Source organism: Rhizobium sp. P1_E1 (genome assembly GCF_056406015.1).
The window spans coordinates 1-57,671 of record NZ_JBFUAY010000015.1 but is presented as its reverse complement, the minus strand read 5'-3'; the positions used below and the strand labels follow the sequence as shown (position 1 = coordinate 57,671).

At 60.7% G+C, this 57,671-nt stretch carries 47 protein-coding genes and 1 pseudogene (1 of these 48 running past the window's edge); 20 read left to right on the top strand and 28 right to left on the bottom strand.

The annotated features are described in order from the left end of the window. From AC1D1Z_RS08720 to AC1D1Z_RS08705, 4 genes are all read left to right on the top strand, one after another. Positions 1-1,368, top strand: the 3' portion of a protein-coding gene (locus tag AC1D1Z_RS08720; protein ID WP_130718341.1) for a murein hydrolase activator EnvC family protein. 33 nt of this gene lie to the left of the window's left edge; only the last 1,368 of its 1,401 coding nucleotides appear in the window; the start codon falls outside the window, past its left edge; the stop codon is at positions 1,366-1,368. Further along, the gene (locus tag AC1D1Z_RS08715; RefSeq protein ID WP_017995549.1) at positions 1,358-2,680 is read left to right on the top strand and encodes a S41 family peptidase; all 1,323 of its coding nucleotides are present in this window, start codon (positions 1,358-1,360) and stop codon (positions 2,678-2,680) included. The genes AC1D1Z_RS08720 and AC1D1Z_RS08715 overlap by 11 nt, the downstream gene beginning before the upstream one ends. Before the next feature lie 77 nt (positions 2,681-2,757). Further along, a complete protein-coding gene (locus AC1D1Z_RS08710; RefSeq protein WP_047622489.1) occupies positions 2,758-3,954 on the top strand; it encodes a divergent polysaccharide deacetylase family protein in 1,197 nt (398 codons plus the stop codon). A gap of 37 nt (positions 3,955-3,991) precedes the next feature. Further along, the gene (locus AC1D1Z_RS08705; RefSeq protein ID WP_018244117.1) at positions 3,992-4,525 is read left to right on the top strand and encodes an RNA pyrophosphohydrolase; all 534 of its coding nucleotides are present in this window, start codon (positions 3,992-3,994) and stop codon (positions 4,523-4,525) included. 86 nt (positions 4,526-4,611) lie between these two features. Here AC1D1Z_RS08705 and bfr read toward each other — a convergent pair whose 3' ends face one another. The 5 genes from bfr to AC1D1Z_RS08680 form a co-directional block, all read right to left on the bottom strand. After that, complete coding sequence (gene bfr, locus AC1D1Z_RS08700; protein ID WP_017966050.1) at positions 4,612-5,097, bottom strand: bacterioferritin; 486 nt, start codon at positions 5,095-5,097, stop codon at positions 4,612-4,614. Continuing rightward, on the bottom strand, positions 5,063-5,461 hold the full coding sequence (locus AC1D1Z_RS08695; RefSeq protein ID WP_477850176.1) for a (2Fe-2S)-binding protein: 399 nt from the start codon (positions 5,459-5,461) through the stop codon (positions 5,063-5,065). Before AC1D1Z_RS08695 ends, bfr begins: the two co-directional genes overlap by 35 nt. A 122-nt stretch (positions 5,462-5,583) precedes the next feature. Continuing rightward, on the bottom strand, positions 5,584-9,048 hold the full coding sequence (locus tag AC1D1Z_RS08690; RefSeq protein ID WP_131605729.1) for an error-prone DNA polymerase: 3,465 nt from the start codon (positions 9,046-9,048) through the stop codon (positions 5,584-5,586). Further along, the gene (locus AC1D1Z_RS08685) at positions 9,045-10,490 is read right to left on the bottom strand and encodes a Y-family DNA polymerase (RefSeq protein ID WP_281040894.1); all 1,446 of its coding nucleotides are present in this window, start codon (positions 10,488-10,490) and stop codon (positions 9,045-9,047) included. The genes AC1D1Z_RS08690 and AC1D1Z_RS08685 overlap by 4 nt, the downstream gene beginning before the upstream one ends. 10 nt (positions 10,491-10,500) lie before the next feature. Beyond that, complete coding sequence (locus AC1D1Z_RS08680; protein WP_477850174.1) at positions 10,501-11,445, bottom strand: ImuA family protein; 945 nt, start codon at positions 11,443-11,445, stop codon at positions 10,501-10,503. 161 nt (positions 11,446-11,606) lie between these two features. Here AC1D1Z_RS08680 and AC1D1Z_RS08675 point away from each other — a divergent pair, with 161 nt between their 5' ends. Next, positions 11,607-12,044, top strand: a complete 438-nt coding sequence (locus tag AC1D1Z_RS08675; RefSeq protein ID WP_003589582.1) for a metallopeptidase family protein — start codon at positions 11,607-11,609, stop codon at positions 12,042-12,044. 102 nt (positions 12,045-12,146) lie between these two features. Here AC1D1Z_RS08675 and AC1D1Z_RS08670 read toward each other — a convergent pair whose 3' ends face one another. Further along, complete coding sequence (locus AC1D1Z_RS08670) at positions 12,147-12,353, bottom strand: DUF1737 domain-containing protein (RefSeq protein WP_018244122.1); 207 nt, start codon at positions 12,351-12,353, stop codon at positions 12,147-12,149. Continuing rightward, on the bottom strand, positions 12,353-13,273 hold the full coding sequence (locus tag AC1D1Z_RS08665; RefSeq protein WP_131605731.1) for an HpcH/HpaI aldolase/citrate lyase family protein: 921 nt from the start codon (positions 13,271-13,273) through the stop codon (positions 12,353-12,355). Before AC1D1Z_RS08665 ends, AC1D1Z_RS08670 begins: the two co-directional genes overlap by 1 nt. 138 nt (positions 13,274-13,411) lie before the next feature. On the opposite strand from AC1D1Z_RS08665, the gene AC1D1Z_RS08660 reads away from it, so the two are divergent. From AC1D1Z_RS08660 to leuD, 3 genes and pseudogenes are all read left to right on the top strand, one after another. Next, entirely contained in the window at positions 13,412-13,645 is a 234-nt protein-coding gene (locus tag AC1D1Z_RS08660; RefSeq protein ID WP_018244124.1) for a hypothetical protein, read from the top strand. Positions 13,646-13,757: 112 nt separating this feature from the next. Continuing rightward, positions 13,758-14,182: pseudogene (locus AC1D1Z_RS08655) on the top strand (VOC family protein). Positions 14,183-14,316: 134 nt separating this feature from the next. Beyond that, the gene (gene leuD / locus AC1D1Z_RS08650) at positions 14,317-14,925 is read left to right on the top strand and encodes a 3-isopropylmalate dehydratase small subunit (protein ID WP_003543984.1); all 609 of its coding nucleotides are present in this window, start codon (positions 14,317-14,319) and stop codon (positions 14,923-14,925) included. A 61-nt stretch (positions 14,926-14,986) separates the two neighbouring features. Here leuD and AC1D1Z_RS08645 read toward each other — a convergent pair whose 3' ends face one another. Further along, positions 14,987-15,919 carry a pyridoxal-phosphate dependent enzyme gene (locus AC1D1Z_RS08645; RefSeq protein WP_477850170.1) on the bottom strand — a complete coding sequence of 311 codons (933 nt, stop codon included), beginning with the start codon at positions 15,917-15,919 and terminating at the stop codon, positions 14,987-14,989. A 170-nt stretch (positions 15,920-16,089) separates the two neighbouring features. Between AC1D1Z_RS08645 and leuB the strand changes: the two genes are divergently transcribed. Further along, positions 16,090-17,202 carry a 3-isopropylmalate dehydrogenase gene (gene leuB / locus AC1D1Z_RS08640; protein ID WP_018244127.1) on the top strand — a complete coding sequence of 371 codons (1,113 nt, stop codon included), beginning with the start codon at positions 16,090-16,092 and terminating at the stop codon, positions 17,200-17,202. Between the two features lie 263 nt (positions 17,203-17,465). Next, a complete protein-coding gene (gene lpxE, locus AC1D1Z_RS08635; RefSeq protein WP_131605732.1) occupies positions 17,466-18,200 on the top strand; it encodes a lipid A 1-phosphatase LpxE in 735 nt (244 codons plus the stop codon). A 166-nt stretch (positions 18,201-18,366) separates the two neighbouring features. On the opposite strand, the gene AC1D1Z_RS08630 is transcribed toward lpxE, so the two are convergent. From AC1D1Z_RS08630 to AC1D1Z_RS08610, 5 genes are all read right to left on the bottom strand, one after another. Continuing rightward, positions 18,367-20,253, bottom strand: a complete 1,887-nt coding sequence (locus AC1D1Z_RS08630) for an MFS transporter (protein WP_477850167.1) — start codon at positions 20,251-20,253, stop codon at positions 18,367-18,369. Positions 20,254-20,491: 238 nt separating this feature from the next. Continuing rightward, positions 20,492-21,799 carry an ABC transporter permease gene (locus tag AC1D1Z_RS08625; protein WP_131605735.1) on the bottom strand — a complete coding sequence of 436 codons (1,308 nt, stop codon included), beginning with the start codon at positions 21,797-21,799 and terminating at the stop codon, positions 20,492-20,494. Beyond that, on the bottom strand, positions 21,796-22,488 hold the full coding sequence (locus AC1D1Z_RS08620; protein ID WP_131605736.1) for an ABC transporter ATP-binding protein: 693 nt from the start codon (positions 22,486-22,488) through the stop codon (positions 21,796-21,798). The genes AC1D1Z_RS08625 and AC1D1Z_RS08620 overlap by 4 nt, the downstream gene beginning before the upstream one ends. Positions 22,489-22,494: 6 nt before the next feature. Continuing rightward, the gene (locus AC1D1Z_RS08615; protein WP_477850164.1) at positions 22,495-22,962 is read right to left on the bottom strand and encodes a hypothetical protein; all 468 of its coding nucleotides are present in this window, start codon (positions 22,960-22,962) and stop codon (positions 22,495-22,497) included. Positions 22,963-23,173: 211 nt separating this feature from the next. Further along, positions 23,174-24,928, bottom strand: coding sequence for an alkaline phosphatase (locus tag AC1D1Z_RS08610; protein WP_131605738.1), 1,755 nt, complete (start codon positions 24,926-24,928; stop codon positions 23,174-23,176). A gap of 87 nt (positions 24,929-25,015) precedes the next feature. Here AC1D1Z_RS08610 and AC1D1Z_RS08605 point away from each other — a divergent pair, with 87 nt between their 5' ends. From AC1D1Z_RS08605 to AC1D1Z_RS08595, 3 genes are all read left to right on the top strand, one after another. After that, positions 25,016-25,228 carry a hypothetical protein gene (locus AC1D1Z_RS08605; RefSeq protein WP_047622475.1) on the top strand — a complete coding sequence of 71 codons (213 nt, stop codon included), beginning with the start codon at positions 25,016-25,018 and terminating at the stop codon, positions 25,226-25,228. Positions 25,229-25,339: 111 nt separating this feature from the next. After that, the gene (locus tag AC1D1Z_RS08600; protein WP_012759513.1) at positions 25,340-26,374 is read left to right on the top strand and encodes an aspartate-semialdehyde dehydrogenase; all 1,035 of its coding nucleotides are present in this window, start codon (positions 25,340-25,342) and stop codon (positions 26,372-26,374) included. Positions 26,375-26,648: 274 nt separating this feature from the next. Next, complete coding sequence (locus AC1D1Z_RS08595; protein ID WP_026188561.1) at positions 26,649-27,470, top strand: lytic murein transglycosylase; 822 nt, start codon at positions 26,649-26,651, stop codon at positions 27,468-27,470. A gap of 68 nt (positions 27,471-27,538) precedes the next feature. Here the strand turns inward: AC1D1Z_RS08595 and AC1D1Z_RS08590 are convergent, their stop codons facing one another. From AC1D1Z_RS08590 to pdxY, 3 genes are all read right to left on the bottom strand, one after another. Then, on the bottom strand, positions 27,539-29,158 hold the full coding sequence (locus AC1D1Z_RS08590; protein WP_131605739.1) for a GGDEF domain-containing protein: 1,620 nt from the start codon (positions 29,156-29,158) through the stop codon (positions 27,539-27,541). Between the two features lie 96 nt (positions 29,159-29,254). Next, positions 29,255-29,896, bottom strand: coding sequence for a carbonic anhydrase (locus AC1D1Z_RS08585; RefSeq protein ID WP_018244137.1), 642 nt, complete (start codon positions 29,894-29,896; stop codon positions 29,255-29,257). Positions 29,897-29,967: 71 nt separating this feature from the next. After that, a complete protein-coding gene (pdxY, locus tag AC1D1Z_RS08580; RefSeq protein WP_026188562.1) occupies positions 29,968-30,843 on the bottom strand; it encodes a pyridoxal kinase PdxY in 876 nt (291 codons plus the stop codon). 276 nt (positions 30,844-31,119) lie between these two features. Here pdxY and AC1D1Z_RS08575 point away from each other — a divergent pair, with 276 nt between their 5' ends. Together AC1D1Z_RS08575 and AC1D1Z_RS08570 are read left to right on the top strand one after the other, a co-directional pair. Next, a complete protein-coding gene (locus tag AC1D1Z_RS08575) occupies positions 31,120-35,895 on the top strand; it encodes an NAD-glutamate dehydrogenase (protein WP_131605740.1) in 4,776 nt (1,591 codons plus the stop codon). Positions 35,896-35,922: 27 nt separating this feature from the next. Beyond that, complete coding sequence (locus AC1D1Z_RS08570) at positions 35,923-37,311, top strand: MFS transporter (protein ID WP_018448388.1); 1,389 nt, start codon at positions 35,923-35,925, stop codon at positions 37,309-37,311. A gap of 140 nt (positions 37,312-37,451) precedes the next feature. Here the strand turns inward: AC1D1Z_RS08570 and purH are convergent, their stop codons facing one another. From purH to htpX, 4 genes are all read right to left on the bottom strand, one after another. Further along, on the bottom strand, positions 37,452-39,068 hold the full coding sequence (gene purH / locus AC1D1Z_RS08565) for a bifunctional phosphoribosylaminoimidazolecarboxamide formyltransferase/IMP cyclohydrolase (protein ID WP_018244141.1): 1,617 nt from the start codon (positions 39,066-39,068) through the stop codon (positions 37,452-37,454). 206 nt (positions 39,069-39,274) lie between these two features. Beyond that, a complete protein-coding gene (locus AC1D1Z_RS08560) occupies positions 39,275-40,948 on the bottom strand; it encodes a heparinase II/III family protein (RefSeq protein WP_018244142.1) in 1,674 nt (557 codons plus the stop codon). Between the two features lie 216 nt (positions 40,949-41,164). Beyond that, positions 41,165-42,553 carry an RsmB/NOP family class I SAM-dependent RNA methyltransferase gene (locus AC1D1Z_RS08555; RefSeq protein WP_131605741.1) on the bottom strand — a complete coding sequence of 463 codons (1,389 nt, stop codon included), beginning with the start codon at positions 42,551-42,553 and terminating at the stop codon, positions 41,165-41,167. Beyond that, positions 42,544-43,506 carry a zinc metalloprotease HtpX gene (htpX, locus tag AC1D1Z_RS08550; protein WP_477850157.1) on the bottom strand — a complete coding sequence of 321 codons (963 nt, stop codon included), beginning with the start codon at positions 43,504-43,506 and terminating at the stop codon, positions 42,544-42,546. The genes AC1D1Z_RS08555 and htpX overlap by 10 nt, the downstream gene beginning before the upstream one ends. A 110-nt stretch (positions 43,507-43,616) precedes the next feature. Here htpX and AC1D1Z_RS08545 point away from each other — a divergent pair, with 110 nt between their 5' ends. Then, entirely contained in the window at positions 43,617-43,841 is a 225-nt protein-coding gene (locus tag AC1D1Z_RS08545; protein ID WP_018448393.1) for a DUF1674 domain-containing protein, read from the top strand. A 96-nt stretch (positions 43,842-43,937) separates the two neighbouring features. Here AC1D1Z_RS08545 and acs read toward each other — a convergent pair whose 3' ends face one another. Further along, positions 43,938-45,893: an acetate--CoA ligase gene (gene acs / locus AC1D1Z_RS08540; protein ID WP_047622470.1), complete on the bottom strand. Its 1,956-nt coding sequence runs from the start codon at positions 45,891-45,893 to the stop codon at positions 43,938-43,940. 232 nt (positions 45,894-46,125) lie between these two features. Between acs and AC1D1Z_RS08535 the strand changes: the two genes are divergently transcribed. After that, positions 46,126-46,830: a DUF1013 domain-containing protein gene (locus AC1D1Z_RS08535; RefSeq protein ID WP_007632151.1), complete on the top strand. Its 705-nt coding sequence runs from the start codon at positions 46,126-46,128 to the stop codon at positions 46,828-46,830. 79 nt (positions 46,831-46,909) lie between these two features. Here the strand turns inward: AC1D1Z_RS08535 and AC1D1Z_RS08530 are convergent, their stop codons facing one another. The 3 genes from AC1D1Z_RS08530 to AC1D1Z_RS08520 form a co-directional block, all read right to left on the bottom strand. Then, positions 46,910-47,845: a flagellin N-terminal helical domain-containing protein gene (locus tag AC1D1Z_RS08530; RefSeq protein ID WP_018244147.1), complete on the bottom strand. Its 936-nt coding sequence runs from the start codon at positions 47,843-47,845 to the stop codon at positions 46,910-46,912. 155 nt (positions 47,846-48,000) lie between these two features. Beyond that, complete coding sequence (locus AC1D1Z_RS08525; protein ID WP_131605742.1) at positions 48,001-49,911, bottom strand: propionyl-CoA synthetase; 1,911 nt, start codon at positions 49,909-49,911, stop codon at positions 48,001-48,003. A gap of 82 nt (positions 49,912-49,993) precedes the next feature. Then, on the bottom strand, positions 49,994-50,653 hold the full coding sequence (locus AC1D1Z_RS08520; protein WP_477850152.1) for a YggS family pyridoxal phosphate-dependent enzyme: 660 nt from the start codon (positions 50,651-50,653) through the stop codon (positions 49,994-49,996). A 200-nt stretch (positions 50,654-50,853) separates the two neighbouring features. Between AC1D1Z_RS08520 and leuS the strand changes: the two genes are divergently transcribed. The 3 genes from leuS to holA are packed head-to-tail and all read left to right on the top strand — an operon-like array spanning position 50,854 to position 55,046. After that, complete coding sequence (gene leuS, locus AC1D1Z_RS08515; RefSeq protein WP_130653329.1) at positions 50,854-53,484, top strand: leucine--tRNA ligase; 2,631 nt, start codon at positions 50,854-50,856, stop codon at positions 53,482-53,484. Next, complete coding sequence (gene lptE, locus AC1D1Z_RS08510; RefSeq protein ID WP_018244151.1) at positions 53,474-53,995, top strand: LPS assembly lipoprotein LptE; 522 nt, start codon at positions 53,474-53,476, stop codon at positions 53,993-53,995. Before leuS ends, lptE begins: the two co-directional genes overlap by 11 nt. Positions 53,996-54,005: 10 nt before the next feature. Beyond that, entirely contained in the window at positions 54,006-55,046 is a 1,041-nt protein-coding gene (gene holA, locus AC1D1Z_RS08505) for a DNA polymerase III subunit delta (protein ID WP_130653330.1), read from the top strand. A gap of 104 nt (positions 55,047-55,150) precedes the next feature. On the opposite strand, the gene AC1D1Z_RS08500 is transcribed toward holA, so the two are convergent. The 4 genes from AC1D1Z_RS08500 to AC1D1Z_RS08485 form a co-directional block, all read right to left on the bottom strand. Further along, a complete protein-coding gene (locus tag AC1D1Z_RS08500; protein WP_018244153.1) occupies positions 55,151-56,032 on the bottom strand; it encodes a ParB/RepB/Spo0J family partition protein in 882 nt (293 codons plus the stop codon). Positions 56,033-56,064: 32 nt separating this feature from the next. Next, on the bottom strand, positions 56,065-56,859 hold the full coding sequence (locus tag AC1D1Z_RS08495; protein ID WP_130653331.1) for a ParA family protein: 795 nt from the start codon (positions 56,857-56,859) through the stop codon (positions 56,065-56,067). Between the two features lie 19 nt (positions 56,860-56,878). Continuing rightward, entirely contained in the window at positions 56,879-57,496 is a 618-nt protein-coding gene (rsmG, locus tag AC1D1Z_RS08490) for a 16S rRNA (guanine(527)-N(7))-methyltransferase RsmG (protein ID WP_131605744.1), read from the bottom strand. Between the two features lie 25 nt (positions 57,497-57,521). Next, positions 57,522-57,671 (bottom strand): hypothetical protein (locus tag AC1D1Z_RS08485; protein ID WP_477850194.1); only part of this gene is annotated, 150 nt, incomplete at its 5' end.

The window sequence follows — 57,671 nt, the reverse complement described above, 5'->3', positions numbered from 1 at the left end:
GTAGCGGTGATTGTCGTGTCGGCAAATCCGTTCATCGTCCGGGCGCAGGATGCCGTGCCCGAGGTGGTACAATCTGCACCGCAGCCGGCAGCCGAGCCGGCGCCACCCGATCCGGCCGCCGAACTTGCCGCCAAGCGTGATCAGACCCGTGCCGAACTCGAAACCCTGTCGAAGACGATCAGCCTCTCCACCGACAAGGTGAGCGCGCTTCAGCAGAGCATCGCCGATCTCGAAAAGAGCACCGAAAGCATCCGCCAGGCGCTGATCGATTCCGCCGCCCGCCGCAAGGCGCTCGAAAAGCAGATCCTCGAAAGCGAGAAGAAGCTTGCCGATCTCGGCGTCAAGGAGGATGGCATCCGCCGTTCCCTGCACGAGCGCCGCGGCCTGCTGGCCGAGGTGTTGGCAGCGCTCCAGCGCATGGGCCGCAACCCGCCGCCCGCTTTGCTCGTCACCCCCGATGACGCGCTCGCCTCCGTGCGCAGCGCCATTCTGCTCGGCGCCGTCGTGCCTGGCATCCGCAAGGAGACCGACAAGCTTGCCGCAGACCTCGCAAGCCTCGCCGCATTGCAGACTGCAAGCGCCGCCGAGAAGGCCTCCCTGACCGGGACGATGACTGATGGCATCGAGGAAGAGCGGCGCATGGACCTGCTGCTTGCCGAAAACGACAAGCTCAGCCGCAGCAATGCCGCCGAACTCGCGGCCGAAAGGAAACGTTCCGAGGAGCTGGCAGGCAAGGCGACCAGCCTTGAAGGCCTCGTCGCCTCGATGGAATCCGAGATCGCTTCGGTGCGGGATGCTGCCGCTGCCGCCCGCCGGGCGGAGGAGAACCGCAAGCTTATGACGGACGAGCAACGCGCTCAGGCCAAGGCTCTCGCCGACAGCGGTGTGCCCGATAAAAACCGCATTGCGCCCGCATATCCCTTCGGAGAATTGAAGGCGAAATTGGAGGTGCCCGTAGCGGGCGATATCCTGCGCCAGTTCGGCGATGCCGACGGCACCGGACACGAGGCCATGGGAATGACGGTCGCCACCAATCCGGAGACGGTGGTGACGGCGCCTGCGGATGGCCTGGTGGTTTTCGCCGGCGCATTTCGCAGTTACGGCCAGATGATCATCCTCGACGCGGGCGATGGGTACCACCTGGTTCTCTCGGGAATGGATACGATCAATACCCGTCAGGGAAAATTCGTTTTCTCCGGCGAGCCACTTGCCGTGATGGGCGCGAAAAGAGTGGCAAGCGCAACTGCATTGGCGCTGGAAACGAACCGGCCAACGCTTTACATTGAATTTCGAAAGGACGGTAAACCGGTCGATTCCCGGCCGTGGTGGACCGCCAAAGACACTGGAAAGGCACGCAATGATTCGTAGGGCTTCTCTTGTTCTGGTCGGCGCATTGATGGGTGCGACCGCAATGAGCGTCATTTACTCGGCGGGTGTGCCGGCAGAAGCGGCCGGATCCTCGACCTACAAGGAACTGTCTGTTTTCGGAGATGTCTTCGAGCGTGTGCGTGCGCAATATGTGACGCCGCCTGCGGAAGACAAGCTGATCGAGAACGCCATCAACGGCATGCTTTCCTCGCTCGATCCGCATTCGAGCTACATGAATGCGAAGGACGCCGAGGACATGCGCACCCAGACCAAGGGTGAGTTCGGCGGCCTCGGCATCGAAGTCACGATGGAAGATGAACTCGTCAAGGTCATCACCCCGATCGACGATACGCCCGCCGCCAAAGCCGGCGTTCTCGCCGGCGACTACATCTCCGAGATCGACGGCCAGTCCGTGCGCGGCCTGAAGCTGGAAGACGCCGTCGAGAAGATGCGTGGCGCCGTCAACACGCCGATCAAGCTGACGCTGATCCGCAAGGGTGCCGACAAGCCGATCGAGCTGACGATCGTCCGCGACGTCGTCGCCGTTCAGGCAGTCAAGTCGCGTGTCGAGGACGATGTCGGTTATCTCCGCATCATCTCCTTCACCGAGAAGACCTATCCTGACATGGAAAAGGCGATCAAGAAGATCAAGGACACCGTTCCGGCCGACAAGCTGAAGGGTTATGTTCTCGACCTGCGCCTCAATCCGGGCGGTCTGCTCGACCAGGCGATCAACGTCTCCGATGCCCTGCTGCAGCGCGGCGAAGTCGTTTCGACTCGCGGCCGCAATCCGGATGAAACCCGCCGCTTCAATGCCGGCCCGGGCGACCTGACGGATGGCAAGCCGGTGATCGTGCTGATCAACGGCGGCTCGGCTTCCGCATCGGAAATCGTCGCCGGCGCGCTTCAGGATCTGCGCCGTGCCACCGTTCTCGGCACGCGCTCCTTCGGCAAGGGTTCCGTCCAGACGATCATCCCGCTCGGCGAAAACGGCGCGCTGCGCCTGACCACGGCGCTCTATTACACGCCGTCGGGCCGCTCGATCCAGGGTACCGGCATCACTCCCGACATCAAGGTCGAGGAGCCGCTGCCGCAGGAACTGCAGGGCAAAATGGTGACCGAAGGCGAATCCAGCCTGCGCGGCCACATCAAGGGTCAGAGCGAGACCGACGAAGGTTCGGGCTCGGTCGCCTATGTCCCGCCGGACCCGAAGGACGACGTTCAGCTGAACTACGCGCTCGACCTTCTGCGCGGCAAGAAGACCGATCCGGCCTTCCCGCCGAACCCAGACAAGGCCGTCGTCGCCAAGTAGTCGATCACATCAAGGCCGGGCACCTCGCCCGGCCTTGACCCTTTCTGCTGTTTCCCGGTTTTGGAGCGGGCGAAAAATTGGGAACGGACCTGCATACGCCCCTGGGCCGCAACCGCAAAGCCGGCCGCAAGCGTCCGGGTTTTCTGCGCCTGGGCCGCATCGCCGCCAGTCTTTGTCTTTTCGCCATAGGCGGCTTTTCCCTCTATACGGCATTTCGCGGCGATGGGCTCGAACGCACCAAACCGCCGGCCGCCGAACAAGCCGCAACGCCCCCTGCCAATACGCCTCAGCCGCCGACGGCCACAGCGGGCCAAGCGGCCGACGGCATGCCACGCGCCGACCCGCGCTCGGGCGCCAATGTCGAGCAGATGGTCACCGGCGACGGCTCGGTCGTCACCAAATACAGCCCCCGCCCGCGCGACGGCGGCGGGCCGGTGCTGGTCGACGCCATGCAGATCGGCCAGGATCCGCGCATGGCAGCCCAGCCCAATGATGCGCTGCTCGAAGAAACGCCTTTTGGCAGGCTGCCGATCGTCGGCCCCGATGGCCGGCGGCCAATGGATCAATATGCGCGTCCCTCGTCCGGCGCGCGCGGTGTCCGCATCGCCATCGTCGTCAGCGGCCTCGGGCTCAGCCAGACCGGAACGCAGCGCGCCATCGCCGAACTGCCGGAAGAGATCACCTTCGCTTTCGCCGCAAGCGGCAACAGCCTGCAGCGCTGGATGCAGGAGGCCCGCCGCGGCGGTCACGAGATCCTTCTGCAAGTACCGCTCGAACCTTTTGATTACCCGGCGAACGATCCGGGCCCCGAAACCCTGCTGACCACGAAGTCGGCCGCCCGCAACATCGAGAACCTGCACAAGGCGATGGGCGAGATCACCAACTATACCGGCGTCATGAATTATCTCGGCGGCCGTTTCTTGTCTGATCCCGCCGCCATGGAGCCTGTCATGCGCGACATCGGCAAGCGCGGGTTGCTGTTTCTCGACGATGGCACATCAGCGCAGTCGAAGACGGCGGCGATCGCCAAGGGAACCGAACTGCCCTATGCCTTCGCCGACCTGCAGCTCGACGGCCAGCTTGATATCAATGCCGTCCTGAAGAAGCTCGACGAACTCGAGCGCATTGCCCGCAAGAACGGCCAGGCGATCGGCGTCGCCGCCGCTTTCGATGAGAGCGTTGACGCCATCGCCAAATGGAGCGAGGAGGCTGCGATGCGCGGCATCGAGATTGTCGGCGTTGCCGCCCTTTCCAACGACCCCAGGAATCCTTGAGAGAATCCCTGAGAAGAATCCCAGAACGGAGAAGAAGATGAGCCAGGCGACCGTGAAAGCCGAGGATCTGCCCTACCGCCCCTGCGTCGGCGTGATGATCCTGAACCGCGATGGCCTCGTCTGGGCCGGGCGGCGCATCTCCGACGGCAATTCCGAATATGACGGYTCGCCGCAGCTCTGGCAGATGCCGCAGGGGGGCATCGACAAGGGCGAGGATCCATTGGACGCCGCCTACCGCGAGCTTTACGAGGAGACCGGCATCAAGACGGTGACCCTGCTTGCCGAAGCGAGAGACTGGATCAACTATGATCTGCCGCCGGCACTGATCGGCATAGGGCTGAGAGGAAAATTCCGCGGCCAGACTCAGCGCTGGTTCGCTTTCCGCTTCGACGGCGACGACAGCGAAATCGCCATCAACCCGCCGCCTGGCGGCCATGAACCGGAATTCGATGCCTGGGAATGGAAGCCGATGCAGCAACTGCCGGAGCTGATCGTGCCCTTCAAGCGCGCCGTCTATGACCAGGTGGTGGCCGAGTTCCAGCACTTGGAGACACTTCAATCGGAAGATTGATCACGGCAGGATGACTGCCTCCGTTTGTCTCGGCGGCAGGAATAGGATCACCGGCCGCCATCGGCGGCCGGCATCTCGTTCGAATCTTATTCGGCTTCGTTGGCGGAATCGGCGTTGAGCTGGCCGTATTTGCTCTCGCCGATTTTCTCGAGCAGGTCGATCTGTGTTTCGAGGAAGTCGATATGACCTTCCTCGTCCGCCAGCAGCTCCTCGAAAAGTTTCATGGAAACGTAGTCGCCGGCGTCATGACAGATATCGCGCGACTTCTTGTAGGCCGTGCGGGCGTCGTACTCGCCGGCAAGATCGGCTTCTAGAACTTCCTTGACGTTCTGGCCGATGCGCAGAGGTGCGAGGGTCTGCAGATTGGGATGGCCTTCGAGGAAGATGATGCGTGCAACTAGCCGGTCGGCATGGTGCATCTCTTCGATGGATTCGGCGCGCTCCTTCTTGGCGAGCTTGGTGTAGCCCCAGTCCTCAAGAAGACGATAGTGAACCCAATATTGGTTGACCGCACCGAGTTCGAGGAACAACGCCTCGTTAAGCCGCTCGATGACCTTTTTGTCGCCTTTCAATGTCCGCTCTCCTGTTTTCCTCATGGAATTGTTTCAAGCGGGACATGAAATCAAATATTTCGGTCTCCGTCGAGTGGCGACGGGCGTGATATTCCTCGGTCGTCTGGATAATGATGTCGACGACGTTGGGGAAACAACCGCAGCAGCGGCCGCGTTTTTCCATGGCGTGGTAGACCTTCGCAGGCACGATAAGCTGCCAACAATCTTCATCGAGAAGATTGGTGATAACCTCCCGGATTTCCTTATCGGTTATATAATTGCAGCTGCAGACAAGCACGTCTTCATTCCAAACATGACACTGACTATCGTGTTTTCTGCTAAAGAAGATGGTGGCTGTCAAGAAAAAATTCGAGTCCCRCAGCATTGAACAACGGTGTGCGAATGAGGCCTCATGCATATCGTCCGGGATTATGCAGCGGTTTCAGGATGATGACGCCATAAGGCAAATGAAGACAACCTGCATGGTCCTGATCGCTGCGACGTACTTCAATGGAAGTTGCGTCCGCGCGGCATCACCTCAGCGGTTTCCCCCGCGCCGGCATGGCGGCCTGTGGCAACCATCCGTTTTTCCAGCTCCGCCCGCTCCTGCGCATTCGCAGGCTTTTTCTGCCGCTGATCGACACCCGGCCTCAGCACCTCGTCTGCCCGCTCGCAGACGCCGAAACGCCGGGCCTCACGTTGCAGGATACCGAGCGCCGGCGTCATATCCTCGATATGCTCGACGACGGTATGGATCACTCCGCTCTGGCTTTGCAGCCTGCCGCGGATTTTCACCAGCCGGGCGCCCATCACAACTGAGCGGTATTTGTCGAATATCTTGTTCCAGACGATCGCATTGGCCACCCCGGTCTCGTCCTCCAGCGTCATGAAGATCACACCTTTTGCCGAACCAGGTCGCTGGCGCACCAGCACGAGGCCCGCAATCGTCACCCTCTGCCCGTTCGCGACCTTCAACAGATCGACATTGCGCGTCACACCCGCCTTGCGCAATTCCTCACGCAGGAAGGAGACGGGATGCGCCTTCAGCGACAGTGAGAGATAACGGTAGTCCTCGATGACCTGCTCTCCCGGCAGCATTTCCGGCAGCTTCGCTACAGGCTCGATCTGGAGGTCGACATGACGGACCTGCTCGAAGAGCGGCAGCTCCTCGGCCGCGCTCCTCACATCCAGCGCCCGCACCGCCCAAAGCGCGTCGCGTCGTGACAGTTTGAGGGACTGGAACGCATCGGCATCCGCCAGTCGCTCGATGACGGATTTCTGCAGACCGGACCGCAGCCAGAGATCGCGTACCGAACCGTAGCCTTCGCCTCGATTGCTGACGAGCCGCTCCATATCGCCTGTCGAAAGGCCCTTGATCTGCCGGAAACCCAACCGCACCGCATGCCGGGTCTTGATGATATCGCGCATCTTGTCATGCCGGAAATCGATGGCATTCCAATCGAAGACAGCCTCTTCCAGACCGCAATCCCAGTTCGATTCATTGATGTCGACCGGCAGGATCTTTACCCCGTGCTCGCGTGCGTCCCGCACCAGCTGCGCCGGCGCATAAAATCCCATCGGCTGGGAATTCAGCATCGCTGCGCAGAAGATGTCGGGATAATAGGCCTTGAGCCATGAGGAAGCATAAACGAGCAGCGCGAAGGAGGCGGCATGGCTTTCCGGGAAACCGTATTCCCCGAAACCTTTGATTTGGTTGAAGCATTGCTTCGCGAACTCCGGATCATAGTCCTTTGAGACCATTCCTTCGATGAACCGCTTTTCGAAGTTACCGATCGTACCCGTTCTCTTGAATGTCGCCATCGCTCTGCGAAGCTTGTCGGCTTCCGCCGGTTTGAAGCCGGCGGCGGTAATGGCGATCTGCATGGCCTGTTCCTGGAACAAGGGCACGCCGAGGGTTCTTTCCAGAACCGTTTCCAGCTCCTTGCTCGGATATTTGATCGGAATGTTTTTGGCCCGCTGCTCCCGGCGCTTCAGATAGGGATGCACCATATCGCCCTGGATCGGTCCTGGCCGCACGATCGCCACCTCGATGACGAGATCGTAGAACACCTTCGGCTTCAGACGCGGCAGCATGCTCATCTGCGCCCGGCTTTCGATCTGGAAGACACCGAGCGTATCGGCCCGGCCCATCATCTCGTAAACCGGCTCGCCTTCGTTCCCATGTTCCTTGTTGCCGAGGTCTGCGAGCGTCTTCTTCACGTCGTAATGCAATTCAAGCAGCGAAAAGGCCTTCCGCAGGCAGGTCAGCATGCCGAGCGCCAGCACATCCACCTTGAGGATCTTGACGTTATCGAGATCGTCCTTGTCCCACTCGATCATGTAGCGATCCGGCATCGCCGTCTTCATGATCGGCACCACCTCGTCGAGCCTATCGCGCGTGATGACGAAGCCACCGACATGCTGGGTGAGGTGGCGCGGGAAGCCGAGAAGTTCGGACGCATACTGAAGAACGTTTCGGGTCACCGGATCCTTGACGTCGAGACCCGCCGCCTTCGCGTCCCGCTCCGAGAGATTATCCTCCGACCAGCCCCAGACGAGGCTGCTGATCGCCGACTGGACATCCTCCGAAAGCCCAAAGGCCTTGGAGACCTCACGGCCAGCCGAGCGCGTACGGTAGGTCGTCACCCCCGCCGTCAGCCCAGCATGTTCTATGCCGTATCTTTTATAGATGAACTGGATGACCTCTTCGCGCCGGTCATGCTCGAAATCGACATCGATATCCGGCGGTTCGTCGCGATCCATCGAAATGAAGCGGTCGAAGAGCAGTGTGCTTTTTTGAGGATCGACTTCCGTTATTTCAAGGCAATAACAGATGACCGAATTTGCCGCCGATCCGCGCCCCTGGCACAAGACCTTAAGTTCATAGCGGGCGTGCTGGATGATCCTGTGAACCGTCAGGAAATAAGAGGCATATTTCTTTTTTTTAATGAGATCGAGTTCATACTCGATCTGTGGCGCCACCTTGGGCGGGATACCCTTGGGATAGCGTCTTGCCGCTCCCGCTCTCGTCAGCCTTTCGAGAGTCTCCTGCGGCGTTTCACCAGGATCGTTTTCCGGCGGATAATTGTGCTCCAGTTCCTTCAGCGAAAAGGTCAATTTGCCGAAAAGGGCCTGCGTATTGTCGATCGCACCAGGATAGTCCCGGAATATCCGGGCCATTTCACGTGAATCCTTGAGGTAACGCTCGGCATTCGGCGCCAGAAGGAATCCGGCTTGCGATATCTGTACATGCTCCCGAATCGCGATCACGATATCCGAAAGCGGCCGGCGTTCAGGATGATGGTAAAGCGGCTGGTTTGTTGCAACCAGCCGCACACGGTTTCGAGCGGCAAGCATGGCATGCACCGCAAAGACCTGCCTGTCTCGGCCATCATAGGCTGGCGCCAGCGCCATATAAAAAGCCTTGCGGAAGCGCCTGCGAAACCGTTCCAGATAATCTTCCAGCGTCGGCTGACCCGCCTGACGATCGACAAGGGTGCGATCGGGAACGAGAGCAAGCATCATCTCATCCCCCCATTCCATGAGTTCCGCTTCCGTCAGAATGCAGCATCCCTTGACCGCTTCTTCTTTCAGGTTGCCGGCGCTCAGAAGACGGCAAAGGTTCGCCCAGCCCCGCCGGTTACGGGGATAGGCGAGAATATCAGGCGTTCCGTCGGAAAAAACGAGACGAGCGCCCGGCTGAATCCGGATGGGATCGAGGATCTCCTCCTCTTTTCCTTCCTTCTTCGCTTGGGCTATAATTTCATCCCTGTTCTTATATCTCTCCTCAAGCTGCTCCGCCTGCGCATGCGCCCTGACCACACCGGCAACCGAATTCCGGTCCGCAATGCCGAGACCGCCGAGCCGTAGACGAGCAGCCTGCACGACCATCTCCTCGGGGCCAGAGGCGCCTTCAAGAAACGAGAAGTTCGTCCTTGTGCCAATCTCGAAGAATGCGCGCGCGATTGTCATGCGAACACGCCATGCATGAACCAGCGAGGATCAAGCGCCTGACCATAAAAGCCCCGCCGATAGATCCAGAAGCGATGTCCGGTCTCATCCTCGATGCGAAAATAGTCACGCGCCTCGGCGTCATCCCCATCGATCCACCACTCCATCGCAATCCGTTCCGGCCCTTCGCTTCTTGCCACCTGATGCTGCATGCGCCGCCAGCGAAAGATCTGCGGCGGACCATCGGGCACTTCGGCAAGTATGGTCTCGACGGGCTCCGGCGTTGCAAAGAGCCGCAGCGGGCGCTCTTCGCGGAAAGGAAGCTGGATGTCCTGCGCTGCCTTCCGCCTGGGAAGGCTCTCCATCACAGGAACCGTGATGACGGCGCGTTCCGGAACATGGCTCTCGCGGAGCTGGAAGCTTTGCAGGCAATCCGCACCAAGTCGGGCCGAGACCCGGTCGACGAAGGCCGAAAGCGAGATCTCTCCCTGCCGGTCGCCCTCGAAATCACCCTGCGCCTCGTTGAAGGGATCGTGCCGCAACACATTCAACCGCAGGATCTCGAAACCATAGCCGGCATCGAGATCGTCATAGACCGCCTGCAATCGCTCGGAAAAAAGCCCGGCAATGAATTTTGGTTCGCGAAGCGGCTGCGAAGCACCGACGGAGATGCGAAAGACCCTGCCGTCGACGCGGAACAGGACCAGTTCGAACACCCGTCCGCCAGCCCCCCGCGCCTCCAGCGACGGCTGCAGCGATAAGGCGACCTGCCTGGTGACGGCAAGGATCTGCTCTTCCGTCCCGATGGGCTCGATCAGACGGCTTTCGGCCGAGAGGCTGGCAACAGGACGCCGGGGCGAGACCGGCTCCTCTTCACGTCCCAGCGCCTGGTCGAGACGCAGAAGCAGTTCCGGGCCGAACCGGCGGGTCAGCGGCGCGCGCGGTGCATCGATGACGTCGCCGATATATTTCAGACCGAGCTTGTTCAGGGCAGCGACGGTTTGTCCCTCCAGCCGCAGGGCTGCGACCGGCAAGGACATCAGCACATGTTCCGTCTCTTCGTCCTCGATCACGCCGCCCTGCCCGAAGCGGGACGCGGCCCAGGAAAGGCCGGGCGACGATGAGACTGCGCCTCGCGCATCGAACCCCATATGGAAAAGCCGCGACAGCACATCCCGAAGAAGCGCCTTTTCACCGCCGAAGAGATGGGCGCAGCCGCTAATGTCGAGAAACAGGCCGTCCTTGCCGTCGAACGCCACCAGCGGCGTATAACGGTCGCACCAGTCGGCAATTGCCTCCAGCAACCGGCGGTCGGCCGCCGGATCTTCTTCCGCGACCTCGAGCATGGGGTACATGGCGCGCGCTTCGGCAACGCCCAGCTCCTTCCTCAACCCCAGCCTCTCGGCCAACTCGTCCAGTGCCGTCAGCCGCATGGCATTGTTGAGCTTGCCGGAACAGACGATAGGCGGCGTCTCAGGACGCCCTTTCGAACGCCAGGAGAGCCCCCATCGCTTGCGGGCGATGCGGTCCGTTGGCAGATGCGGGAAGCTGAGCGCCAGAATGCGCTGACTGTTCGCCTGGAGGACGAACGAGGTTTGGTTCGGCGATAGGGAGAAATTCGCGTTCATGGGGGTTCCACTCCAGAAGAAAGGAGAGCGGGGCCGGATTGCGGCTCTTCTCCAGCGTGAGACGGAAAATGGGATTGCCGATGCTGCCGGAAAGTTTCGATCCATCCGGCAACGGCCGCAGACCGGACGGGACTGGTTCGACATGCAGACGGAAGGCCGCACTGCTTGCCTCCTCCGCCCCGGCCTGGCGGACAAGAAAAAGCGGACGGCGGGCAGCATGCGCCCTGAGACTGAGCCTGCGGCTTTCGGTCAGGCCGAAATGGGCGGGATTGCCTCGCACTTCGAAAATGACGGCCGAGAAGGCAGCGCTTTCCACCGCCACCTCCGCCAGCCAGAGCGCCTCGTCCAGCTTGCGCGGCGCCGCATGGAGAAACCGCTCCGGGCTCAGCCCGAAATCCCGAAGCCCGGGGGCATAGGGACGACCGGCCTCCAGCGTGCCGACGGCATCGCCGATCCAGAGCAACGGCAGAAGCCTGCCGGCATCCGCTTCCCGTTTTTGCAGTCGCGCGGCAACAGCCATCGCCAGCCCGCTTGCAGCACCTGCATCGCGAGACAGAGCCGAGCGGAATTCGGTGATCGCATCGAGCGGCAAGCCGCCTTCCAGCGCCCCGTCGAGAAACTCCACCCCAAACGGCAGGGGCGGCAGAATGCGCTCCTGGCGGGTCTTGCGTCCTTCCRCCAGGGCTTCCTGCTCCGCTGCGGCAAGCGCCGGCGCGGGCCTTCCCTCCAGTCGGGCAATGGTTTCGCGGAGCGCAAAAAGCCGCTCGCGCGCCAGGGCGTGCTGCGCCATGGCGTTCTCCGATCCGTCTTGTTCCTGTTATGTTCTTATAGATTCCAGAGAGCTAATGAAGAGTCAACGGGCATTTTCTATGAATTTATTCCTGCCTTTGATTCCGCACTCGAAAATCGGCGCTAAAGGTTCTATATGGGCCCGCAAAGGAAGGAATATTCATGGCCCGCATAGACCAGAGCGATGATTGGCGGGACCGCCATGCGCCGACGATCAGCACCTTCGAGTCGCTGGCCATGGAGGCCTATAGCCATCTGCCGGATGAATTCCGCCAGCTGACGACCAACCTCACGATCGAGATCGAAGATTTCCCCGATGACGACGTTTTCGAGGACATGGCGCTGGAAACCCCTTTCGATCTGCTCGGCCTTTTCGAGGGCAGGGGCATTTCCGAACGTTTCACGCTGGAAACCGGCGAGATGCCGAACCGCATCCGCCTCTACCGCCGCCCCATTCTCGATTACTGGGCTGAGAACGACGAGACGCTCGGCGATATCATCACCCACGTCCTGATCCACGAGATCGGCCACCATTTCGGGCTGAGCGACGATGACATGGAGCGGATCGAGGCAAGCGCCGAGGAAGCCGCCGAGCGCTAGAGCGCCGCGCGTCCAAAGGACGCGCTAAGGACGCTCCATCACTTTCAATCACGCATAATCCTCCGAAAATCGATTACGATTTTCGGGGTTATGCGCTGAGCCTCACTGCTCGGAGAGCTTCATCTCAGGATGGTAATCCTTGCCTTCGACATGCTTGACGACGGCCTGACCACACTGCATCGCGCCGGTTGCGGCATTGAAGGCATAGGTCGGCGAGCCCTCCAGCGACCAGCCCTTGTTGAGGGCGGCAGTGACCTTGTGGCAGAAGGAAGCATCGTCGGGACCGGTCAGGAAGCGGTAGAGTTTCATCACATCGTCTTTCGTGCTGCAGCCTGGCGGGCTGCGATCAGGCGGGCTTTATGGACCAGACTTTCCGCCTGGACAAGATGCAACCGCTCGACCATCCGCCCGCCTGCGTTGATGACGTTCAGCCCGTCGGAGGCGGGATCGGCAAAGGCCGCGATGATCGCCTCCGCTTCTGCAATCGCTGCCGGATCCGGGCCGAAATGATGGTTGGCGGGCTCGATCTGCGCCGGATGGATCAGCATCTTGCCGGCAAAGCCCATCGCCCGGCCCTGCAGACATTCGGCATCAAAACCCTGTTCGTCCCTGAAATCGTTGAAGACGCTGTCGATCGCATCGAGCCCGTAGGCGCTGACCGCAAGGACGACCTGCATCAGCCACGGCACGAGATAGTTCCGCCCCGGCTGTGGCAGCACGCCGGTTTCCTTGCGCAGGTCGTTGAGCCCGACGACGAGGCAATCGAGCCGCGAGCCCGGCGTGCGCCCGGCTTCGGCGATAACAGCCGCATTCAGGATGCCGCGCGGCGTCTCGATCATCGCCCAGATACGCAGATCTTCCGGTGCATCCGCCTCGGAGAGAAGGTCGCCGACCGCCATTATATCCTGCGGTTCGTCGACCTTCGGCAGCAGCACGGCGTCGGGATTGAGCGCGATTACCAGTTCCATGTCCGCCAGGCCGAAATTGGTCGACAGGTCATTGATGCGAATGATCCGTTCCTTGCCTTGGAGCGGCCGAGCCGAAAAGAAATTCCTCAGATTTTCCCGCGCTTCCGCCTTCCTTTCCGGCGCCACGGAATCCTCGAGATCGAAGATCACCGCATCGCAATCGACCGCATGGGTTTTTTCGAGGGCGCGGGGATTGATGGCAGGCACGCTCAGCACCGAACGGCGCAGGCGGGCGGAGCGGGTCGCGGGGTTTCGGCTCATGGCGAATTAGTGCCAAGCTTTGAAAGCCGAAGCAAGCAGCCCACTCCAGAACATCGAGCAGAACAACAAAAAGCCACGCTTGCCTTGCAGAGAGGAAAGAGAAGGACCACATTCCTTTCCGAAGAAAGGTCTCTAACCATGCAGAACATTCGCTCCATCTTCCTCATGCTTGCCGGCGCCACCGTTTTCGTGGCCATGCTGCTTCTCACCTTTTCGGTGACGCTCGCCGTCGGCGGCATCCTGACCGTGCTCATGGTCGGACGCGCGCTTTCGATGAAGATGAAGCCCGCTCCGGTCCGCGCCAAGGCGAACAATGGTAAGCCGGAGATGCGCGTGTGGAACGACGGCCGCGGTACGATCATCGATCTCTGATCACCGGATTTTCCAAAAATTTTGACCGACACTGTCGGCTCCAGATTCCATCATGCGTCCTTGAAACAGCCAGGCATTCTGCCGGCTCGTGAAAAACGTATGGAGGACGAGCATGGATACGACGACAGAGAGAGCAACCCGACGAAGATGCCACCGGTCAAGAATGGCCTGCTGCCCTATCTGACGGTCGACGGCGCGGTGAAAGCTGCGGAATTCTACAAGAAGGCTTTCGGCGCCGAAGAGGCATATCTCGTGCCGGTCGACGAGAGCGGCCGAACGATGCATGTGCATCTCTACATCAACGGCAGCTCCCTCATGCTGTCGGATGCCTATCCCGAATACGGCCATCCTTTCAAAGGCCATGAAGGCTTCGCCATCCAGCTGGTTATCGACGATATCGATTTCTGGTGGGATCGCGCGGTTGCTGCCGGCGCCGAAGTCGTCATGCCGGTCGAACTGATGTTCTGGGGCGACCGCTACGGCCAGCTTCGCGATCCGTTCGGCGTCCTCTGGGGCCTGAACGCACCGTCCAAATAAGGGGACAGGCGCAATCGGCGGATCGCGCGAAACGTCGCGTGGCCGCCGTCTGTGAAAGATTCTCCTTCATTTCGGCGAAAAACTGGACTAGATGCAAATTCAGAAAGTAGATTTGCTGAAATGGAGCATGGATCATGGATAAATTCGTGAAGCTCACGGGCGTTGCAGCACCGCTGCCGGTCGTCAACGTCGACACCGACATGATCATTCCGAAGGATTATCTGAAGACGATCAAGCGCACCGGCCTCGGCACCGGCCTCTTCGCGGAAGCCCGCTACAATGAGGACGGCTCAGAAAACCCGGATTTCGTGCTGAACAAGCCGGCCTATCGCGATGCCAAGATCCTCGTTGCCGGCGACAATTTCGGCTGCGGCTCCTCGCGCGAGCACGCCCCCTGGGCGCTTCTGGATTTCGGCATCCGCTGCGTCATCTCGACCAGCTTCGCCGATATTTTCTACAACAACTGCTTCAAGAACGGCATCCTGCCGATCAAGGTCAGCCAGGAAGATCTCGACAAGCTGATGGACGACGCCTCGCGCGGCTCCAACGCCATCCTGACCGTCGATCTTGAGAATCTCGAGATCACCGGCCCCGATGGTGGCTTGATCAAGTTCGATCTCGACGAATTCAAGCGCCACTGCCTGCTGAACGGTCTCGACGATATCGGCCTGACCCTGGAAAAGGGCAAGGCGATCGACAGCTTCGAAAAGAAGAACGCCGCTTCGCACCCCTGGGCAGCCTGAGCCTCTCCAATCGGTTACCGATCAAGCCGGGTTTTTGCCCGGCTTTTTCTTATGCGGCACATCAGAGAAATTTCTCTTTCCAGGCCTCAAGCTTTTCGAGCGACACGCCGATGCCGCCGCAGACTTCGATAAGCGGATTGTCGAAGCGCTGAAGCAGCCCGGCATGCACATCGGCAACGGCAAGGGCCGCACCGCAAGCCGGCTCGACCAGAATGCGCTGCGCATCGGCAAATTTCAGGCAGGCGGCAACGGCATCGGCGTCGCTGACGACAACACTTTCGATCGGATGCTGCTTCGGCAGGTCGAAGACATGCTGCGCCACCTGCCGCGCCCCGAGCGAATTGGCAATCGAGGTAATGGCGGGAAGGGTGATACGCTCACTCGCCTTGAGGCTGGCATTCAGCGAGGCCGCCCCTTCAGTTTCGACGGCGATAACAGGCACATCGGAAAGCCCGTTTCGCTTCAATCCCTCGACAATGCCGGCAAGCAGCCCGCCGCCGCCGACGCTGGTGACGACGCAATCGAATTTTGCACCTTTCGCCACCACCTCGTCGATCAGCGTGGCATGGCCATCCCACAGAAGCGGATGGTCGAAGGGGTGAACATAAGTCGCCTTTCGGCTCCGGGCGAGGTCGACTGCATGGGCATTGGCCTCATCGAAAACCGAACCGTGAACGAGGACATTCGCGCCCGTCGCGGCAATCGTCTGCCGCACATCGGCCGCCGTCGTCTCCGGCACGACGATCGTGACCGGCACACCAAGCGCCCGGCCGGCATAAGCCGCGGCAATGCCGGCATTGCCGCCGGAAGCACAGAAGATCTCGCGCGCCCCATTTTCCACCTCGTGCTGGCAAMGCCGTCCGACGCCGCGCAGCTTGAAGCTGCCGGAAGGCTGCAGCGCATCGAGCTTCAGCCAGAGCGGTTTGCCGCTGACGCTGTAGCCAGGTGCCGTCTGGACCAAGGGCGTGTCGAGATGGAGAGGCGCGAAAGGCATGGGAACCATCCAGGGAAATAAAGGTCGGGGCTGCCGTTCTAATCTGTTTGCGGGCGCAGGAGCAACCATCGCTGCTCAGAGCGAAGCGTACCGATTCACCGCTTCCGTCGCTTGAAATGCCCATTTCCGGGGTCTAAGAAGCCGCAACTAGTTTTTCCCAGGAGGGTTTCATGACAGCGCGCAATCTTTTCCTGTTGCCGGGTGACGGCATCGGTCCCGAGGCCATGGGCGAGGTCCGCAAGATCATCGCCTATATGAACGAGGCGATGAATGCCGGTTTCGTCACCGACGAAGGCCTTGTCGGCGGTTGCGCCTATGATGCACATGGCGCTGCGATCTCGGAAGCCGACATGCAGAAGGCACTTGCCGCCGATGCCGTTCTCTTTGGCGCCGTCGGCGGCCCGAAATGGGATAGCGTGCCTTACGAAGTGCGCCCGGAAGCCGGTCTGCTGCGCCTGCGCAAGGATCTGCAGCTCTTTGCGAACCTGCGTCCTGCCATCTGCTACCCGGCCCTTTCTGCGGCCTCGTCGCTGAAGCCGGAGCTGGTCGAAGGCCTCGACATCCTCATCATCCGCGAGCTGACGGGCGGCGTCTATTTCGGCGAACCGAAGGAGATCATCGACCTCGGCAATGGCCAGAAACGCGGCATCGACACGCAGGTCTACGATACCTACGAGATCGAGCGCATCGCCGGTGTCGCCTTCGAAATGGCCCGCACGCGGCAGAATCGCGTCTGCTCCATGGAAAAGCGCAACGTCATGAAGTCGGGCGTGCTTTGGAACCAGGTGGTGACCGAGACGCACAAGGCGAAATATTCCGACGTCCAGCTCGAACACATGCTGGCCGATGCCGGCGGCATGCAGCTGGTGCGCCAGCCCAAGCAGTTCGACGTGATTGTCACCGACAACCTCTTCGGCGACATGCTTTCCGACGTCGCCGCCATGCTGACCGGCTCGCTCGGCATGCTGCCGTCGGCCTCGCTCGGCGCGCCTGACGGCAAGACCGGCAAGCGCAAGGCGCTCTACGAACCGGTACACGGCTCGGCCCCCGATATCGCCGGCAAGGGCATCGCCAATCCGATCGCCATGATCGCCTCCTTTGCCATGTGCCTGCGTTACTCCTTCAATCTGGTGAAGGAAGCCGACGATCTGGAAAAGGCGATCGCCAACGTGCTCGACAAGGGCATCCGCACCGGTGATATCATGGCCGATGGCGCAAGGCAGGTCGGCACCGTCGAGATGGGCGATGCGATCCTCGCCGAGTTCAAGACGCTTTCCGCCTGATATTTCACGTGAAACAGTTCTGGCCTTTCGCAGGAACCTTGCGGAGGGCTTTTTTCTCAAGGCCGCGAGCCGCATCGGCTTGGTCGAATTATCCCAAACCGACTATCCTCGGCCACAATCTCGTGTATTTTTGCGCCGGATTTTAACGAGCGCATAACCTCGACATTGGAAACGATCTTCCAATGGATTATGCGCCAATTCAAAATAATAGAGCGTCCTTAGCGCGTCGTGGCACTTTAGGGCAAATTCGAACGGACGACGGAATGCGGGCATTTTGGGCTTCCCTGAACAGGCGCTGGCGCCGGAGTAGCGCCGGCATGCCGCCTTTGCGTTGGCAGGCCTGCCTCTTCATCACGCTCAATGCGGTGATCCTCTCCATGCTGCTCTTCGACGCGCCGATCGGCGCCAGCGAAGCTCCCGCGCCGGTGAAGCACCTCGGCGAGATGCTGACCGGTTTCGGCGATTCCGCTTGGCTGATCTACACCAGCATCTTGCTGTTCTTTCAGGGCCGGGCAGGCTACAAGCTTGTGAAGACGGCGCGCTCCAAGGCGCAAGCGCTTTATGTCAGCTGGATCGGCGCTTATCTCTTCATCACGGTTGTCTTCTCTGGGCTTCTCGCCAATCTGCTGAAGCGGGCGATAGGCAGGGCGCGTCCCGATCATTTTCATGACTACGGCATGTTTTCCTTCACGCCCTTTTCGGGCCATTCCGCTTTCGAAAGTTTCCCGTCCGGCCATTCCACCACGGTCGGCGCCTTCTTCGCCGCCTTTGCCCTGCTGTTTCCGCGCTATCGCGTTGCCTTCATCGCTTGCGCCATCTGGCTCGGCATGACGCGTGTCATGGTCGGCGCCCATTATCCGAGCGACGTGATCGCCGGCCTTGCCTTCGGCGCCTGGTTCTCACTGCTGACGGCGATCGTCTTTGCCCGCTGCGGCTTGCTCTTCAAGCTGGCACCGGACGGCTGGCCGCTCTCGAAGCGCCTGTTTCGCACTGCATAATTCCTTAGATCGGAATCGATTTAAGGATAAAATTATGCAGCAATTCAAAATGTTACAGCGTCCTTTGCGCGTCCGAAAAGACGTGCGGCGCTGTAATATGGAAAAGCCCGGCGCCTTGTGAGCGCCGGGCCTTTTTCTCAAGCGCGGATTGGCCTCAATCCGCCGCTCAATCCATGGCGTGGATATCCCTGTTCTTCGTTTCCGGCAGGAAGATCAGGCCGATCACCAGTGTGATCGACGCAAAGATGATCGGGTACCAGAGACCGTAATATATATCACCCGCGGCAGCGCTCATCGCGAAGGCTGTCGCCGGCAGCAGGCCGCCGAACCAGCCGTTGCCGATGTGATAGGGCAGCGACATGCCGGTATAGCGGATGCGGGTCGGGAAAAGCTCGACCAGCAGAGCGGCGATCGGGCCGTAGACCATCGTCACATAGAGGACGAGGACGAACAGCACGGCGATCGTGCCGATCCAGTTGACCCGGGCCGGATCGGCAACCATGGCGAAAGTGCCGCCATTGGCGATGTTGTAGACCGCCATGTCGGTGACGCCATTGGCCTCATCCGCCGTCAGCAGCTTGGTCTCGACCAGCTTGGCCGCTGGTACGGTTTCCTTCTCGCCGGCGCGCACGGCATCGGCATTGAGCGACAGTTCCGGATTGGCTGCGATGAAGGCATCGAGCTTGGCATCCGGCACCTTGACGGCGCCGCGGTTCAGCGGGTAGCCGGCATCATGGAGCGCGATGTTGACGCCCTTTTCGAAGGCGGCGGTCATGCCCTTGGCCTTGTCGCCGGCAGCGACGACGTCAAAGCTTGGGATCGTCGCGTTGCCGACCTTCACCGTTGCCGGCTGTCCGGCGGTACCGGGCACGACGTCGTAAGGGACCGAATTCCTCGTCAGGAACGCCGTTGCCACGTCGCAGGAACTGGTGAACTTCGCGGTACCGGTCGGATTGAACTGGAACCTGCAATCGGCCGGATCAGCCGTCACCGTTGCCCGGATCGAAGCCTGCGCTTCGGCCAGCGCCGGGTTCGCCGTCCAGGTCATCGCCTTGAACAGCGGATTATAGGTCACCGCCGCAATGAGAAGGCCTGCCATGATGATCGGCTTGCGGCCGATCTTGTCGGAGAGACCGCCGAAGATGACGAAGAACGGCGTGCCGAGGAGAAGTGCGATGGCGACCATGACGTTGGCCGAGAACAAGTCCACCTTCAGCACGTTCTGCAGGAAGAACAGCGCATAGAACTGGCCGCCGTACCAGACGACTGCCTGGCCCATGGTAGCGCCGAGAAGCGCGATGATCGCGATCTTGGCATTTTTCCATGTCCCGAAGGCCTCGGTAAGCGGCGCCTTGGAGCCTTTGCCTTCCGCCTTCATGCGCTGGAACGCCGGCGATTCGTTCATCTTCAGGCGGATCCAGACGGAAATGCCGAGCAGGACGACCGAGACCAGGAACGGAATGCGCCAGCCCCAGGCGGCGAACTGGGCCGCACCCATCAGATATTGAACAAAGACGATGACGATGAGCGACAGGAACAGGCCGAGCGTCGCCGTCGTCTGGATCCATGAGGTGAAATAGCCGCGGCGCCCGTTCGGCGCATGTTCGGCGACGTAAGTTGCCGCACCGCCATATTCACCGCCCAGCGCCAGACCCTGGAGCAGGCGCAGCCCGATCAGGATGATCGGGGCTGCGATGCCGATGGTGGCGGCACCCGGCAGGACGCCGACGAGGAAGGTCGACAGACCCATGATCATGATCGTCATCAGGAAGGTGTATTTACGGCCGACGAGATCGCCGAGACGGCCGAACACCAGCGCGCCGAAGGGGCGCACCAGAAAGCCGGCGGCAAAGGCGAGCAGCGTGAAGATGTTGCGCGTTGYCTCGGGATATTGGGTGAAATAGGTCGCGCCGATATAGGTGGCGAGCGAGCCATAGAGATAGAAATCGTACCATTCGAAAACGGTGCCGAGCGAAGAGGCGAAGATGACCTTCTTCTCCTCGCCGGTCATCGGACCGGCCTTCGCGCCGTCGATGCTTGCGACATTTGCCATTGTCTGTCCTCCACAGAGTGATGATCACGCGCGCGACCTACTCTCCTCAAAGCATACCCCTGGCCGCGACACGCCTGACGAGAGTGTGCCAGAAACGACAGATCAAAAAGAGAGATGCTTTGGGATTATGACTTTAGTCTAAGATTGGCGCGGTTCTCACGCACATCAGGCCGTCCGTGACGATTGAGCTGCCGGAGGTTTGAAAGCAGGTTTCACTGCGGTTTGCGACGTGGATCCGTTATGCTCTCAGCGCCTGCGCCGGCGATTGCCGATAAGCGAGCACTGCCGGCAGTGCAGCGAGAATTGCGGCAAAGGCAAGCAGCACTGCTGCAAGCCCGACGTCTTCACGAGTGAAGACGACCGGCATGGCGACCCCGCTCGTTTGCGAGAACATACCGGACAAGATGAGAGCCGCGACATAACCGAGCGCGAATCCGAGTGCGATGCCAACCGCCACCAGGAAGAAGAATTCCAGCCAGACGATGCCGAAAATCGCGCCGCGCGGGGCGCCGAAGGCCCTCAGTGCGCCGATCTGACGGCGGCGCTGGCCGATATGGATGACCGTGACCAGTACCAGCGAGGCTCCGACGAGAGCTTGCGCGCCTGAGGCGACCGCGACGAGGATCTGCTTGGCATCGCCGAGCGTGGCGTAGAGATTGGTCAGCACCTCGCCGGGAAAGACAGCGACGGTATTGCCGCTGCGATATTCCTGCCGCAGCTTGTAGGCATCGGCGATCGTCTTCGGCTTGACGAGAATGGCGGGAAGGCCGGGAGCGCCCGCAGTCAAGGTCTCATCAAGCGCGGCATCCGGATCGGCTTTCCCGTGATGCCCATGCCCATCGTGATCAGCGCCGGCCTTCTCATGTTCATGGCCATGTTCAACGCTATCCGTTCCGGACGCCGCTTCATGTTCGTGCCCACTGTCCTCCTCATGTTCCTCCGCCTCCATGCCATGAATGTGCCAGACGGCTTGGATGGGAACGAGAATGGCTCGGTCCCAGGCGGTGCCGGTCGGCCGCAAGCGGCCGGCGATGTGATAGACGAGCTCGGTATGAGTCTCGCCGCCCTCTTCCAGCGACCCATGCATCGGCTTGATCTCGCCGCCGAGCGACAGCTTGACGGCAGCGCCGATCACCGCCTCGCCCTCGCGCGCGAAAATCTTGCCTTCGGCTAAGCCGCCGGACAGGTTCTGCGTCAGCGTGGTCGTTGTGCCGATGATCGGATAGCCGGAGAAGGAATCGCCGAAGCCGATCGGGGCTGCCCAATCGACCCGCGGATCTGCGGCAAGCTTGCCGAGCACCTCGCCCGGCATCAGCGGCAGCGGCGAAGGCTGCAGGAAGACGGAGGACAGCACGAGCTGCGTCTCGCTGCCGCCAGCGCCGATGACAAGATCGAACTTGTCAGCGGCGCGCGCGCTGCCGAGACGAAGCGCCCGCTCCTGCAGGACGACGCAAACGCCGAGCGCGGTCGCAAGCGCCACCAGCAGCACGACCACCAGCGATCCCGCCCAGAGGCGACGAAGATCGGAAAGGATGAAGCGGATCATGCAGCCTCTCCCGCCGCTGCTGCGGAATCTTCGCTGATCCGGCCGGAGCCGAAGGTGATGCGCCGGTCGAGGCGGCCCACCAAGCGCTGGTCGTGCGAAACGACAATCAGCGTGCTGCCTTCGGCAATGGCAAGATCGAGGAGGAGATCGCCGACCGCCTCGCCGCTTTCGGCATCGAGGCTTGCAGTCGGCTCGTCGGCGATGATGACGCCGGGCTTGCGCAGCAGCGCCCGGCCGATCGCCACGCGCTGCATCTCGCCGCGCGACATGGTTTCGATTTTCTGGCCGGGTCGGGAAAGACCGACCGTGCCCAAAAGCGCATGCCCCCGCTCGATGACATCGACTGTGGCAGCGCCGGCAAGCCGCGCCGGCAGGAGTACGTTCTCCAGCGCCGACAGGCCGTGGAAGAGATGGAACTCCTGCATGACCAGGCCGATATTGGCGGCACGGAACCGGTCACGCCGGCTTTCTGAAAAACTCGCTATATCCTCGCCGTTCCAGCGGATACGGCCTTGCCGTGTGCGCTCCAGTCCGGCAACGATATTGACGAAGGTGCTCTTGCCGGAGCCGGACGCCCCGGTGATGGCGACCCTGCTGCCTGCATCGATCGACAGGCGGCCGATCGCCAGTGCCGGCGAGGACAGGCCCGGGAAGGCAACGGTCAGGTTTTCGATATCGAGAGAGAGCATATCGGTTTAGACGGCGGAATATTCGGCCTGGCGGATCCGCAGCAGGCTGACGAAGCCAGTGTCCGGATCCGTCCACGAACCGTATTCCAGCGTGCCGCGCACTTCGATCGTCTGGCGCGGCTGCACGAAGGTCTGTTTCTCCAAGAGATAGACGACGACGATATTGTCCGGCCAGTCCGCATCCGAGRAGCAGAAGGGGCAGAGGGACATCGGCACCTCGGTGAGCACGAAGAACCGGGCCTCAGCCTTCAATGGCGGCGCCATGAAACCTTTCATGCTGACGTCTTTGCCGGCAAGGCGCTTCACCTTGTCTGAAAATTCGAGGCCGAGCACGCCGAACTTGCCGTAAAGCTCATCGAAGCTGATCAAGGAATCCGCAGCAAAACCCGGGCGAGCAATAGCGGCGAAGGCCAGCGTACCGATGGCGCCGATCAGGCCGCGGCGGCTGAGATGCAGCGAAGGGAGCTTTTCCATGGCGATCTCCAAGAATGAAATCCCGGCCGCTAACGGCCGGGACCATGATCGGTGAAAGAGGCAAGGCCGGCAAGCGGCCTAGCCGGATGGGCCAGAGCATGATGCCGAAAAGTGTGCGCGGTTTTCGGACGACATCATGCGCTATTTCTTTGATTTAGATGCGAATTCAGATTTTAGGCCGAGCCGGCCTAAAATCATCCGCATCTAGAGATCAGTTCGTCTGCTTGGCGCCGAGAGCGAAGGTGTCGGCGAGCACGCGATAGACGTCGCTCTGTTCCATGTAACCATGGAAGCCTTCAGCGCCCGGACCAGCCGACTGCAGGACGACGTCGTCGACGGCGTGGACGCCACTATCGCCGCTCTTCGGAATATTGCCCTGAACGAAGACCGCGCCGGGAACATCCTTATACTGCTCGTTGGCGACATATTCCTTCTTTTCGTTCTGGACAGCCGGAACGAACGGACCATCGAGCTTCGGACGGAAGGTCTCGTAGTGATCGGGGCCGTTATTGGCGCTCAGGAACAGCCGGCGGCTGACGTCGACCTTATCGGGATAGCCGTCGCCGTTTTCGTCCTTGTAGTTCGGGAAGCCGGCCTCGGCATAGGTCCCGACCTTTTCGCGCATTTCCGTGCCGGGCTTCTCATCATCGACGGTGCCGATGATGGATACGCCATGCGTGTGGTCGCCGGTGACGACGATCAGCGTGTCCGGATGGGCCTTCTGGAATTCGCGGGCAACGCCGATGGCCTGGTCGAATTCGATGGTTTCGATGACGGCACGATCCCAATCGAGCGGATGGGACATTTTGTCGATCGAGGAGCCTTCGACCATCAGGAAGAAGCCATCGGGATTCTTGGAAAGGCGGTCGAGCGCAACCTTGGTCATGGCGACGAGGCCCGGCTGGTTCGGGAACTTGTCGACGGTGCCCTTCTTCAGGAACTCGCGATCAAGCGTGACGTCCATATTGCCGGTGTGGAAGAGGCCGAGGAGATTGCCTTCAGCCGATGCATTGGCTGCGAGCTCGTTCTTGTCGGTCGCAAGCTTGTAGCCGGCATCCTGGAACTGCTTGATGTAGTCCTGGTTGTCCTTGCGCTTGGAGCCGGGGACTTCCTTGCCGAGGAAATAGGCCGAGCCACCGCCAAGGAGGACTTCCGGCTTGACGTCGAGCAGCATGCCGACGACGTCGGCCTTGTCGTTGCGGTTGCGGGTGTGGGAAACAACCGCCGCCGGCGTGGCGTCCTCAACCTCGGCCGTTGCAACGATGCCGATCGACTTCTTGGTCAGGCGGCGAACGGCTTCTGCGAAGGTTTCAACACGCGGGTCATCGAGCGAGGCCGGCGTACGGTCCGCGTAAACGCCGATCGCGTTGACGGCCGTCTTGTGACCCGTCATGTAGGCCGACATGGTGTTGGCCGAATCCGTATCGACGGCATTCGTCGCCGACGTGCCGATAAAAGCCATACGCTCGAGATCGTCCATATTCAGGCGGCCATTCGCCTTCCCTTCAGTCATGCCCTTGGACATGATGCGGGCAGCGGTGCGATGCGCAACGGAAAGCCCGTCACCCAGCAGGAAAATGATGTTCTTGGCCTTCGGCTGGGCTGCTGTTTCGTAAACGTTCCAAGTGACGGACTTCGCTTCGTCTCCGGTCGCGACTTCGATCTTGTAGTCGCCCGGAGCGGAAATCTTCAGGCCGCGCAGCAGGATAGCGGAGCCGAGGGCCTTGTCATCCTTGCCTTTTTCCAGTTCGACGAACTGCGCCTCGCCCCCAAGCACGGTCTTGTAGTCCTGGCCATTGACCGTGATCTTTACGTCTTCAGGCTTGACCTGCTTGTTGAGCTCGACCTTGAAATCAAACGGTGAACCGGCAAGAATCGTGGCGCGATCAAGCGGATAGACCGTCGTCGCCTGAGCGGCGCCCGCAAGGATGGTGGTGGCCGCAAAGGCGGCAAGAAGCGTACGCATGGAAAACCCCCGTTTTCGTTGCAGACATTAACAACCGGGCCGGGATACCTCCCGAGGATGACAGCGGCATGACAAAACGTCGCAGCATTGCGGCGGCCGCTTTCGTCTGCGGGCTCTAAGCGCAAAAACCTTGACTCCTGTGGAAAACCTTCTAAGAGCAACATCGGAAAAGGAATCTCCATGGTTCGCGACGAACACGCCATTGCCGAATGCAATGACCGGGCACGGGTTGCCGGGGTGGACATTGCCGTTCCGGTTTCTGCCAAAACCAAGGCCAAAACGACGACGAAAACCGTCTGACGTCTCTGGCCTGCCGCTCTCTCCCCGGCTCGGCTGGGGACAGGAAGACGCGATTAATCGCGCCTTTCCCCTCACCGGACAAGAGGAGAGAAGAGAAAGAGAGCTTGAGAAATGGGTTTCAAAGTAGCAGTTGCGGGAGCGACCGGAAATGTCGGCCGGGAGATGCTCAACATCCTCTCCGAGCGAGGCTTCCCCGCCGATGAGGTCGTGGCACTCGCCTCCTCGCGTTCGCAGGGCACCGAGGTTTCCTACGGTGACCGGACGCTGAAGGTCTCCAATCTGGAGAATTACGATTTCTCCGATACCGACATCTGCCTGATGTCGGCCGGCGGCGAGGTCTCCAAGAAGTTCTCGCCGAAGATCGGCCAGCAGGGCTGCATCGTCATCGACAATTCCTCGGCTTGGCGCTACGACGCCGACGTGCCGCTGATCGTGCCGGAAGTGAACCCGGATGCCATCAGCCAGTTCACCAAGCGCAACATCATCGCCAATCCGAATTGCTCGACCGCCCAGCTGGTGGTGGCGCTGAAGCCGTTGCACGACTTCGCCAAGATCAAGCGTGTCGTCATCTCGACCTACCAGTCGGTCTCCGGCGCCGGCAAGGACGGCATGGACGAGCTGTTCAACCAGACGCGCGCCGTCTTCGTGGCCGATCCGATCGAGAACAAGAAGTTCACCAAGCGTATCGCCTTTAACGTCATCCCGCACATCGACGTCTTCATGGAGGACGGCTACACCAAGGAAGAATGGAAGGTGCTGGCCGAGACGAAGAAGATGCTCGACCCGAAGATCAAGGTCACCTGCACGGCGGTGCGTGTGCCGGTTTTCATCGGTCATTCGGAATCGGTCAACATCGAATTCGAAAACGAGATCACTGCCGACCAGGCCCGCGACATCCTGCGCGATGCACCAGGCTGCCTCGTCATCGACAAGCGCGAGGACGGCGGCTACATCACGCCATATGAATCGGCGGGCGAGGATGCGACTTACATCTCGCGCATCCGCGAGGATGCAACGGTCGAAAACGGCCTCAATATCTGGGTAGTCTCCGACAACCTGCGCAAGGGTGCTGCGTTGAACGCCATTCAGATCGCCGAGCTGCTCGTCAATCGCGGCCTTGTCAAGCCGCGCAAGCAGGCCGCCTGATACCATTTGTAAACCATAATATGCTAAAGCCCTGCTGATGAAGGCAGGGCTTTTTGCCGAGCCGTAGGCGCCCTCTATCCATAAGCGCTTACTAAAAGGTGATCGTGACAAAATCGCCTTCGGCTGGCATTCTGCCCGGCGTCAAGCCAAGCTATGCCGCCCGAGACCGTGTAGCGGTTTTGGGGCAACGACATGAACAGAACGAAGATTTAAAGCGCGTCGCATGGTCCCGATCGGCCGCGGCGCGCTTCAGCAGACCGGAGCGGGGTTCCTCATGCGCATGACAACATTCCTTCTGGCGGCGTTTACGGCAGCCGGCGTTCTCCACGCGCTGCCGGCAGCGGCCCAGAGCGCCCAATGCGGCAATAATAGCAGCGGCTTCACTGCCTGGGTCGCCGATTTCAAGCAGGAAGCGGCGGCAAACGGCGTCAGCCGCTCGGTCCTCGACCGCGCCTTCGCCAACGTCAATTACAACAAGCCGACGATCGCCGCCGACCGCGGCCAGAAGAGCTTCAAGCTCTCCTTCGACGCTTTCATGCAGAAACGCGGCGGCGCCACGGTCATCTCCCGCGGCCGCAGCATGAAGGCCGCCAACCAGGCGCTTTTTGCCTCGATAGAGCGTCGTTTCGGCGTTCCGGCCGGCCCGCTAATTGCGATCTGGGGCATGGAGACCGGTTTTGGCAGCTATATGGGCAACCAGCATACGCTATCGGCTGTTTCGACCCTGGCCTATGACTGCCGCCGTTCTGAATATTTCACCGACCAGCTCTATGCCGCGCTCCAACTCGTCTCCGAGGGGTATCTGAGCCCTCAGGCCAAGGGTGCCGCCCATGGTGAAATCGGCCAGACGCAGTTTCTGCCGCGCAATGTCGTGCGCTTCGGCGCCGACGGCGACGGCGACGGCCGCGTCGACATGGTCGGTTCCCGCGCCGACGCGCTAGCCTCGACAGCGAATTTCCTCAAGGGCCATGGCTGGCGCGCCGGCGCCGGCTATCAGCCTGGAGAGCCCAATTTCGTCGCCATCCAGGGCTGGAACGCCGCCAGCGTCTACCAGCAGGCGATCGCCTATATCGGCCAGGAGATCGACGGCAGGTAGGCCTTCTCGGTAGATAAGCCTTCATCGACACCCATACCCGAAAACGCCGCTGCGACATGCGGCGTTTTTCATTTGCGGAAATCAAAGCCGCCGCCCGACGCCGCCTTGCGTCGCTCCTCCTGGGCCGGGGCCGGCAGGGTCGGTCCCGAGATGACGCAGTTGCGGCCGGAGGCCTTGGCGGCATAAAGCGCCAGATCGGCACGTTTGACCAGATCCTCGAAGTTCCGGTTGGAGGCTTCATTTGGCCGTCCGGCGCACCCGAAACTCGCCGTCACCTTGAGAACATCGCCGCTCGGCAGCGGGATTTCCGCCGCCTCGATTGCCAGCCGCACGCGCTCGGCAACGATTGCGGCATCGTCAGGCGTCGAATCCGGCAGAAGCGCCAGGAACTCCTCGCCGCCATGGCGCACCAAGAGATCGAAGGAACGAAAATTCTCACGTGCAACGCCCGCGACCTGCCGGAGTACGGCATCGCCGGCGTCATGCCCGTTGATATCGTTGATCTTTTTGAAATGATCGAGGTCGAAGAGCACAACGGAAATCCAGCGTGATCCATGCTCGGCCTGTGTGAGAAGCGCAGATGCAGCGACCTCGAAGCCGCGCCTGTTGTAAAGACCGGTCAGAAGATCGGTCTGGGCGGCGCTACGCAACTCGCCCACCAGCGCCTCCCTATCCTGCGTCAGCCGGTCGATCAGCCGCAGCCCCTTTGCCGCCAGCACCATCACCAATGTGGCGAGAATCAGCAGGCCGGCACACAGCGCCAGGATCCGCGTCAGGTGAATGTGCGAGCGCATGGAAAGATTTTCGCCGGTCTCGTGAATATCTTTTGCGGCCTCGATCATCTTCTGCTGCAGGAAGGTCATGCGTTCGCTCTGCGCAGCGGCCCAGACGTCATGCACGGCGCCTGTCGGCCGCGATCCGGCGAGAATGGCATCGGTGATCGCATTCGCCTTCACCTGGTTGCTGCGGCCGAGATAGGCAACGATGTCGCGCACGATCGGCGCGGAGGAATGGAAGACCATATGATCCATGCCCTCGCCGAGCATGACCTTGCCCTGCACGAAGAGCTCTACCGGCAATCTGGCGGAAACACCGTGATCGAGGTAGCGGGTGCCAACGCCGGTAATTAGCCTTTCGCCGTAATAGGTGAGCAGGATGCCCATCAGCTGGTTGGATTTCTCAAGCAGCACCGGATCGCTGATCAGCGGTGAGAGCGCATCGACGACAGCAAGCTGCTTGAGAGCCGCATACCAGTAGATGGAACCGGGATCGCTGCCGGTATAACGCCCCTGGTCGACGGCGCTGCGCGCAGCGATGATGCGGCTGTAGGCAAGGCTGAGAATCGATAATTCGCCGACGAGCCCCTCGTCGAGCGCATCGCGGGAGGGCAGGCTGGCATAAAAAGCGCGGCGCTCCCGATCGAGCGTCACCCGGCTTTGCAACATGTCGGCGGCAGTCCGGCTGTTTGGACGTGCGAGGTAGCGGCGGGTGGCGCCGATTTCACTCAGGATCTCGGTGGCGGCGATGGACCCGCCACGGGCAAGCACATCGGCGAACTGCCGGTCCTTTTCAAGGTTCCTGTATTGTGTGACCGAAGAACGTATGACGACGACGCCTTCGATGAGCATGAAGACGAAGGGCAGCATGATAGCGGCCAGGATAACCTTTTTGATGGTTTCGAACTTCATCGCCAATCGCCACGGTGATCAAAACCTCGGTCGTACCCGACCAATTGACGGCGAGCTTAACAACAATCCTTAAAAAAGTGATAAACTGGCATGTCCCTAGATTTCGGGACGAATGAAGTCGCGTGTCTCGGCGTCCATGACCCACAGTTCACCGGTAGAAATGTCGAACCAGGCGCCGTGGAGATGAAGGTTTCCCGCCTCCTCGAGAGCCTTGATATCGGGGAAGCTTCTGAGATTGTTGATTGAATTGCGGATGGAGACACGCTCCAGCGCCGTCTGCCGCTCGGCGGCCGTCATCACGTCGTTGCTCTGGATCTGCTCGGCGGCAGGTTTGACCAGCGACATCCAGCGGCCGATGAAGTCACCGGGCGACAATGGCTCGGCATTCGGATCGAGCGCAGCGCGGATGCCACCGCAGCGGCCGTGACCCATCACGACGATATCCGAGACCTTCAGCACCTGCACGGCAAATTCGAGTGCGGCCGACGTCGAATGAAAATGGCCATCCGGCTCGTAGGGCGGCACCATGTTGGCGACGTTGCGGATGACGAAGAGCTCGCCCGGGCCGGCATCGAAGATCAGCTCCGGTGCCGCGCGAGAATCCGAACAGGCAATGACAAGCGTATGGGGACTTTGACCGTTTTCGGCAAGCTGCCGATACCTGTCGCGGGCGTCGGAATAGCGCCCGTTCATGAAGTTGCGATAGCCGTCCAGAAGAGGGTTTGGAAAACGCTGCATGCTTCTGGATTAGCGCGCGCGGACGACAAGATCAACTGCTGCACCGCAAAATGAACATATTGGCAGATGCGTCACTTTTTCCGCCGCTGCGCCGGGTGCACGAGCCGGCGCATCTGCACCATGGCCATCGGCGTTGAAAGGCTGGAAGCATCGCTTGCCAGCATCAACTCGTTGCTGCCGCGCTTGACGGCCCGCGCAAGCACCTCGAAGACGCTGGCGGTGGCAAGCTGCAGCGCCTTTTCGTCCTCGAGCCCGGAAAGCAGGCGCGACAGGAAGACGGCGGCGAGCAGGTCGCCGAGACCATTCGGCGGGTTTTCGACGACACGGTGCTCGGCAAGAAGCGCGTGGCGACCGGAAAGATAAAGATTGCCGGTACCGCCCGCCATCATCGGCACGGCTGAAGTGACGAGCATGCGCGATGGTCCGAGCGCGAGCGCCGCCTCCATGATCGTACTGTTGTCTTCGAGGGCCGCCCCCGAAAGCCATGCAAGCTCGTACCGGTTCGGCGTCGCGAGCGAGGCAAGCGGAATGAGATGATCGCGAATAGCCTCTGCAGTTGCTTCCGGCACGTAAAGGCCGCCGAGATCGCCCATGACGGGATCGCAGACATAGAGCAGCTCGGGATTGTTTTGCCGGAGCGCACCGATCAGCCGAGCGACGGAGCGCGCCTGGGCGGCATTGCCGAAATAGCCCGAAAGCACCGCCTTGACTTCGCCGATCCAGGGCGCGCGGATCAGATCGTCGATCGCCGCGTCGAAATCCGTTTCCGCAAAAGTCAGCCGCGTCGAGCGGCCGTGGCCGGGATGCCAGGGCAGCACGATGGTCGGCATGGCCCAGACCGGATGACCGAGCGTCTCCAATGCAAAGACGGCTGCCCGGTTTCCGACCGAGCCACGCACCACATGGCTGGAAATGACGATGACTGCGCCCGCTGCATTTTCCGACATGATACCCAAGATCCGAATGATGACCGCGTTTGATGATCTTTTTGACGCCACGCTGTCAACCATTCTTCATGCGAGCGTGGAAATGTTCGCCGGGACGAAAAACCGGGAGACGGGACTTTCCCTTTCGTTTGGCGACGAAAGCGGAAAATCTCTTACAATTTCTCATTTCCAGCGCCAAAAAAGCATCAAAACAATCCTTCGGTCCGCTCTTTTAGAGATTTTTTCGAAGAATCTTCTGCTAGCTTGCGAAAAATCAGACATTGAGGGAGGCGATCCATGGCTGCCAGAAACAATCCGAAACGGGAAAAGCAGATCGAAAGCGCGCGCAAGATCGCCAAGGCGACGGGTGACGCGCATCTCGATCCGGAAATTCTCTTCGGCCGGGCAAGCAATGACGATCTCGAACTCTACACGCCGGAGATGCTGGCACTCTCCGCCGTGCATTCGGCAAAGGAGCTCGCCGCCTGGAACGGTAAGGTGCCTCGTGTCGGCATCGACACCATTGCCGATGTGACGCCTGACGGCATCGCGGTCTCGGTGCTTTCGGTCACCGACCAGAACATGCCTTTTCTTTTTGAATCGGTCATGGGCGAAGTGACGAGCACCTATCGCGACCTGTTCATGGCCGTGCATCCCATCCTGATCATGGAGAAGGGCAAGGCGCCGGCGCTTTATTCCGCCGATCACCCAAGCGATCCGGCCAACCGCGTCAGCCATATCCAGCTTCATATTGCGCCCCTCAATTCCGCCCAGGCCGCCGATCTCGTCAAACGCATCGAAAAAGTGCTCGAACAGGTCCGCCTGTCGGTTTCCGACTGGAAGCCGATGCTTTCCAAGATTGACGGAGTGATCGCAGAGCTTGCGGCCAATGGCGCCAGCCGGAAGAAGGCCGATCGCGACGAAGCCGTCGCTTTCCTGACCTGGCTGCGCGATGAAAATTTCACGTTCCTCGGCATGCGGGAATATGTCTATTCCGGCAAGGGGAGCAATGCCAAGGTCGAGCGCGACAAGGGTGCTGGCCTCGGCATCCTTTCCAATCCCGATGTATTGGTGCTGCGCACCGGCAAGGACGCCGTAACGACAACGCCTGAGATCCTTGCCTTCCTCGACGGCCCCGACTTCCTGATCGTCACCAAGGCGAATGTGAAATCGATCGTCCATCGCCGGGCCTATATGGACTACGTCGGCGTCAAGCGCTTCGACGCTGAGGGCAACGTCACCGGCGAACTGCGCATCGTCGGCCTCTTCACCTCGACGGCCTATACCTCGCTCGCCTCCGAAATCCCGCTGCTACGTTCCAAGATCGAGAAGGTGAAGGAACATTTCGGCTTCGACCCGATGAGCCATTCCGGCCGCATGCTCGACAACACGCTTGAGTCCTATCCGCGCGACGACCTTTTCCAGATCGACACGACGCTACTTGCAAGTTTTGCTGAACAGATCAATGACTTGGCCGATCGGCCGCGCGTGCGCGTCCTGCCGCGAATCGACCATTTCGACCGCTTCGTCTCGGTGATCATCTACGTGCCGCGCGAGGAATATGACTCGATCGTACGCGAACGGATCGGCACCTATCTGAAGACTGTTTATGACGGCCGTGTCTCTGCCTATTACCCGGCTTTCCCGGAAGGGGGCGTGGCGCGCGTGCATTTCATCATCGGCCGCTCGGGCGGCAAGACGCCGCGCATTCCGCAGGCAAAGCTCGAGCAGGCGATCCGCGAAATCACGGCCCGCTGGGACGACCGTTTCGAGGCGTTGGCCGGGGCCAAGGCGCCGAAGATATCCGTCGACCAAGCCTTCCAGGATTCCTTCACCCCGGAGGAAACCGTGGCCGACCTCGCCGATATCGGCGCCTGCGCCGCCGGCGAGCCGCTTCGCATCCAGTTCTACCATCGCCAGGAGGAACAGGGACGCACCCTTTCCTTGAAGATCTTTCACGCCGGCGGCCAGCTGGCGCTGTCGCGCCGAGTGCCGCTCCTCGAGAATCTCGGCTTCAATGTCGTCAGCGAACGCACCTTCGACATCGGGGTGCCTGCCGCTGATGGAGAAACCAAACTCGTCGTGTTGCACGACATGGAGCTCGAGGCCCGCAACGGCGGCGAAATCGACTTGCAGCGTTACGGCGCCGCCCTCGAGGAAGCCTTCGTCGCCGCCTTCGCCGGCACGATCGACAATGACAGCTTCAACCGGCTGATCCTTTCGGCCGGGCTCTCGGCGCGCGAGACGAATGTTCTGCGCGCCTATGCGCGTTATCTCCGGCAGGCCGGCATCGCCTATTCGCAGGATTATATCGCGACGACTCTCGACAAATATCCCGGTGTCGCCGCTGCTATCTTCCGTCTCTTCCATGACACGCTCGACACCAGGCTTTCGGAGAAGGCTCGCGTGAAGAAGCTTGCCGAATTGCATCAGGCGATCGAGACCGAGCTTGCAAACGTGCCGAGCCTTGACGACGATCGCATCCTGCGCCGCTACGTCAATATCGTCGATGCGACGCTGCGCACCAATTATTTCCAGAAGAACCCGGACGGCTCGCCGAAGCCGATGCTGGCCTTCAAGCTCGATCCGCATCTGGTGGACGGATTGCCGCAGCCGAAACCCTTCCGCGAGATGTTCGTCTATGGCGTCGAGGTCGAAGGCGTTCACCTGCGCTTCGGCAAGGTGGCGCGCGGCGGCCTTCGCTGGTCGGATCGCGCCGAGGATTACCGCACCGAAGTGCTCGGCCTCGTCAAGGCCCAGCAGGTCAAGAACGCGGTGATCGTGCCGGTCGGCGCCAAGGGTGGTTTTTATCCGAAGAAGCTTCCTGTCGGCGGCAGCCGCGACGAGATCTTCAATGCCGGCCGTGAAGCTTACAAGACCTACATCCGCACGCTGCTTTCGATCACCGATAATATATCGGGCGCCGATATCGTGCCGCCGAAGGATACGGTCAGGCTCGATGGTGATGACCCCTATTTCGTCGTCGCCGCCGACAAGGGCACTGCGACCTTCTCCGACACCGCCAATGCCTTGGCGCAGGAAGCCGGCTTCTGGCTGGACGACGCCTTTGCCTCCGGCGGCTCGGCCGGTTACGACCATAAGAAGATGGGCATCACTGCCCGCGGCGCCTGGGAAACCGTGAAACGCCATTTCCGAGAAATGGACACCGATATCCAGACGACGCCCTTCACCGTCGCCGGCGTCGGCGACATGTCGGGCGACGTCTTCGGCAACGGCATGCTGCTCTCTCCCAAAATCCGGCTCATATCAGCCTTCGATCACCGCGACATCATCATCGATCCCGACCCCGATATGGAAAAGACGCTGGCCGAACGCCAGCGGCTCTTCGACCTGCCGCGTTCAAGCTGGCAGGATTTCGACAAGAGCGTGCTGTCGAAGGGTGCGATGATCATTTCCCGCGCCGCGAAATCGGTCACGCTGACGCCGGAAGCGGTTGCCGCGATCGGCATCGACAAGGCCGTAGCCACGCCCTTCGAGATCATGATGGCGATCCTGAAGAGCCCGGTCGACCTGCTCTGGTTCGGCGGCATCGGCACCTATGTGAAAGCGCCGTCCGAAACCGACACCGAAGTCGGCGACCGCGCCAACGACCCGATCCGCATCACCGCGGTGGAAGTGCGTGCCAAGGTGATCGGCGAAGGCGCAAACCTCGGCGTTACCCAGAAGGGCCGCATCGCCTACGGTCTGAAGGGCGGGCGCTGCAACTCCGACGCCATCGACAACTCGGCCGGCGTCAACACCTCGGACGTCGAGGTCAACATCAAGATCGCGTTGGCAGCCGCCATGCATGACGGGCGCCTGACGCGCGCAAAACGCGACCAGCTTCTTTCTTCGATGACCGGCGAAGTGGCGACCCTGGTGCTGCGCAACAACTACCTGCAGTCCCTGGCGATCTCACTGACCGAACGCAAGGGCACGGCAAACGGTCTGCAGCTCGGCCGCTTCATGACTGTGCTCGAGGGCGCCGGCCAGCTGAACCGCAAGGTCGAGACGCTGCCGGACGACCAGACCCTGGCCGAACGCTATACGGCCGGCAAGCCGCTGACGCGGCCGGAAATCGGTGTGCTGGTATCTTATGCCAAGATCGTGCTCTTCGACGCGCTGGCCGCAAGCGATCTGCCGGACGATCCCTATTTCATCGCGACGCTTTTGAATTATTTCCCTGTGAAGATGCAGAAGTCGAATGCCGGAGATATCACCACTCACCGCCTGAAGCGCGAAATCGTCGCGACCGTGCTTGCCAACGAAGCGATCAACCGTGGCGGACCAAGCTTCACCGTCGCCATGATGGACGCGACGGCAGCTTCGGCACCGGAAGTGGTGCGCGCCGCAATCGTTGCCCGCGACGGTTTCGACCTGACCCGGCTCTGGGCCGAAACCGACGCTCTCGACGGCAAGGTTTCCGGCGATATGCAGAACCGGATCTACGAGGAGATCAGCCATAGCTTTACCGTTCTGACGCGGCTGCTCTTGAAGACCGGCATGACCAAGGCGGATATGGCAGAAGTGATTAGCCGGCTGCAGGCCGCTCTGAAGAAACTGAAGCCAGCCTTCGCCGAACAGTCGGCCGGCGATGCCGCCCCGCGCCAAGCGGAATATAGCCAGGCGGGCGTGCCCGAGAAACTCGCGGCCGAGATCGCCAACCTGCAGAGCTTCGCGCTGGTGCCTGAGATCATGCAGATTGCCGAACGCACCGGCGAGCCCCTGGTGCGCGCCGCCGAAAACTACTTCGCGGTGTCGCAGACCTTCCGTATCGGCAGATTGCTGGCGGCTGGCGGGCGGATCCTCACCTCGGACCATTACGAGAATTTGGCGCTTGCCCGCAGCATCGACCAGATCGCCAGCGCAAGGCGCGACATCGTCATCTCGGCCCTTTCCGATCACGGCAAGGAAAAGCTTCCGGTTCAAGCCTGGCACGCGCAGGATCGCATCCGCATCAACCGCATCCTCGAGGAGCTTTCAACCCTCAGCGACGGCGGCGATCCCAATCTTGCGCGTATTACCGTTGCTGCAGGTATCCTGACCGATCTTGCGCGCGACCGGGCGAGGTGAGACAGTCCGCGTCAAAAGAAGGAGCGGATGTTGAATCGCATTGACTGGACAGGAACGCAACCGCCGAAGGCCACGGAGAAGGGCATCTGGGGGTGGATGTTCTTCGATTGGGCAGCACAACCCTTCTTCACCGTGGTCACAACCTTTATCTTCGGACCCTATTTCGTGTCCCGCCTGACCGATGACCCGGTTTCCGCGCAGACGACGTGGAGCAATATGGCGACGATCTCCTCGGTGATCATCGCCCTGCTCTCACCCGTCCTCGGCTCGATCGCCGACCAGTCCGGCGCACGCAAACCCTGGATCGGCTTCTTCGCGATCATCAAGATCGCCAGCCTCTTCTGCCTGTGGTTCGCAGCCCCCGGTTCGCCTGTTGTCTATCCCGTCATTTTCATGATCCTCGCCTCGATCTCGGCTGAGTTCTCGATCGTCTTCAACGATTCGATGATGCCGCGCCTGGTCGGCAAGCACGAGGTCGGCAAGCTCTCCAACACCGCCTGGGGGCTCGGTTACCTCGGCGGCATAATCGTGCTCATTGCCGTCGTGACGCTTTTGGCGGCGAGCCCCGAGACCGGCAAGACCATCCTCGGTCTCGATCCGCTATTCGGTCTTAATCCTGAGACCGGCCAGGATGCACGTATCACCGGGCCGATCTCGGCCGTCTGGTATCTGATCTTCATCCTGCCGATGTTCTTCTTCACGCCGGACGTCGGCAGGGGTCTTCCCTTCGGCATCGCCGTCCGCTCCGGCTTGCGAGAACTCAGAAACACGCTTGGCGAACTCAGAGAACGCCGCGGCATCCTGACATTCCTCATCGCCCGCATGATCTATCAAGACGGCGTCAACGGCCTGCTGATCCTTGGTGGTATCTTCGCGGCCGGCATGTTCGGCTGGGCGACGATCGAGATCGGTATCTACGGTATCATCCTAAATGTAGTCGCGATCTTCGGCTGCCTGATCGCCGGCCGCGTCGATAAGAGCGTCGGTTCGAAGGTGACTGTCGTCATCAGCCTCACCATGCTGCTTCTCGCCACCATCGGCATCATCTCGACAGGACCGGGTTACACCCTGTTCGGACTGATGCCGCTGCCGACCGCCGATTCCGGCGGCCTTTTCGGTACTGCGGCGGAAAAGGCCTATATCCTTTACGGTCTGCTGATCGGGCTCGCCTTCGGGCCGGTGCAAGCCTCGTCGCGCTCCTATCTCGCCCGCAGCGTCAGTCCGGAGGAAGCCGGCCGCTACTTCGGCATCTATGCACTTTCGGGCCGCGCCACGAGTTTCATGGCGACGCTGCTCTTCTCGCTGATGACCTATATGAGCGGATCACCGCGGCTCGGGATGGCAACGCTGATCCTGTTTCTTGCCGGCGGACTGGTGCTCTTGTTCCGCACACCCTATCCGGCCGATCGGGCATAGCAATCAGCTCTGCCCTGGCCGGCGGCTACAGCGCCGCGCGTCTTTTAAGACGCGCAAAGGACGCTGTAGCACTTTGAGTTGCTGCATAATTTCATCCTTAAATCGATTTCGATTTAAAGGAATTATGCAGTCGCAATCACTCAGTGCCGGAAATGGCGCATGCCGGTAAAGACCATTGCGACGCCGTGTTCGTTGGCGGCATCGATGACTTCCTGGTCGCGCATCGAGCCGCCCGGCTGGATAACCGCTGTCGCCCCTGCGGCGATCATCGACAGAAGACCGTCGGCAAAAGGCAGGAAGGCCTCGGAGGCGACCGCCGAGCCGTGTGTCATCGGCACTGCAAGGCCAAGCGCCTTGGCTGCCTCTTCGGCCTTCAGCGCGGCGATGCGGGCGGAATCGACGCGGCTCATCTGGCCGGCGCCGATACCGGCGGTCTGGCCGTCCTTGGCATAGACCACGGCATTCGATTTCACATGTTTGCCGACCTTGAAGGCAAACTTCATGTCATCAAGTTCCCGTGCCGTCGGCGCGCGTTTGGTGACGACCTTGAGTTCCAGATCCTCGACCATGCCGTTGTCGCGGCTCTGGACGAGCAGGCCGCCGGAAACGGTCTTCGCCGTCAGGCCCGCCGCACGCGGATCGGGCAGGCCACCAGCGGACAATAGCCGCAGGTTCGGCTTACGGGCGACGATCGCCTTTGCCTCTTCCGTGACATCGGGCGCGATGATCACTTCGGTGAAGAGCTTGACGATCTCCTCAGCCGTTTCGGCATCCAGCGTCCGGTTGAGCGCGATAATGCCGCCGAAGGCGGAAACGGAATCGCAGGCGAGCGCCCGCTGATAGGCCTCGACCAGGCTGGATCCGGTGGCGACGCCGCAGGGATTGGCGTGCTTGATGATCGCGCAGGCCGGCGCCTTCTCAGGCAGGAACTCGGCGACGAGTTCGTAGGCGGCATCCGTATCGTTGATGTTGTTGTAGGAGAGCTGCTTGCCCTGGAGAAGAGCGGCCGTCGAAACACCCGGACGCTTCTCGCCGGTCACATAGAAGGCAGCCTTCTGATGCGGGTTTTCGCCGTAGCGCATCTCTTCCTTCAGCGCGCCGCCGATCACCCGGTGACGCGGCGTGTCGATCGACAGCGCCTCAGCGAACCAGTTGGAGATCATTGCATCATAGGCGGCGGTGCGGGCATAGGCCTTGGCGGCCATACGCTGGCGGAAGGCATAGGCGGTCTTGCCGTCATCTGCGGAAAGCTGCTCCAGCAGCTCGGCATAATCGGCCGGATCGGTCAAGGTCGTCACATAGGCATGGTTCTTGGCCGATGCGCGGATCATCGCCGGACCGCCGATGTCGATATTCTCGACCGTCGTCGGATAGTCGCCGCCGGCCGCGCGCACCTCCTCGAAGGGATAGAGGTTGATGACGGCGAGGTCGATGCCCTCGATGCCGTGTGTTTTCATCGCATCCTGGTGTTCGCCGTCGTCACGGATCGCCAGCAGGCCGCCATGCACCATTGGGTGCAACGTCTTGACGCGTCCGTCCATGATCTCGGGAAAACCGGTGATTTCGGAGACATCGGTGACGGCAAGACCGGCCGCAGCGATCGCTTTATAGGTGCCGCCGGTCGAAAGCAGGCGCACACCTCTGGCAGACAAGGCGTGGGCGAGTTCGACGATCCCGGTCTTGTCGAAGACGGAGATGAGCGCGGTCTTGATTTCGACCTTGTCGGGGGCGGGGATCTTCTTGGAAATGACGGCCATGAAACCTTCTCCGTTCGGGCTTCGGGAGGACATCCGCAAGGGATGTTCGCATGCTGGCGCCGCGTTAGCACAGGTTTGCCGCCGCGCAAACAGGCGTCAGAGCAGATGACGAAAAGCACGAGCCATTTTTGGATGGCATCATACCTTGCTTCCTTGCTGTGGATGCGATCCCAATCTTTGGCCACTCGGCCTAAAATCCTCCGCCTCTAGCTTTTACGAGATAGGAACCAGCGGATTTCCGTCTTTTCGGCAAGATCGAAGTCGATTTCGATCTGGTCCGAACCGCAGATGCCGGAGCTGTCGGCAAAGAAGATGTCCTCAGCGATCAGCACCTCATTGCCGGGCGCCGAAAACAGCCAGCTTTCGCCGTCCGGCGCTGTCAGCAGCACGGACTCCCCGTCACTCTGATGCAGGACGATCGAGGGATGGATATGAAAACGGGCGACAGCCTTCAGAGGTTCGTCATGCTCATATCCTTCGCGGACAACGAGCCGGTCGCGGCCTGTCACGATCGAGCCTGCGGCATTGAGTGTCAGCTCACGCTCGTGCAGCACCCCGAACACCCTGAGATAGCCGTCATGGCTGAGCTTGATGCCGTCGCGTCCGTCCTCGGTTTCGGCGCGCTCGACAGTGATGGTTCTCACCGGTTCGGTGATGGCGTGACTAAGGAAGGGTGAGGGCGAAAAACGGCTGGACGACGTGTCGTTGAGGATGACGGTGGAATGCGCCGCCGTCGTGCGCGCCATCTGGACATAACGATGCCCGGCAAATTTCGGCGAACCGGAATTGACGATGAAGCGATGACGGCCGGACGACATCTCGAAGGAGAGGCTGCCGGCATGCACGGTCCGAAGTGCGCCTCCCGAAGGCGGCGTGCCGGTATCGGCAATAATCACCGTCTTTCCCCCGGAAAGCCGCTGATAGCGCGACTGCGGCAAAGCCTTGAACGGCTGGCCGGCGGTCTCGTCATATCGCAGCACCGACATCAGCTCGTTTGCGAGCGTCGAGGTTGCCCCGTTGAACAGCGCAAGGTCTCCGTCCTGATGGCGAAAGAACCGCAATGCCGGATACATCCGGTCTATGCCGGAGATCAGCTTCTGCGGCAGGTCATGGCCGAGATTGACATAGGTCTGCCTGAGCGGCAGCAGATCGAGCAGCAATTCCAGCCCGACGCGCGGATTGCGCGAGACATGGCCGCCATCTGATAGAATCTGGCTATCGAATTCGCGGTCGAGTGCCTGCGCCGCCCTTCTCAGCGTGGAGGCGCGCGCCGGCATGGCGACGGAGGCCATGGCGAGCGCGATACGCAGCCGAAACAGCTCCAACCCGCCGAGGGTGAACGGCGCCATGCGGTGCAGGAACCTCACCTGGAACGCCAGCGACTTCATGAAGCGGCGATAGAAGCCGCGGTCGGCGTTCTGCAGCACCACCGGCGAATGCGACAGCCAGGCGATAACGCGTTGGGCGGTGACGTCGATCTCCCAGGCAATCCCCTCCATGCGACCGGCATGGATGGAAAGCCAGCTGTCGACGATCGCGCGGGCCGCAGCCGAACTACGCTCYGTCTTGTTCGCCCGCATATGCCGCAGCCAGCCGAAGCTGTGAAGACGCGTCGCGAAGGGGCGCGAGGGCAGGGTGAAGGTGAAGGGCGACTTTCCGTTCGTTTCCAGCATGCGCCCGGCCAGGAGAAACCGTCCGTTGAGGATTTCGTCGGCCACATGTGGATCGATGCTGCGGAGATCGGTCGGCGCGACGATCAGACGCTCGGGCACCTTGATCGAATGACGAAAGAGCTTCAGGCGCAGCAACGCGACGCGGCGCAAGGCGCGCCGCCAAGCCTCCCGAACATACATGCTCGCAAAACGCCGACCGGACTGCATATTCTATTGTCTATTGACCCTCGTGGTTAAGAATAGGTGAAAAGCGGCCGATTTCATCGTCCACAATGAATTAATTCGTGACAAGGTTCGAATATACGCAAATTAACGCGTTTCGCCTGAAATCGTGGGGACGGTTTTGGAAAAGGGCATGCGTGACCCGAGGCTATGAAGCACCTCGTATAATGCAGGCTCGCCGCGCGCGCTCAAGCCTTGCAATCAGGCCACGCGCCGCAGCACAACCGCATAGAAGCCGTCGAGGCCGGAGCCGATGCCATCAGGCATTTTCAGCATGGTGGGAAGCGTACGGAATTCGCCGAGCGGCGTAATCGCCGCCTCAAGGCCGGGCCAGTCGCCGGCGCCGATCGGAACGCGCTCGACCGCATCCGTATCGGAAAGAACACGGGCGACGACTTCCTCACCCTCGACAGGATCGAGCGAACAATTCGAAAAAACCAGTGTGCCGCCCGGCTGCAGCAATGTCAGCGCATGACGCAGCAACCGCTCCTGCAGCGCCGCCAGCCGGGCGATATCCTCAGGCCCCTTGGTCCACAACACGTCAGGGTGCCGGCGTGTCGTGCCGGTGGAAGAGCAGGGAGCGTCGAGCAGGATCGCATCGAAGCGTTCCGCCGGCTCGAATGTCGTCAGGTCTGCCGCAATCGTCTCCGCCTTGAGGCCGAGCCGGTCGAGATTCGAGCGCAGCCGTCTCAGCCGGCTTTCCGACTGGTCGAGTGCGGTGACTGCGCCGCCGGCCAGGATGAGCTGCGCCGTCTTGCCGCCGGGCGCAGCACAGAGATCGGCGGTGCGTTTGCCGGAGAGATCGCCGAACAGCTTGGCCGGGATGCTTGCTGCCGCATCCTGCACCCACCACGCGCCCTCATCGAAGCCTTCGAGCGAAGGAATGCCGCCGTCGAAGGCGGCGAGCCGCACGCCGCCCGTGGGCAGGACGACGCCGGTAAGCCGCTTCGCCCAGCCTTCCGGGTCGGACTTGACGGTCAGATCGATTGCGGCCGGTTCGAGCTGGGATTCCGAAATCGCCAGCGCCGCGTCCCGGCCATAGGCCTTTTCCAACCTGGCGATGAACCAGGCCGGCATCGGCGCGACCTTGCCGATCGCATCAAGCACCTGCTCCTTCTCGCGGCCGAGCCGGCGGAGGATGGCATTGACGAGCTTGGCGAAACGGCGATTGCGTGGATCCAGATTGGCCTGCTCGACGGCAAGATCGACAGCCGAATGATCCGGCACATCGAGATAGAGGATCTGCGCCGCCCCGATGGCGAGCACGTGATGCAGCGCCCTTGCCCCCTCCGGCAGCGGCGAATCCAGCAACGCGGCAATCGCGGCATCGATGCGCGGCAGATGGCGCAGCGTCGTGTTCAGGATGGCGCGGACGAGCGCCCGGTCGCTTTCGCCGAGCGCCCTATAGGCTGGATTGCCGTGTTCATGATCGAGAGCGCCGTCGAGCGGCAGCTTGCGGTCGACGACGGCTGCAAGAATTTTTGCCGCCGCTGCCCGGGCCTGCAAGCCTGGCTTATCAGGCGCAGATCGCTCAGTGGAGGGCTTATGCTTGCGGAATGGCTTCTTCGTGCCGTCTGAATTCAAGACCACGGACCTTTTGGCGGTTGCGAACCACCGCGACCGAGGCCCGTATCCGGAACAGAGCGCGATTTGCGCGACGGATTAGCAGTACGAGCCGGCGACGTCGAGACATTCATGCCGCCTTGCGCCATGTCGTGCAGCGCAGCGATGCGGTTTTCCGTATTCGGATGGGTGGAAAACAGATTGTCCATGCGCTCGCCGGACAGTGGATTGATGATGAACATATGCGCCGTCGCCGGGTTGCGCTCGGCATCTTCGTTCGGCACGTGAGCAGCGCCGCGCGCGATCTTGCCGAGCGCCGAAGCGAGCCAGAGCGGATTGCCGCAGATCTCGGCGCCGCGGCGGTCTGCCGAATATTCGCGCGTGCGGCTGATCGCCATCTGCACCAGCATGGCAGCGAGCGGCGCCACGATCATCGCGACGATGACGCCGACGAAGCCGAGGGGATTGTTGTTGTTCTCACGGTTGCCGCCGAAGAAGAAGGCGAAGTTGCCGAGCATAGAGATCGCGCCGGCAAGCGTTGYCGTGATCRTCATCGTCAGCGTGTCGCGGTTCTGAATGTGCGCTAGTTCGTGCGCCATCACGCCTGCGACTTCCTCGGGAGACAAGGCGCTGAGCAGGCCGGTCGAGGCGGCGACGGCTGAGTTATCGGGATTGCGGCCGGTGGCGAAGGCATTCGGCTGCGGGCTGTCGTAGAGATAGACCTTCGGCATCGGCAGGCCGGCATTGCGGGCGAGATCGCGCACGATCCGGAAGAATTCCGGCGCATTGCGCTCGTCGACCTCCTGCGCGCGATAGGCCGAAAGCACCATCCGGTCGGAATTCCAGTAGGAGAAGAAATTCATGCCGGCGGCAATGACGAATGCGATCATCATGCCGGCCCGACCGCCGATCAGGAAGCCGACAAACATGAAAAGCGCCGTCATGAAGGCAAGCAACATGGCAGTGCGAACGAGGTTCATTGCGGATCTCCATCTCCGATTTCGGCGTCACAAGCTTTTAATCCCGGCACCGGCGCATTATGATTTGGTTATTCACCAGCCATTTTCAATATTTCCGGCAGGAGACGGCCATGCAGGACGCCGATAACGACAATAGCGAAACGCCGATGGCCGAGGGAACGGAGCCACCGCGTAAGATGCTGTCCCCGGCTGCCAGACGCGCCCTTGCCGAAGCCGAGGAGCGGCGAAAGAGCCAGAAGCCGCTGGAACTACCGCCGGAGATCGGCGGCCGCGGCGGAGCCGAGCCGGCGCGCTTCGGCGATTACGAAATCAATGGCCGAGCGATTGATTTCTAAGTCAATATTCCAATTGGCGTCTTACGATCGGAATAGCCGAGAATCCGGCTAACTAACGAGCGAGCCGCTCCGGGCGGGCCGGAGCGGCTCGATATGTCAGACGGTGGCCTTGTTTTGCCGGTTGGCGATCAGATCGTCGACGACGGCCGGATCGGCAAGTGTGGAGGTGTCGCCGAGAGCACCGAAATCGTCTTCGGCGATCTTGCGCAGGATGCGGCGCATGATCTTGCCGGAGCGGGTCTTCGGCAGGCCGGGCGCAAACTGGATCTTGTCAGGCGCGGCGATCGGGCCGATTTCAGCACGAACATGTTTCACCAGTTCCTGGCGAAGCGTATCCGATCCCTCGTGACCGGACATCAGCGTCACGTAGCAATAAATGCCCTGGCCCTTGATCGGATGCGGATAACCGACGACTGCGGCTTCCGAAACCAGGTTGTGAGAGACAAGCGCGGATTCCACCTCTGCCGTACCGAGCCGGTGGCCAGAGACGTTCAGCACGTCGTCGACGCGGCCGGTGATCCAATAATACCCGTCCGCATCGCGCCGGCAGCCGTCGCCGGTGAAATACTTGCCCTTGTAGGTGGAGAAATAGGTCTGAATGAAGCGCTCGTGATCGCCATAGACCGTGCGCATCTGACCTGGCCAGCTGTCGGTGATGCAGAGATTGCCGTCGGCCGGGCCTTCCAGCACCTTGCCCTCATTGTCGACCAGCTGCGGCTTGATGCCGAAGAACGGGGTCGTCGCCGAACCGGGTTTCAGATCGGTGGCGCCAGGCAGCGGCGTGATCATATGGCCGCCGGTTTCCGTCTGCCACCACGTATCGATGACAGGGCAGCGCTTGTCGCCGACGACATTGTAATACCACTCCCAGGCCTCGGGATTGATCGGTTCGCCGACCGTGCCGAGCAGGCGCAGCGAAGAACGCGTGGAGCGCGTGACGAATTCGTCACCGGCACCCATCAGCGAGCGGATTGCCGTCGGCGCAGTGTAGAAGATGTTGACCTTATGCTTGTCGATGACTTCCCAGAAACGGCCCTGATCCGGGAAATTCGGCACGCCCTCGAACATCAGCGTCGTCGCGCAGTTCGCGAGCGGCCCGTAAACGATATAGGAGTGGCCGGTGACCCAGCCGACATCTGCCGTACACCAGTAGACGTCACCGTCGTGATAGTCGAAGACATATTCATGCGTCATCGCCGCATAGACGAGGTAACCGCCCGTCGTATGCAGCACGCCCTTCGGCTTGCCGGTCGAGCCTGACGTATAAAGAATGAAGAGCGGATCTTCCGCCTTCATCTTCACCGGCGGGCATTCCGCCTTCACCGTGGCGATCTCCTGATGATGCCAGAGATCGCGGCCCGGCGCCCAGCCGGTCTTGCCGCCGGTGCGGCGAACGACCAGCACCTTGCTGACCCTGACATGCTGTCGAGCGGCGATATCGATCGCCGTATCGGTATTGTCCTTCAGCGGCACCGGCTTGCCGCCGCGCACGCCTTCGTCGCAGGTGATGACGAAGGTGGATTCGCAGTCGACGATGCGCCCCGCCAGCGCCTCCGGCGAGAAGCCGCCGAAGACGACCGAATGCACCGCCCCGATGCGGGCGCAGGCAAGCATCGCATAGGCCGCYTCCGGGATCATCGGCATGTAGATGGTGACGCGATCGCCCTTCTTGACGCCGTGCTTCTTCAACACGTTCGCCATCCGGCAGACATGCTCGTAGAGCTCGTTATAGGTGACCTTCTTGTCGATATAGGGGTTGTCGCCCTCCCAGATGATCGCCACTTGGTCGCCATTCGTTTTCAGATGACGGTCGATGCAGTTGTAGGAGACGTTCGTCTGACCGTCCTCGAACCACTTGATCGAAACCTTGCCGGTAAAGGAAGTGTTCTTGACCTTGGTATAGGGCTTGAACCAGTCGATCCGCTTGCCGTGCTTGCCCCAGAACTTGTCCGGGTTCTCGACGCTTTCCTCGTACCATTTCAGGTACTTTTCCTTATCGATCAGGGCGCGCGCCTTCACCGGCTTCGTGACCGGATAGATCTTCTCGGACATGCAACTCCTCCTCATGGGACATGCGACGGGCCGCGTGAGCTAGGAAGGGCCCGGACTTGAAATCACGGCAATTCATAGCAGTTCGCATCGCCACGGCAATTAGACAAAGGTCATTTCATTTCGGAAGAATTGCAATTATGCGACAGTGCGGTTATATAGCGGCATATTTCCCGGACATTGTGGTGACAATCCACGGACCGCGACCGGCGCGGACGATAGAAGGACTATATCCATGGCTCAAACACTGCTCATGCCGAAGGCGACCGCCATCTGGCTCGTCGACAATACGGCACTGTCTTTCGATCAGATCGCGCAGTTCTGCAAACTGCATCCGCTCGAAGTCAAGGCGATCGCCGACGGCGAAGCGGCGCAGGGCATCAAGGGCCTCGACCCGATCTCGACAGGACAGCTTTCCCGCGACGAGATTGCCCGCGCCGAGGCCAATCCGAACCACAAGCTGAAGCTTTCCGAACCGAAGGTGCGCGTGCCGGAATCCAAGCGCCGTGGTCCGCGTTATACGCCGGTTTCCAAGCGCCAGGACCGCCCGAACGCCATTCTCTGGCTCGTTCGCAACCATCCGGAGCTGAAGGACGCGCAGATTTCCCGCCTGGTCGGCACGACCAAGTCGACCATCGAGCAAATCCGCGAGCGCACCCACTGGAACTCCGCCAACCTGGCGCCGATGGATCCAGTAACGCTCGGCCTCTGCAGCCAGATCGATCTCGACATGGAAGTGGAAAAGGCCTCCAAGGGCCGTCCGCTGCCGACCGCCGCCGAGCTTGGCGCGACGCTGCAATCGGCACAGGAGACCGAGCGCCTGACCCCGAGCTACGAGCGCGAGGAGGAAAAGGAAAAGGAAATCGACGCCGATGCCGTCTTCCGCAAGCTGAGTTCGCTGCGCTCGGCCCCGAAGGACGAGGACGACGATCAGTACTGAGATATCAGCGATTTCATGAAAAACCCCGCCGGTATGAGCTGACCGGCGGGGTTTTTTATTGCGAATTGCCTGTTTCGAATTAGCTGCGGAACAGGGTGAGAATGTTCTGCGCCGAACTGTTGGCGATCGAGAGCGACTGGACGGCGAGCTGCTGCTGCGTTTGCAACGCCGAGAGCTTGCTTGATTCCTCTTCCATATCGGCATCGACCAGGCGGCCGACGCCGGAGTCGATCGAATCGTGAAGGCCGCTGACGAAAGTTTCCTGCAGCTGAATACGGGTCGAGATCGAGCCCAATGCCGAGCCCGCGGCGGTCATAGCGCCGAGAACCAGTTCGACACCGGTCAGGGCTGCGTCAAGCTGACCCTGGGTGAAACCGGTGATGTCGAGATCATATATTGACGCCATGACGATGACGGTGCCGCCATAGGTTCCGTTGAAGGCCGTGCCGATGATGCCGCTTGATGTCTCGATTGCACCGGTGCTCGTCATGCCGAAAAGCACGTTTCCAAGCGAGCCTGAATCGAGCACGTAGTCCGTCATCTTGACGGAGACAGCATTGCTGCCGTCGCGGACGAAGGACGAAACGACGCTCTTCGTGCCGGAGGCGCCGGCAACCCAGTTTTCGCCGGAGAAGGACGCCGATTGTGCGATGCTGAGCAGCTGCTCCTGCAGCTGGTCGAGTTCTTGCTGGATCTTCGTCTTGTCGACGCCCTTTTCCGTGGCGGCGACGATCTTGGCCTTGATGTCGCTGACGACATCGAGCGCGCTGTCCATGGCCGAATAGGCCGTGTCGACCTTGGCCGCGCCGAGACCGAGCGCGTCGGAGACGGCCGAAAGCGCCTTGTTGTCAGAACGCATGGTCGTAGCAATCGACCAGTAAGCGGCATTGTCAGCCGCCTTTTCGACACGATAACCCGATGAAACGCGACCCTGGGTGTCCTTGAGGCTATCGTTTACGCCGCGCAAAGTCTGCAGCGCTGCCATGGCAGCGTTGTTGGTAAGGATGCTTGTCATGATCCGTTCCACAATCGTTGAGAAAGGGGCAATCCGGACTAGGCCGGTAACGGCGACCGCGTCATGCAAAGCCTGCTATGCAAGCCATTGCCGTTAACAAATGCTTGCATCAACATGGTTAACAATTCCTCAATTAGGCTTACCGAAAGTTTAATTCACATCGGCAGGGAGCCTAAACCACGCCCACGCAGCGCCTCGGCAATTTCCTCTAAAATCGTTGGATCATCAATGGTTGCAGGCATTTTCCAGGGTATGCCGTCGGCGATCTTCTGCATCGTGCCGCGCAGGATTTTGCCGGAGCGTGTCTTCGGCAACCGGTTAACGATGATGGCCGTCTTGAAGGCAGCAACAGGCCCGATCGAATCACGAATCATCGCCACGACCTCTGATTCGATCGCCGTTGCGTCACGGGAAACATGTCGTTTCAGCACCAGGAAACCGCAGGGCGCCTGACCCTTCAGCACATCGATCACGCCGATGACAGCGCATTCGGCGACATCGGGATGGCGCGCACAGACCTCCTCCATCGCCCCGGTAGAGAGCCGATGACCGGCGCAATTGATGATGTCGTCGGTGCGCGACATGATGAAGAGATAGCCATCCTCATCGACGTAGCCCGCATCGGCCGTCTTGTAGTAACCGGGAAACTCATCGAGATAGGCCGATCGGAAGCGTTCGTCCGCGTTCCAGAGGGTCGGCAGGCAGCCGGGCGGCAAGGGCAACTTGACGACAATATTGCCGAGCGTTCCCGCCTCGATCGGATGACCGGCATCATCGAGCACCGCCATATCATAGCCGGGCATCGGCAGTGCCGGCGAACCGTGCTTGATGGGAAGGGCGCCGAGGCCAAGCGGATTTGCGGCAATCGGCCAGCCGGTCTCCGTCTGCCACCAATGATCGATGACGGGTATGCCAAGCATACGCTCCGCCCATTTCAGCGTCTCCGGATCCGCTCTCTCGCCGGCCAGAAAGAGCGCGCGTAGATCCGGCATGGGATACTTGTGCATCAACTCGCCGTCACCATCCTCCCGCCGGATGGCGCGAAATGCCGTCGGCGCCGTGAACAGCACCCGCACCTTATACTCCGAAACGATGCGCCAGAATGTGCCCGCATCCGGAGTGCCGACCGGTTTTCCCTCGAAGATCAAAGTGGTTACGCCGGCGAGCAGCGGGGCATAGACGATATAGGAATGTCCGACGACCCAGCCGATATCCGAAGCCGTCCAGAAGACCTCTCCCGGCTTCAAGCCGTAGATATTCCGCATCGACCAGTTGAGCGCGACCATATGGCCGCCATTGTCGCGCACGACGCCCTTCGGCTGGCCCGTTGTGCCCGATGTATAGAGGATGTAGAGCGGATCGGTCGCCTTGACGGAGACACAGGCGATCTCGGCGCCACGGTGCTGCGCCACCGCCGCCTCGAAATCCTGATCGCGGCCGCTGACGAGATCTGCCCGAAGCTCCGGTCGCTGCAGCACCAGACAGCGCCCCGGTTTCGAACGTGCGATCTCGATCGCCTGGTCGACCAGGGGCTTGTAGGCGACGATGCGACCAGGCTCGAGCCCGCAGCTCGCGGTGATTACCAGCTTCGCACCGCAATCGTCGATGCGCGCCGCAAGTTCGCTGGCGGCAAACCCGCCGAAAACGACGGAGTGAACCGCACCGATGCGGGCGCAGGCGAGCATGGAAAAGACCGCCTGCGGCACCATCGGCATATAAAGGATGACACGATCACCTTTGCCGATGCCGCGCTCGACCAACTCTGCTGCGATGGCCATCACTTCCCGAAGCACCTCATCATAGGTAAAATGGCGCTTCTCGCCGTTCATTGCGCTGTCGAAGATGACTGCAGTCTCGCCGCCGCGGCCGGCGGCCACATGCCGGTCCAGGCAATTGTGGCAGGTATTGGTTTCCGCGCCGGAGAACCAGCGGCCATAGACGCCCTCATTGGGCGAGAAAATCCGCTCCGGCGGCTTGAACCAGTCGATGTCATTGGCCGCTTCGCGCCAGAAGGCTTCGGGATCACCTTTCCAGGCCGCATAGGTCTGATGATAGCCGTTCTGCATCTGCTCCTCCCCAGGACATGCAAACCTCGATATCAATCTAGGCGGCATTAAGGGGAACAGGAAGCCCGACCAAAGCAGCGTTTCAGCGCGTGCCGAAAATTGCGGATYCCACACGCACGCTGGTGGCGCCGAAGGCGATTGCCGTCCCGTAGTCACCCGACATGCCCATGGAAAGTTTTCCGACGCCGCATTTGAGCGCGAGCTTTGCCAGCAGGGCGAAATGCGGTCCGGGATTTTCCTCGGCCGGCGGAATGCACATCAAACCTTCGATGGAAAGGCCGAGCTCGTCGCGGCAAAGGGCAACGAAGGCCGGCGTGTCGTCAGGAGCGATACCCGCTTTCTGCGGTTCGAGCCCGGTATTGACCTGGACATAGAGCCGCGGCGTCTTGCCCTGCCGCTTCATCTCATCGGCAAGCGCGCGGGCGATCTTTTCCCGGTCCACCGTCTCGATGACGTCGAAAAGCGCTACCGCATCCGCCGCTTTGTTCGATTGCAGCGGCCCGATCAGATGCAATTCGATGTCCGGACGCTCGACTTTCAGCGCCGGCCACTTGCCCTGGCTTTCCTGCACCCGGTTCTCGCCGAAGACGCGCTGTCCGGCTTCGATGGCCGGACCGATCGCGTCCGCCTCGAAAGTCTTCGACACCGCGACCAGCTGAACGGAACTCGCCGGACGACCTGCCGCGCGTTCCCCGGCCGCAATCCGTGATCGCACGTCGTTCAACCGCTCTTGAAGTTCCATTGTTCTGCCTCGACATACCAGCATGAAAGGATTGGCAATGAACTAACCAGCCAACCTGTGCTTGCCAAGACCCGCCTTCGCGAAATCGCTTGTGCGTGATCAAGATCAGACGCTTGCAGCGCCTGCAAAACTTGACGCTACGGTGGTTTCATGGTGAAGGTCTCGACCAACTCCCCTGATTTTCCGGAAATACGAATACTATGGCCACCGAACGTTATAATCCGCGCGATGCCGAGCCCCGCTGGCAGCAGAAATGGAATGAAGACAAGGTCTTCGAGACCGACAATGCCGATCCGCGCGAAAAATATTACGTCCTCGAAATGTTCCCCTATCCGTCGGGGCGCATCCATATGGGCCATGTCCGCAATTACGCCATGGGCGATGTCGTCGCCCGCTATAAGCGCGCCCGCGGCTACAACGTGCTGCATCCGATGGGCTGGGACGCCTTCGGCATGCCGGCAGAGAATGCCGCCATGGAGCGTGGTGTTCACCCCGCCTCCTGGACCTACCAGAATATCGGCTCAATGAAGGCGCAGCTGAAGGCCATGGGGCTTTCACTGGACTGGAGCCGAGAATTCGCCACCTGCGACGTTGAATATTACCAGCAGCAGCAGCATCTCTTCCTGGATTTCCTGGAGAAGGGCCTGGTCTATCGCAAACAGTCGAAGGTCAACTGGGATCCTGTCGATAACACCGTGCTGGCCAACGAACAGGTGATCGATGGCCGCGGCTGGCGTTCCGGTGCGCTCGTCGAGCAGCGCGAACTGACGCAATGGTTCTTCAAGATCACCGACTTCAGCCAGGATCTGCTGGACGCGCTGGATACGCTCGATCAGTGGCCGGAAAAAGTGCGCCTGATGCAGAAGAACTGGATCGGCCGTTCGGAAGGCCTGACGATCCGCTGGGAGATCGTGCCGGAAACGGCACCGGCCGGCGAGAGCGAAGTCACCGTCTATACCACCCGACCGGACACGCTCTTCGGCGCCTCCTTCCTGGCGATCGCCGCCGATCATCCGCTGGCAAAGGATGCCGCCGCGAAGAACCCGGCTATCGAAGCTTTCTGCGAGGAGTGCCGCCGCGCCGGCACGTCGCTCGCAGCACTCGAGACCGCCGAAAAGAAGGGCATGGATACCGGTATCCGCGTCAGGCACCCGCTCGATCCCTCCTGGGAGCTGCCGGTCTATATCGCCAATTTCGTCCTGATGGATTATGGCACGGGCGCGATCTTCGGCTGCCCCTCGGGCGACCAACGCGACCTTGATTTTGCTCGGAAATATGGCTTGCCGGTGGTGCCCGTCGTCATGCCGAGGGATGGCGATGCCGCAAACTTTTCCGTCGTCGACACCGCCTATGACGGTGATGGCGTGATGATCAACTCCCGCTTCCTCGACGGCAAGACGACCGAGGAAGCCTTCAATATCGTCGCCGACCGGCTGTCGGCCGCTTCGCTCGGCAATGCGCCGCAGGGCGAGCGCAAGGTCAATTTCCGTCTGCGCGACTGGGGCATTTCCCGCCAGCGTTATTGGGGCTGCCCGATCCCGGTCATTCATTGCGATGATTGCGGTGTCGTGCCGGTGCCGAAGGAGGATCTGCCGGTCAAGCTGCCCGATGATGTCACCTTCGACCAGCCGGGCAATCCGCTTGACCGTCATCCGACCTGGCGCCATGTCTCCTGCCCGAACTGTGGCAAGGATGCACGCCGCGAGACGGATACGATGGACACCTTCGTCGATTCGAGTTGGTATTTCACCCGCTTCACCGCGCCCTGGGAGGAAAAGCCGACCGATCCGCAGGCGGCAAACCGCTGGCTGCCGGTCGACCAGTATATTGGCGGCATCGAGCACGCGATCCTGCACCTGCTCTATTCCCGCTTCTTCACCCGCGCCATGCGCGAGACCGGTCACGTGGCCGCCACCGAACCTTTCAAGGGTCTCTTCACCCAGGGCATGGTGGTCCACGAAACCTATAGCCGCGGCGCAGGCGCCAGCCGCGAATGGGTGGCACCCGCCGATATCCGCATCGACGAACTCGACGGCAAACGCCGGGCTTTCTTGCTGACGAACAACGAGGAAGTCGCGATCGGCTCGATCGAGAAAATGTCGAAATCGAAAAAGAACGTCGTCGATCCCGACGATATCATCGCCTCCTACGGCGCCGATACCGCTCGTTTCTTCGTTCTGTCCGACTCCCCGCCGGAGCGTGATGTCATCTGGTCCGAGGCAGGCGTCGAGGGCGCTCATCGCTTTACCCAGCGTCTGTGGCGCCTGATTTCCGAAGCCGCGGACGCGCTCTCCGCCGTCGCACCGGCGCCGGCAATCGATGGGGACGCGTTGTCAATCTCCCAGGCTGCCCACAAGACGCTGAAGGCGGTCCAGAACGACTATGACAAGCTCTGGTTCAACAAAGCCGTTGCCCGAATTTATGAACTCGTCAACGCGCTGGCCGCACCGATGACGAGGGTTGCAGCAGGCGAGGGTGATGCCACCTATCGCGCGGCCGTACGCGATGCCGCCGAGATCCTGATTCAGCTCGTCTCTCCGATGACGCCGCATCTGGCTGAGGAATGCTGGGCCGCGCTCGGCAATGCAGGACTGCTTGCCCGGGCAAGCTGGCCGCAATACGACGAAACACTCGTCATCGAAAACGATGTCGTCCTGCCGGTACAGATCAACGGCAAGAAGCGCGCTGAATTGACAATTTCTCGCGATGCAGATCAGAATGCCGTCACCGACGCCGTGCTGGATCTGGATGCGGTGAAGAACGCGTTGAACGGACAGGCACCGAAGAAGATCATCGTGGTTCCCCAAAGGATTGTAAACATTGTCGTCTGATATCGCTTGCAAGCTGGCTCGCAATGCCGGCATCGCCATGATCCTTGCCTCCGCGGCTTTTCTCTCCGCCTGCCAGGTTCGCCCGCTCTACTCCGAGAATTCCGGTGTCACTGAAAAGCTTTCCTCGGTCGGCTTTTCCCCGGCAGGCAGCCGCATCGAGCAGCAGGTTCGTAACCACTTGATCTTCCTTGCGTCGCGTGGGGCCGGCGAGCCTGAAAAACCGGAATATCAGGTCGAAATGCACGCCTCATCCACCGTTGCCGATACGCTGCTTACGGAATCCGCCGATACTTCGCGAGCCGGTCGTGTGACCGTCAGCGTCACCTACACGCTGCGCGCGGCGACCGACAATCACGTCATCAAGGCCGGCAGCCGGGCGACCACGGCGCTGGTGGATTTCCCTGACCAGGAATTTGCCAAGCAGCGGGCAATCCGCGATGCCGAAAACCGAGCGGCGGATCAGGTGGCGGAATTCGTAGGAGCCGATATCGCCGCTGCTCTCAGCCGCTGAGGGCGGAGATGTGGCAGAGATAAAATCCCACGAATTCGAGACTTTCCTGCAGAAATCGGCGCGGAACTATCGGATTTTCGTCATCTACGGGCCGGATCGCGGCCTCATTTCCGAACGAGCAGGCTTGCTCGCCGGTAAGACTGGTGTCGCGCTCAATGATCCTTTCTCGCTGACGAAACTCGATATCGGCGACCTGCAGAAGGATCCCGGGCGGTTGGTCGACGAGGTCCAGTCGATCGGGCTGTTCGGCGGTGAGAAATTGATCTGGATCCGCGGCGCCGCCAACGAGAAATACCTCGTCGATTCCCTGGCGCTGCTGGCCGAAAAACCACTCGAAGCCGCCTATCTGATCATCGAGGCCGGCGACCTGAAGAAGGGCGCGTTGCTGCGGAAGACCGCCGAAGCCGCGCGATCTGTCATGACGATCCCGTCCTACGCCGATGACAGCCGCGCTCTCAATGCCTTGATCGATACTGAGCTCGGGGCAGAGAAGCTCGGCATTACGCCGGCCGCGCGCCAGGCGCTCATAGCCTTGATCGGCGGTGACAGGATCGCTTCCCGAAACGAGGTTCGCAAGCTTGCTCTATACTGCCGCGGCTTCGATACAGTCGAAGAACATCACGTTACCGAAATAATCGGCGACGCCAGCGCCATCTCGGTTGACGACGCCGTCGATGCCATTCTCGGCGGCGATCTCAACGCCTTTTTGCACGCCATGCAAAAAATCAGCAGCTCGAAAACCGCGATCTTTCTCGTTCTGCAGGCATGCCTGAAGCAATTCCAGCTTCTGGATTCGATGCGCGCCGAGATGGATGAAAAACGGCTGCAGCCGCCTCAGATCATGCAGACGATGGGGCGGCATCTGCATTTTCGCCGCAAACCGATCATCGAACAGGCATTACGCCAATGGACCGCGGAAAGCATCGCGCGGGAATCCAATCGGCTGCAGGCCGCTATTCTGCAAAGCCGACGGAGACAGGTGCTAGAGGACAGCGTCGCAATGCAAACGCTTCTGTCCACCACCCTTCAATCCGGCCGGAAATCCGCCTGAGTAGCATCAGGCCGAGAATCGGAACCGATTTTCGGCCTGCACGATGCGAGGATTGAAAGAGTGGTGAGTGCGTCCTTTGCGCGTCCGAAAGGACGCACAGCGTTTTAGCGCCTTTCGAGCAAACGGCAGATTTCCTCCAGCTGCTCCAGTGACTTATAGGAAATTTTGATCTGGCCACCGCCCGCCTTGTGATTGATCGCAACCTCAAGACCGAGTGCATCGGAAAGTGTCCGCTCCAGCGCCAGTGTGTCGGAATCCTTCTGATCCCGTCGTAAGGCCGCCTGCTGTGGTTCCGACTGAGCCTTTATATTGTTCTGTGCCAGCTTTTCCGCGTCACGCACCGACATGCCCTTGGCAACGATCGTACGGGCAAGACTTGCCGGGTCAGATGTCGAAACCAGCGCACGCGCGTGCCCAGCCGATAGGCTGCCAGCGGCCAGCAGATCGCGAACCGGATCCGGCAGCTTCAACAAGCGCAAAGAGTTGGCAACGTGGCTGCGGCTTTTGCCAATGATTTCCCCAAGGTCGTTCTGGGTGTAACCATATTCAGCAATAAGCTGCTCATAGCCCAATGCCTCTTCGAGGGCATTGAGATCCGCGCGCTGCACGTTTTCGACAATAGCGATTTCGAGCGCCGTCTTATCATCCACGTCACGGACGATGACAGGAATCTCGATCAGCCCGGCAAGCTGAGCTGCGCGCCAACGTCGCTCGCCGGCGATGATTTCATATCGATCCCGCGACATAGTCCGCACAACAATTGGCTGAACGATACCGTGTTGGCGAATGGAACTTGCGAGATCATGCAGCTCAGCATCATCGAAGAAACGACGAGGATTGCGGGGATTACGGCTAACGAACTCGATCGGGATCATCCTGTCGGCACTGATAATCCGCTCGGCTTCCACCGGGACAGGCTGATCCATTTCACCAATCAGCGCCGCAAGGCCACGGCCCAATCGCCTCTTCGATACATCGTCATTCATGATCTACACTCACCTACACCCCGAAAATGATATTACGCGGCCAGCCTTTGGCGCTCTCGCTGGATGACCTCGGAGGCCAGCTGCAGATAGGCCTGACTGCCCGCGCACTTCAAGTCATAGAGAATAGCCGGCTTGCCGTAGGACGGAGCTTCAGAAACCCGAACATTGCGCGGAATTAACGTGTGGTAAACCTTGTCGCCGAGATGCGTGCGCACGTCATTGACAACCTGCTGTGCCAGATTGTTGCGCGCATCGAACATCGTCAGGACGATCCCCTGAATATCCAGACGCGGGTTAACCGTCCGCCGAACCTGGCTGACGGTCTCAAGCAACTGACTCAACCCCTCCAGCGCAAAGAATTCACATTGCAGCGGAACCAAGACCGAATGAGCTGCTGCCATGGCATTCATCGTCAGCAGATTGAACGACGGCGGGCAGTCCAGAAGAACATAAGAAAACGCCATGGCTTCGGGCGAAGACAACGCTTTCCGCAGTTTGAAGACCCGATCGCTTTGCTGCGAGATCTCCATCTCGATGCCGAGCAGGTCCATCGTCGACGGGACGATAAAGAGGTTGGGAACCGCTGTCTCGAGAGTTACGTCGGGGATCCCACGATCACCAACCATCAGATCATAGGAGGAAAGCTTGCGATCACGACGATCGATACCGAGGCCGGTGCTGGCATTGCCCTGCGGATCGAGATCAACGATCAACACACGCTCACCAATAGCCGCGAGCGCCGTTGCCAGATTGATTGCTGTGGTCGTTTTACCAACGCCACCCTTCTGATTTGCGATGGTGATAATCCGATGTCGTTCGCCAGCCATTGCCGCAATATCCCATCTGTTAAACCAAGCGCCGGAGATTTGATACTTCCAAGATAACGGATTCCTGCTCGACGGCGCTCTTATGTTCTAACAGATCGAATTCCCACCGACCACGTGCTTTGTCGATTTCCCTCAGGTAATCCCGGCCTTTGTGAAAAAAGCCACGACAATTTTCCTTGCCAAGCATCCAAGGGGCTGAATAGCCGAGGAGCCCGTCAAGATCGGCAAGGGCGCGCGCTGAAATCGCATCACATTCGCCAATCTTCGGATAGGCATCTTCGATTCGAAGGATATGCACGCTGCCGCGCGCATTGGTCTCCCGCAACGCTGTCCGCAGAAACGCCGCCTTTTTATGGTTGCTTTCGACCAGATGTACCCATCCGTCCTGCAATTCGGCCAGAAAAATCGCCGTAATGACGCCGGGAAAGCCACCGCCACTTCCGAGGTCGACCCAGCTTATCGGTTGCGGATGAATCTGAAAAACCTGGCTGCTATCAGCGATGTGCCGGTCCCATAAGTCTTCAAGGGTCGACGGCGCCACCAGATTAATAGCTTTCGCCCACTTCTGAAACAGCGCAGCGAAGTGTCGAAGCCGTTCCTGTGTTTCACGTGAAACACGCAAGCCGTTTAATTCCATTCTGAAAGACTCTCAAATCTTGTAATCAGGCCCGATGACGCTCAGGCGAGGGGAGGCGACGCAAGTGCACAAGAAGCAATGCGATTGCCGCGGGCGTCATTCCTTCAACGATTGCAGCCTGGGCAATATTGAAAGGGCGAGCAGCATTGAGCTTTGCCTTAAGCTCGTTGGAGAG

Excerpts from the sequence above, each read along its gene's own strand:
- AC1D1Z_RS08715 (WP_017995549.1), top strand. The coding sequence starts at position 1,358 with ATGATTCGTAGGGCTTCTCTTGTTCTGGTCGGCGCATTGATGGGTGCG.
- AC1D1Z_RS08690 (WP_131605729.1), bottom strand. The coding sequence starts at position 9,048 with ATGACAATCGCGCGCGCATTCTTCGAGATTGGCACAAGGACGAACTTC.
- AC1D1Z_RS08675 (WP_003589582.1), top strand. The coding sequence starts at position 11,607 with ATGGCCCGCATAGACCAGAGCGATGATTGGCGGGACCGCCATGCGCCG.
- AC1D1Z_RS08670 (WP_018244122.1), bottom strand. The coding sequence starts at position 12,353 with ATGAAACTCTACCGCTTCCTGACCGGTCCCGACGATGCTTCCTTCTGC.
- AC1D1Z_RS08665 (WP_131605731.1), bottom strand. The coding sequence starts at position 13,273 with ATGAGCCGAAACCCCGCGACCCGCTCCGCCCGCCTGCGCCGTTCGGTG.
- AC1D1Z_RS08660 (WP_018244124.1), top strand. The coding sequence starts at position 13,412 with ATGCAGAACATTCGCTCCATCTTCCTCATGCTTGCCGGCGCCACCGTT.
- leuD (WP_003543984.1), top strand. The coding sequence starts at position 14,317 with ATGGATAAATTCGTGAAGCTCACGGGCGTTGCAGCACCGCTGCCGGTC.
- leuB (WP_018244127.1), top strand. The coding sequence starts at position 16,090 with ATGACAGCGCGCAATCTTTTCCTGTTGCCGGGTGACGGCATCGGTCCC.
- lpxE (WP_131605732.1), top strand. The coding sequence starts at position 17,466 with ATGCGGGCATTTTGGGCTTCCCTGAACAGGCGCTGGCGCCGGAGTAGC.
- AC1D1Z_RS08625 (WP_131605735.1), bottom strand. The coding sequence starts at position 21,799 with ATGATCCGCTTCATCCTTTCCGATCTTCGTCGCCTCTGGGCGGGATCG.
- AC1D1Z_RS08620 (WP_131605736.1), bottom strand. The coding sequence starts at position 22,488 with ATGCTCTCTCTCGATATCGAAAACCTGACCGTTGCCTTCCCGGGCCTG.
- AC1D1Z_RS08610 (WP_131605738.1), bottom strand. The coding sequence starts at position 24,928 with ATGCGTACGCTTCTTGCCGCCTTTGCGGCCACCACCATCCTTGCGGGC.
- AC1D1Z_RS08600 (WP_012759513.1), top strand. The coding sequence starts at position 25,340 with ATGGGTTTCAAAGTAGCAGTTGCGGGAGCGACCGGAAATGTCGGCCGG.
- AC1D1Z_RS08595 (WP_026188561.1), top strand. The coding sequence starts at position 26,649 with ATGCGCATGACAACATTCCTTCTGGCGGCGTTTACGGCAGCCGGCGTT.
- AC1D1Z_RS08590 (WP_131605739.1), bottom strand. The coding sequence starts at position 29,158 with ATGAAGTTCGAAACCATCAAAAAGGTTATCCTGGCCGCTATCATGCTG.
- AC1D1Z_RS08585 (WP_018244137.1), bottom strand. The coding sequence starts at position 29,896 with ATGCAGCGTTTTCCAAACCCTCTTCTGGACGGCTATCGCAACTTCATG.
- pdxY (WP_026188562.1), bottom strand. The coding sequence starts at position 30,843 with ATGTCGGAAAATGCAGCGGGCGCAGTCATCGTCATTTCCAGCCATGTG.
- AC1D1Z_RS08575 (WP_131605740.1), top strand. The coding sequence starts at position 31,120 with ATGGCTGCCAGAAACAATCCGAAACGGGAAAAGCAGATCGAAAGCGCG.
- AC1D1Z_RS08570 (WP_018448388.1), top strand. The coding sequence starts at position 35,923 with ATGTTGAATCGCATTGACTGGACAGGAACGCAACCGCCGAAGGCCACG.
- purH (WP_018244141.1), bottom strand. The coding sequence starts at position 39,068 with ATGGCCGTCATTTCCAAGAAGATCCCCGCCCCCGACAAGGTCGAAATC.
- AC1D1Z_RS08545 (WP_018448393.1), top strand. The coding sequence starts at position 43,617 with ATGCAGGACGCCGATAACGACAATAGCGAAACGCCGATGGCCGAGGGA.
- AC1D1Z_RS08535 (WP_007632151.1), top strand. The coding sequence starts at position 46,126 with ATGGCTCAAACACTGCTCATGCCGAAGGCGACCGCCATCTGGCTCGTC.
- AC1D1Z_RS08530 (WP_018244147.1), bottom strand. The coding sequence starts at position 47,845 with ATGACAAGCATCCTTACCAACAACGCTGCCATGGCAGCGCTGCAGACT.
- AC1D1Z_RS08525 (WP_131605742.1), bottom strand. The coding sequence starts at position 49,911 with ATGCAGAACGGCTATCATCAGACCTATGCGGCCTGGAAAGGTGATCCC.
- leuS (WP_130653329.1), top strand. The coding sequence starts at position 50,854 with ATGGCCACCGAACGTTATAATCCGCGCGATGCCGAGCCCCGCTGGCAG.
- AC1D1Z_RS08500 (WP_018244153.1), bottom strand. The coding sequence starts at position 56,032 with ATGAATGACGATGTATCGAAGAGGCGATTGGGCCGTGGCCTTGCGGCG.
- AC1D1Z_RS08495 (WP_130653331.1), bottom strand. The coding sequence starts at position 56,859 with ATGGCTGGCGAACGACATCGGATTATCACCATCGCAAATCAGAAGGGT.
- rsmG (WP_131605744.1), bottom strand. The coding sequence starts at position 57,496 with ATGGAATTAAACGGCTTGCGTGTTTCACGTGAAACACAGGAACGGCTT.